Annotated in this window: 58 protein-coding genes and 3 pseudogenes; 36 read left to right on the forward strand and 25 right to left on the reverse strand. The window is 35.8% G+C overall.

The features are described 5' to 3' along the window. Positions 1-58: 58 nt before the first annotated feature. Together PGOND44_RS10995 and PGOND44_RS11000 are read right to left on the reverse strand one after the other, a co-directional pair. Positions 59-778 carry a DUF6090 family protein gene (locus PGOND44_RS10995; RefSeq protein ID WP_040556082.1) on the reverse strand — a complete coding sequence of 240 codons (720 nt, stop codon included), beginning with the start codon at positions 776-778 and terminating at the stop codon, positions 59-61. A gap of 498 nt (positions 779-1,276) precedes the next feature. Next, positions 1,277-1,771 (reverse strand): WG repeat-containing protein, encoded by a 495-nt coding sequence (locus PGOND44_RS11000; protein WP_003441744.1) that lies wholly within the window; start codon positions 1,769-1,771, stop codon positions 1,277-1,279. A gap of 661 nt (positions 1,772-2,432) precedes the next feature. On the opposite strand from PGOND44_RS11000, the gene PGOND44_RS11005 reads away from it, so the two are divergent. Next, positions 2,433-3,245 (forward strand): T9SS type A sorting domain-containing protein, encoded by an 813-nt coding sequence (locus tag PGOND44_RS11005; RefSeq protein WP_003441746.1) that lies wholly within the window; start codon positions 2,433-2,435, stop codon positions 3,243-3,245. Between the two features lie 596 nt (positions 3,246-3,841). Here PGOND44_RS11005 and PGOND44_RS11015 read toward each other — a convergent pair. After that, positions 3,842-4,378 carry a 1-acyl-sn-glycerol-3-phosphate acyltransferase gene (locus PGOND44_RS11015; RefSeq protein WP_003441751.1) on the reverse strand — a complete coding sequence of 179 codons (537 nt, stop codon included), beginning with the start codon at positions 4,376-4,378 and terminating at the stop codon, positions 3,842-3,844. 798 nt (positions 4,379-5,176) lie between these two features. Further along, positions 5,177-5,896 (reverse strand): SDR family NAD(P)-dependent oxidoreductase, encoded by a 720-nt coding sequence (locus PGOND44_RS11020; protein ID WP_003441756.1) that lies wholly within the window; start codon positions 5,894-5,896, stop codon positions 5,177-5,179. Between the two features lie 288 nt (positions 5,897-6,184). Here PGOND44_RS11020 and PGOND44_RS11025 point away from each other — a divergent pair, with 288 nt between their 5' ends. From PGOND44_RS11025 to PGOND44_RS11095, 15 genes are all read left to right on the forward strand, one after another. Beyond that, positions 6,185-8,173 (forward strand): lectin-like domain-containing protein, encoded by a 1,989-nt coding sequence (locus tag PGOND44_RS11025; protein WP_236611988.1) that lies wholly within the window; start codon positions 6,185-6,187, stop codon positions 8,171-8,173. Positions 8,174-8,291: 118 nt separating this feature from the next. After that, positions 8,292-8,819, forward strand: coding sequence for an inosine/xanthosine triphosphatase (gene yjjX, locus PGOND44_RS11030; protein ID WP_003441760.1), 528 nt, complete (start codon positions 8,292-8,294; stop codon positions 8,817-8,819). 212 nt (positions 8,820-9,031) lie between these two features. Next, complete coding sequence (locus tag PGOND44_RS11035; protein WP_003441762.1) at positions 9,032-10,525, forward strand: sodium/proline symporter; 1,494 nt, start codon at positions 9,032-9,034, stop codon at positions 10,523-10,525. Positions 10,526-10,714: 189 nt separating this feature from the next. Then, positions 10,715-11,761: a glycoside hydrolase family 26 protein gene (locus PGOND44_RS11040; protein ID WP_003441765.1), complete on the forward strand. Its 1,047-nt coding sequence runs from the start codon at positions 10,715-10,717 to the stop codon at positions 11,759-11,761. 352 nt (positions 11,762-12,113) lie between these two features. Further along, positions 12,114-12,554 carry an RrF2 family transcriptional regulator gene (locus tag PGOND44_RS11045; RefSeq protein ID WP_003441769.1) on the forward strand — a complete coding sequence of 147 codons (441 nt, stop codon included), beginning with the start codon at positions 12,114-12,116 and terminating at the stop codon, positions 12,552-12,554. Between the two features lie 12 nt (positions 12,555-12,566). After that, positions 12,567-12,890 (forward strand): hypothetical protein, encoded by a 324-nt coding sequence (locus PGOND44_RS11050; protein WP_003441770.1) that lies wholly within the window; start codon positions 12,567-12,569, stop codon positions 12,888-12,890. A gap of 3 nt (positions 12,891-12,893) precedes the next feature. Then, positions 12,894-13,169: a hypothetical protein gene (locus PGOND44_RS11055; RefSeq protein WP_003441771.1), complete on the forward strand. Its 276-nt coding sequence runs from the start codon at positions 12,894-12,896 to the stop codon at positions 13,167-13,169. A 71-nt stretch (positions 13,170-13,240) separates the two neighbouring features. Beyond that, entirely contained in the window at positions 13,241-15,022 is a 1,782-nt protein-coding gene (locus PGOND44_RS11060) for a cbb3-type cytochrome c oxidase subunit I (protein ID WP_003441772.1), read from the forward strand. 10 nt (positions 15,023-15,032) lie between these two features. Then, entirely contained in the window at positions 15,033-16,034 is a 1,002-nt protein-coding gene (locus PGOND44_RS11065) for a cbb3-type cytochrome c oxidase subunit II (RefSeq protein ID WP_003441773.1), read from the forward strand. Positions 16,035-16,036: 2 nt separating this feature from the next. Next, a complete protein-coding gene (locus PGOND44_RS11070; RefSeq protein WP_003441774.1) occupies positions 16,037-16,267 on the forward strand; it encodes a hexameric tyrosine-coordinated heme protein in 231 nt (76 codons plus the stop codon). Further along, on the forward strand, positions 16,257-16,529 hold the full coding sequence (locus PGOND44_RS11075) for a hypothetical protein (protein WP_003441777.1): 273 nt from the start codon (positions 16,257-16,259) through the stop codon (positions 16,527-16,529). The genes PGOND44_RS11070 and PGOND44_RS11075 overlap by 11 nt, the downstream gene beginning before the upstream one ends. After that, entirely contained in the window at positions 16,529-16,951 is a 423-nt protein-coding gene (locus tag PGOND44_RS11080) for a hypothetical protein (protein WP_003441780.1), read from the forward strand. The genes PGOND44_RS11075 and PGOND44_RS11080 overlap by 1 nt, the downstream gene beginning before the upstream one ends. Then, positions 16,952-17,332 carry a group III truncated hemoglobin gene (locus PGOND44_RS11085; RefSeq protein ID WP_003441782.1) on the forward strand — a complete coding sequence of 127 codons (381 nt, stop codon included), beginning with the start codon at positions 16,952-16,954 and terminating at the stop codon, positions 17,330-17,332. It begins immediately after the preceding gene. Then, positions 17,329-17,670 (forward strand): cupin domain-containing protein, encoded by a 342-nt coding sequence (locus tag PGOND44_RS11090; RefSeq protein ID WP_003441783.1) that lies wholly within the window; start codon positions 17,329-17,331, stop codon positions 17,668-17,670. Before PGOND44_RS11085 ends, PGOND44_RS11090 begins: the two co-directional genes overlap by 4 nt. A gap of 12 nt (positions 17,671-17,682) precedes the next feature. Then, a complete protein-coding gene (locus PGOND44_RS11095; RefSeq protein ID WP_003441785.1) occupies positions 17,683-18,126 on the forward strand; it encodes a hypothetical protein in 444 nt (147 codons plus the stop codon). 249 nt (positions 18,127-18,375) lie between these two features. On the opposite strand, the gene PGOND44_RS11100 is transcribed toward PGOND44_RS11095, so the two are convergent. From PGOND44_RS11100 to PGOND44_RS15765, 12 genes and pseudogenes are all read right to left on the reverse strand, one after another. After that, complete coding sequence (locus PGOND44_RS11100; protein WP_040556086.1) at positions 18,376-19,197, reverse strand: universal stress protein; 822 nt, start codon at positions 19,195-19,197, stop codon at positions 18,376-18,378. Positions 19,198-19,208: 11 nt separating this feature from the next. Continuing rightward, entirely contained in the window at positions 19,209-19,598 is a 390-nt protein-coding gene (locus PGOND44_RS11105; protein WP_003441796.1) for a hypothetical protein, read from the reverse strand. Positions 19,599-19,611: 13 nt separating this feature from the next. Continuing rightward, complete coding sequence (locus PGOND44_RS11110) at positions 19,612-20,034, reverse strand: hypothetical protein (RefSeq protein WP_003441799.1); 423 nt, start codon at positions 20,032-20,034, stop codon at positions 19,612-19,614. Between the two features lie 9 nt (positions 20,035-20,043). After that, the gene (locus tag PGOND44_RS11115; RefSeq protein WP_003441802.1) at positions 20,044-20,463 is read right to left on the reverse strand and encodes a GreA/GreB family elongation factor; all 420 of its coding nucleotides are present in this window, start codon (positions 20,461-20,463) and stop codon (positions 20,044-20,046) included. Between the two features lie 25 nt (positions 20,464-20,488). After that, a complete protein-coding gene (locus tag PGOND44_RS11120; RefSeq protein ID WP_003441805.1) occupies positions 20,489-21,790 on the reverse strand; it encodes a Glu/Leu/Phe/Val family dehydrogenase in 1,302 nt (433 codons plus the stop codon). A gap of 32 nt (positions 21,791-21,822) precedes the next feature. Further along, complete coding sequence (locus tag PGOND44_RS15575) at positions 21,823-22,008, reverse strand: hypothetical protein (RefSeq protein ID WP_155943828.1); 186 nt, start codon at positions 22,006-22,008, stop codon at positions 21,823-21,825. 314 nt (positions 22,009-22,322) lie between these two features. Further along, positions 22,323-23,651 (reverse strand): sigma-54-dependent transcriptional regulator, encoded by a 1,329-nt coding sequence (locus tag PGOND44_RS11125; RefSeq protein WP_003441809.1) that lies wholly within the window; start codon positions 23,649-23,651, stop codon positions 22,323-22,325. 3 nt (positions 23,652-23,654) lie between these two features. Continuing rightward, positions 23,655-24,734, reverse strand: coding sequence for a sensor histidine kinase (locus PGOND44_RS11130; protein ID WP_003441812.1), 1,080 nt, complete (start codon positions 24,732-24,734; stop codon positions 23,655-23,657). Positions 24,735-25,120: 386 nt separating this feature from the next. Further along, positions 25,121-25,725: pseudogene (locus tag PGOND44_RS16075) on the reverse strand (glutamate synthase-related protein). A 484-nt stretch (positions 25,726-26,209) separates the two neighbouring features. Beyond that, entirely contained in the window at positions 26,210-26,833 is a 624-nt protein-coding gene (locus PGOND44_RS11140) for a nucleoside deaminase (RefSeq protein ID WP_003441815.1), read from the reverse strand. 74 nt (positions 26,834-26,907) lie between these two features. Beyond that, positions 26,908-27,843 (reverse strand): annotated as a pseudogene (locus PGOND44_RS11145) (amidohydrolase family protein); the annotation flags it as partial. Positions 27,844-27,909: 66 nt separating this feature from the next. Then, a complete protein-coding gene (locus tag PGOND44_RS15765) occupies positions 27,910-28,161 on the reverse strand; it encodes a hypothetical protein (RefSeq protein WP_201764732.1) in 252 nt (83 codons plus the stop codon). 497 nt (positions 28,162-28,658) lie between these two features. Between PGOND44_RS15765 and PGOND44_RS11150 the strand changes: the two genes are divergently transcribed. Further along, positions 28,659-29,441 carry a DNA-formamidopyrimidine glycosylase family protein gene (locus tag PGOND44_RS11150; RefSeq protein WP_003441817.1) on the forward strand — a complete coding sequence of 261 codons (783 nt, stop codon included), beginning with the start codon at positions 28,659-28,661 and terminating at the stop codon, positions 29,439-29,441. 148 nt (positions 29,442-29,589) lie between these two features. On the opposite strand, the gene PGOND44_RS11155 is transcribed toward PGOND44_RS11150, so the two are convergent. The 3 genes from PGOND44_RS11155 to PGOND44_RS11165 form a co-directional block, all read right to left on the reverse strand. Beyond that, on the reverse strand, positions 29,590-30,072 hold the full coding sequence (locus PGOND44_RS11155) for a hypothetical protein (protein ID WP_003441820.1): 483 nt from the start codon (positions 30,070-30,072) through the stop codon (positions 29,590-29,592). Continuing rightward, a complete protein-coding gene (locus tag PGOND44_RS11160; protein ID WP_003441823.1) occupies positions 30,062-30,841 on the reverse strand; it encodes a hypothetical protein in 780 nt (259 codons plus the stop codon). The genes PGOND44_RS11155 and PGOND44_RS11160 overlap by 11 nt, the downstream gene beginning before the upstream one ends. Before the next feature lie 274 nt (positions 30,842-31,115). Continuing rightward, the gene (locus PGOND44_RS11165; RefSeq protein ID WP_003441826.1) at positions 31,116-31,499 is read right to left on the reverse strand and encodes a hypothetical protein; all 384 of its coding nucleotides are present in this window, start codon (positions 31,497-31,499) and stop codon (positions 31,116-31,118) included. Positions 31,500-31,926: 427 nt separating this feature from the next. On the opposite strand from PGOND44_RS11165, the gene PGOND44_RS11170 reads away from it, so the two are divergent. The 6 genes and pseudogenes from PGOND44_RS11170 to hpf all read left to right on the forward strand — a co-directional run bounded on the left by PGOND44_RS11170 (position 31,927) and on the right by hpf (position 36,755). After that, a complete protein-coding gene (locus PGOND44_RS11170) occupies positions 31,927-32,709 on the forward strand; it encodes an MlaE family ABC transporter permease (RefSeq protein WP_003441829.1) in 783 nt (260 codons plus the stop codon). 2 nt (positions 32,710-32,711) lie between these two features. After that, on the forward strand, positions 32,712-33,449 hold the full coding sequence (locus PGOND44_RS11175; protein WP_003441832.1) for an ABC transporter ATP-binding protein: 738 nt from the start codon (positions 32,712-32,714) through the stop codon (positions 33,447-33,449). 5 nt (positions 33,450-33,454) lie between these two features. Then, the gene (locus tag PGOND44_RS11180; RefSeq protein WP_003441836.1) at positions 33,455-34,444 is read left to right on the forward strand and encodes an MlaD family protein; all 990 of its coding nucleotides are present in this window, start codon (positions 33,455-33,457) and stop codon (positions 34,442-34,444) included. 338 nt (positions 34,445-34,782) lie between these two features. Continuing rightward, a pseudogene (locus tag PGOND44_RS15900) lies at positions 34,783-35,295 on the forward strand (peroxidase family protein); the annotation flags it as partial. Positions 35,296-35,431: 136 nt separating this feature from the next. Continuing rightward, the gene (locus PGOND44_RS11190) at positions 35,432-36,010 is read left to right on the forward strand and encodes a cytochrome b/b6 domain-containing protein (protein WP_003441839.1); all 579 of its coding nucleotides are present in this window, start codon (positions 35,432-35,434) and stop codon (positions 36,008-36,010) included. A 433-nt stretch (positions 36,011-36,443) separates the two neighbouring features. After that, positions 36,444-36,755, forward strand: coding sequence for a ribosome hibernation-promoting factor, HPF/YfiA family (hpf, locus tag PGOND44_RS11195; protein WP_003441843.1), 312 nt, complete (start codon positions 36,444-36,446; stop codon positions 36,753-36,755). A gap of 253 nt (positions 36,756-37,008) precedes the next feature. Here hpf and PGOND44_RS11200 read toward each other — a convergent pair whose 3' ends face one another. Both PGOND44_RS11200 and PGOND44_RS11205 read right to left on the reverse strand, forming a co-directional pair. After that, complete coding sequence (locus tag PGOND44_RS11200) at positions 37,009-37,416, reverse strand: hypothetical protein (protein ID WP_003441845.1); 408 nt, start codon at positions 37,414-37,416, stop codon at positions 37,009-37,011. Between the two features lie 161 nt (positions 37,417-37,577). Next, the gene (locus PGOND44_RS11205; RefSeq protein ID WP_003441849.1) at positions 37,578-38,267 is read right to left on the reverse strand and encodes a fibronectin type III domain-containing protein; all 690 of its coding nucleotides are present in this window, start codon (positions 38,265-38,267) and stop codon (positions 37,578-37,580) included. A 281-nt stretch (positions 38,268-38,548) separates the two neighbouring features. Here PGOND44_RS11205 and PGOND44_RS11210 point away from each other — a divergent pair, with 281 nt between their 5' ends. The 10 genes from PGOND44_RS11210 (at position 38,549) to PGOND44_RS11255 (ending at position 48,906) form a co-directional block, all read left to right on the forward strand. Beyond that, complete coding sequence (locus tag PGOND44_RS11210) at positions 38,549-40,057, forward strand: sensor histidine kinase (RefSeq protein WP_003441851.1); 1,509 nt, start codon at positions 38,549-38,551, stop codon at positions 40,055-40,057. A 9-nt stretch (positions 40,058-40,066) separates the two neighbouring features. After that, positions 40,067-41,116 (forward strand): response regulator, encoded by a 1,050-nt coding sequence (locus PGOND44_RS11215; RefSeq protein WP_003441854.1) that lies wholly within the window; start codon positions 40,067-40,069, stop codon positions 41,114-41,116. 69 nt (positions 41,117-41,185) lie between these two features. Continuing rightward, positions 41,186-42,019: a universal stress protein gene (locus PGOND44_RS11220; protein WP_003441858.1), complete on the forward strand. Its 834-nt coding sequence runs from the start codon at positions 41,186-41,188 to the stop codon at positions 42,017-42,019. A gap of 203 nt (positions 42,020-42,222) precedes the next feature. Beyond that, a complete protein-coding gene (locus PGOND44_RS11225) occupies positions 42,223-43,068 on the forward strand; it encodes a universal stress protein (protein ID WP_003441861.1) in 846 nt (281 codons plus the stop codon). 16 nt (positions 43,069-43,084) lie between these two features. Continuing rightward, positions 43,085-43,933 (forward strand): universal stress protein, encoded by an 849-nt coding sequence (locus PGOND44_RS11230; protein ID WP_003441889.1) that lies wholly within the window; start codon positions 43,085-43,087, stop codon positions 43,931-43,933. Positions 43,934-44,335: 402 nt separating this feature from the next. Beyond that, on the forward strand, positions 44,336-45,172 hold the full coding sequence (locus PGOND44_RS11235) for a hypothetical protein (protein WP_003441901.1): 837 nt from the start codon (positions 44,336-44,338) through the stop codon (positions 45,170-45,172). A 1-nt stretch (position 45,173) separates the two neighbouring features. Continuing rightward, positions 45,174-46,544, forward strand: coding sequence for an MBL fold metallo-hydrolase RNA specificity domain-containing protein (locus PGOND44_RS11240; protein ID WP_003441904.1), 1,371 nt, complete (start codon positions 45,174-45,176; stop codon positions 46,542-46,544). Between the two features lie 229 nt (positions 46,545-46,773). Continuing rightward, complete coding sequence (locus PGOND44_RS11245) at positions 46,774-47,220, forward strand: Hsp20/alpha crystallin family protein (protein ID WP_003441911.1); 447 nt, start codon at positions 46,774-46,776, stop codon at positions 47,218-47,220. Between the two features lie 64 nt (positions 47,221-47,284). Beyond that, positions 47,285-47,917 carry a hypothetical protein gene (locus tag PGOND44_RS11250; RefSeq protein ID WP_003441922.1) on the forward strand — a complete coding sequence of 211 codons (633 nt, stop codon included), beginning with the start codon at positions 47,285-47,287 and terminating at the stop codon, positions 47,915-47,917. After that, complete coding sequence (locus tag PGOND44_RS11255) at positions 47,917-48,906, forward strand: NAD(P)-dependent oxidoreductase (protein WP_003441926.1); 990 nt, start codon at positions 47,917-47,919, stop codon at positions 48,904-48,906. The genes PGOND44_RS11250 and PGOND44_RS11255 overlap by 1 nt, the downstream gene beginning before the upstream one ends. Here PGOND44_RS11255 and PGOND44_RS11260 read toward each other — a convergent pair. The 4 genes from PGOND44_RS11260 to PGOND44_RS11275 all read right to left on the reverse strand — a co-directional run bounded on the left by PGOND44_RS11260 (position 48,903) and on the right by PGOND44_RS11275 (position 54,180). Beyond that, a complete protein-coding gene (locus PGOND44_RS11260; RefSeq protein ID WP_236611992.1) occupies positions 48,903-49,745 on the reverse strand; it encodes a universal stress protein in 843 nt (280 codons plus the stop codon). The genes PGOND44_RS11255 and PGOND44_RS11260 overlap by 4 nt on opposite strands. Positions 49,746-49,987: 242 nt before the next feature. Then, positions 49,988-52,321, reverse strand: coding sequence for a DUF2309 domain-containing protein (locus PGOND44_RS11265; protein WP_003441940.1), 2,334 nt, complete (start codon positions 52,319-52,321; stop codon positions 49,988-49,990). A 4-nt stretch (positions 52,322-52,325) separates the two neighbouring features. Then, a complete protein-coding gene (locus PGOND44_RS11270) occupies positions 52,326-53,804 on the reverse strand; it encodes a proton-conducting transporter transmembrane domain-containing protein (protein WP_003441943.1) in 1,479 nt (492 codons plus the stop codon). A gap of 67 nt (positions 53,805-53,871) precedes the next feature. Further along, positions 53,872-54,180: a hypothetical protein gene (locus tag PGOND44_RS11275; RefSeq protein ID WP_003441946.1), complete on the reverse strand. Its 309-nt coding sequence runs from the start codon at positions 54,178-54,180 to the stop codon at positions 53,872-53,874. 92 nt (positions 54,181-54,272) lie between these two features. Here PGOND44_RS11275 and PGOND44_RS11280 point away from each other — a divergent pair, with 92 nt between their 5' ends. The 3 genes from PGOND44_RS11280 to PGOND44_RS11290 all read left to right on the forward strand — a co-directional run bounded on the left by PGOND44_RS11280 (position 54,273) and on the right by PGOND44_RS11290 (position 57,251). Beyond that, a complete protein-coding gene (locus PGOND44_RS11280; protein ID WP_003441967.1) occupies positions 54,273-55,202 on the forward strand; it encodes a LysR family transcriptional regulator in 930 nt (309 codons plus the stop codon). A gap of 65 nt (positions 55,203-55,267) precedes the next feature. After that, positions 55,268-56,002 (forward strand): flavodoxin family protein, encoded by a 735-nt coding sequence (locus tag PGOND44_RS11285; RefSeq protein WP_040556089.1) that lies wholly within the window; start codon positions 55,268-55,270, stop codon positions 56,000-56,002. A gap of 259 nt (positions 56,003-56,261) precedes the next feature. Beyond that, positions 56,262-57,251 (forward strand): 2-hydroxyacid dehydrogenase, encoded by a 990-nt coding sequence (locus PGOND44_RS11290; protein ID WP_003441973.1) that lies wholly within the window; start codon positions 56,262-56,264, stop codon positions 57,249-57,251. Positions 57,252-57,671 lie beyond the last annotated feature (420 nt).

Genomic DNA, 57,671 nt, shown 5'->3' on the forward strand with positions numbered 1-57,671 from the left:
TGCTTTCGTTATTTTAATTCCTAAGTTGCTTTAACAAATGATTGAAACAACTTATCATTTAGTTTATTGTATGAGGAAAAGAACTCTCAATATCAGCAATAACCGCATCGATTTTAACCAAAAGTGAGTCTGCTCTAGGCAACAAACTTGTATATCCTGCTTTTTTTGTAAACACAATACCTTGAAAAGCAAGCATTAATTTATTCTTGTCAAAACTTTCCCATAATAATTCATTTTCCTTATTTGAATACAAGGAATTGTCCATAGGCATAGGATATTGAAATGAATATTCACTTAGATTGTTTCTGTAAAACTCACCAACACTTTCCTGTGTTTTTGTTAAATCGTTCATTCTGAAACTTATATTGATCATCTGGATAGAAAGATTGTCTGGTACTAATCTCAATTGATTGTTCGAAACTAGTGAGATGTACGTATCATTCTTTAATTCCGTGAATGCATAGTAAATTGGTGAAAACTCGTATAATGCAATTTTTTTAAGTGTATCAGATAATAAAACCGAAGAGTTCAATCGTTCCGTTATTTGATTTATAAATTTTAAATCTTTTTCCATTGCCAGTTTTCTACGCTCTAAATAGACGGCATTGTTTCTTAAATCTTTTATATAATTAAGGATTATGTCATCCGTGAGATTCTTTTCAATTCTTGCTTCATTCCAGTTATTCACTTGAAGTGCTAGTAAAATACCAATCATTACCAACGCAATTTCTCCAATTGCGTATATCAGGTATTTGCTGAACTTATTTTCAGTCAGCATTTTTTGTCTAATTTTTCTAAAGAATTTAAGCATTGGTTAGCGGTTTGTGGTAATGAAGCACAACATCCCTATAAACCCTATTCAAATCTCAGTATAGGGTATATATCTATTTAGGACGTTGTTTTATTTTATTTTAATCTAAAGTAATACTTTCATACATAGTATCCAATGGACTTTTTATCAACCACTAAAACTCAAGCATATCATCCAGCGTTTAATCGTAAAGCCATTGAATTATGGGTTTACCTTCTTTAAGGGTTTAGATGAATTGATTTTTAAGTAGCTAATCAGTTAAGGCCTTCTATATCAGCTTTAGAAATGATTGTTTTTAAAGCTCTTTCCTTTAAAACATTCAAAAATAGAATTTGATATAAACAATTTAAGAATCAACCTTGATAAGGGTCAACTTTTTATTCTTGTTTGTACGATCAGAAAGTGATTTTGAAATCTGGCTGAAGGAAATTTGAAGTGGATTTCTTAAATAGGAAACATCTAAAACTATGTTTTGACTTTTTTTAAAAAATATGACATTACATTTCCCTCTTTGTTGATGATGACTTCAAAATATTTATAATACACCACATTTTTTCCAAGAGCGGTATTTTCCCCAGCTGTTTCTTTAATTAATTTTAATGCGATAGCCTTTTTATCTTTAAAATTGCTAGCATTTAAAAATTGTGGCTCAATAACTGATTCGCCTAAAGTGTTTATATAACCAAAATATACAATACCATCCTTTTCTTTTTCTATTAAGCACAGACCGTCTCTAAAAATAGGATAGGTTGCATAGTCAAATACTGTGCTTACTAAATCGCTTCTATAGTCGATAACAATGCTACCATCGGTGTCAATAATCGCCCACTGATCTCCTTTTTGGATAGCGGCTAAATCTTCATGAAATGGAGAAATGTAATCTAAATTTTCCAGTGTTTGAGATACCCCTAGAAAAGGTAAACTGAAGATGATGAAACTTATGAATTTGATTTTTCCCATGATTTAAATATTTTAAGAATTATATCCTAAATATACTAGCCTACATAAGGTTTTGAAATGATATTCGTCATGCTTAATATCAAAACTGATCATTTACTTCAAAAGGCAATAGTTAATTAGTTATAAAGGAAGGGGGCTTGTTGAGTTGAAATTATACTACAAATAGGATAATGACTCGATTGAAAAATCAGTTGAAAGTCATTTCAACGTTCACTAAGATAAAGATCAACTTGACTCCCATACAGTCAGCAAGGATCTTCTTCACCCAAAAGTCAATTCTGATGTGGAAGAGATTTTGGATAAGGTAGAGTATAGGGAGTTGGAAGTTTAGGTTGAAAAAAGCCAGATAAACCTTTTGTAAATAAATCAATGGCTCCGTCAGCGGAAATCAATAGCCAAGTTTAAAAGCCATTGATGAGATGTTGAAAATTTGGTTGATAAATTTTAAATGCGAGAATTTACTCTGCGATTACATCTCAAAGCCATTCAATCCAACAATCAATTTTCTTACATTCTTTTAGCACCAATTGTTTATCTCTTCTTTCAAGCATCTAAGTGTAGGCGGCTTTCATACTTTTTGATCAAGTCCATCGGTTAAAAATACACATCTTAAGTACAATCGTTTTTTTGTAACTTACTTGCTAATTAAAACACAAGATTTATGAAAAAAATTACTCTAGCACTTGCACTATTAACTTTTAGTGTTCAGGCCCAAGACTTCCCTTTACCGTATTGTGAGATTACAGATGCTAACGAGGTTTTTGTGGAAGAAATAACATCAGTTGATTTTGCAGGAACCAGCATTTCAAATACAAATTTGGGCAATGTTTTAATCGATGAAACAGCAAATGTGGTAAATATAGCTCAAGACGAAACCTATACGATAGAAGTTTCCGGTAATACATATGGTAATTTTGACAATGATATTGTTGCGTTTATTGATTGGAACCAGAATAACGTCTTAGACGATACAGGTGAAATTTACGAAATAGGGACACTTACCAACTCCACAGGTAGCGATGGGGTTTCAGTTTCTTTTGCTATTACTGTCCCAACGGATGCGGTATTAGGCACAACACGGATTAGACTCACAAAAACATATCAAGATGTTGATTCTCCTGCCGAAATAAACCCTTGTGGTATACAATTCAATCCTTTTGGACAAGGAGTTTTTCCAGGCTATGGACAAGCTTTAGATTTTACCTTACAGATAGATACATCTTTAAATATTGGTGAGTTCGACGTTAGTGACTTAGTCGTATATCCAATGCCAGCAAAAGATGTTTTAAATATATCCTATAAATCTTCAATAAATAATATAAAGATTTATAACCTTTTAGGGCAAGAAGTGTATTCCAAAAATACCAATTCAGATAGTTTACAACTAGACTTAGCCTCGCTTACTGTTGGCAGTTATATTGTAAAATTATTTACGGAACAAGTTCAACATAGCTTTAAAATTATAAAGCAGTAGAAGTCGTTGAATAACAACATAAGATTAGTATTTAAAACGGAGACACGAAATATCGTGTCTCCGTTTTTTGTTTTTGAAACCCCCGAAAGTGGTGGTTAGAAAAAGCTGTAATTTTTTATTTTTTTTATAAAGTAGAGAATATAAGACTTTCAATACACTACCAACTCTAAAACGATTAGCTATATGTTTAAAAAATATAAAATTTTCGTAAAATAGCTTGTGCATTAATTCATTTACTACATTTATAAACTTAAAACTATACTAGCATGGCAAAATCTCAAGATTCAAAGAAAAATGTAAAAAAAGAGGCAGCACTAACCCCTAAAGAAAAAAAGGCAGCAAAATTGGCTAAAAAAGCAAAGCGCACCTAAAGGTTTAATCGCTTATAATAAAACACTTTTTTTGTGAATCGAAAGATGAAATCAATCCATTTCCAAGGCTTGACTCACCTTTTATTTTCACGATACTTAAGGTAAGAACATTGGCTTTCTTATTGATCAAACAATAGTCTTGCATAGAAAGATCTTGTCGTGACTGAGTGTCGGGGTAGGGTGAGAACTTATAACGCACGTCCGCTTCAACTGTAAGCTTATAAATCAAGTGTATTCTGGAACCTTACCGACTACCCCCACATAAAACTTCTGTAACTCTTTTAAATCCTTTTTATAATCCCCTGTCGTGTAAAAGGGTTCTGAAATCTTGACCGTCTTTGTAGAGTAATCGAAGGCTACAGCAGTAATTGGGACTTTTGCATCTTGAGCGATGTAGTAAAATCCACTCTTCCATTTTTCTACCTTTTTTCTTGTTCCTTCTGGAGCTATAGAGAGATGAAATTCTTCTTTAGCGTTGAACATACTTACAATCTGTTCCACTTTATTTTGCTTAGAGGACCGTTCGATGGGAACTCCACCCATCCACTTGAAATACCAACCCAATGGAGAATCAAAAAGCTCCTTTTTGCCCACAAAACTAATGGGCACTTTTAAAATATTCCTTGTGAATACACCAACAAAGAAATCATGCCAGCTCGTGTGAGGGAGGACTATAACTACAGTCTTTGGGGTGTCTTTATAAAATTGCCCCTTAATTGACCAACCTAAAAGAGTTTGAAATATAAATTTGGCTAATAGCATTGTAAAGTAGTAAAGTTGTTATGGTAATTAATTTTCTATAATCCTGTATATCTTCCACATTGCATGTGGTGTTATTTTTGTAAAAATACACCTCAAATCGATTATTATTATAATTCATAGAATAAATTCTTTACTTGCTATCTTCTATTCAAGTCTTCATTACAACCAACTTAAACTTCAGGGCGATATCCAATAAATTGAAAACTAAATTGTCCATCAAAAAAACAACTATAAATTCAGTTTATAAATCTATAAGCCCAGAAGGATATTATTAAAAAATAATAGAGAAAAGAGATATTTTTAGCTCAGTTTTTTGATTCGACTTATATGTCTCAGGCATATCTAAAAGGCTTTATTCCAACCCAGAGGGTGACTAAAGAAACGAATAGGTAAGGCGTTTCACTTTGTAAGTAAAGTGACTTTACGAACGTCTTAGTCTTATATGTCTCAGTCTATGAGTTTTCTAGCTCTTTCTTTTTATTGTATCCAATGCGCCCAGCAACAGCTGAAATTAATAACATGACTGGCATTGCCAACTTCCAGTGGGGACAAGAAAAATAGGCGCAAATCATAAGCCCAAAAGCTAGCCCGCTTACCCAAAAAAGTATGATGTGAAGTTTAAGCATAAAATATAAACTAAATTTTAAAGGCGTTTCCCTAAAAACAAAATGTCAATGCGTTTATCGGCTTTAGCTTATGGGAATCATTGTAAAATAAACATTTCAAATAAAAGTCTGATTATAAAAGTATTTAAATTATAAGTTAATAAATCTACTGAAGAAAAAGCTCTTTTCTACTTCAACTCTTCTTAAAATCTTCACTATTTAAATTGTGATCAATGGCTAAAAAAAGTTGACCATTAGGACCCTCATTTTCGATTAAAACTGGAGCAAGTGCTCCTGGTAAAACCTCTTCTACAGCATAATCAGCACTTGAACCCCCTAAATCAGTTCGCAACCAACTAGGATCCAGCCTATTTATTCTCACACCTGTGTTTTCGAGCTTTACGGCAATATCATCAGTAAGTTTATTAACAGCCCACTTTGAAGCACCATAAGGGGCAAGTTCGGGCTGATCTTCTATTCCAGAAGTAAGATTGACTACACGTCCGAAACCATTTTCTATCATTATTGGAATGAACGCCGAAGACAATTTATACATTGCATAGACATTGACTTTAAAACTAGTCATCCAATCCTCAAAACTATGGCTCCAAAAGTCATGACGATAAGGAGACATGATCGCTGCATTATTGTATAAAATATCAACACTGATTTTAAGGTCTTTTACCTGTTCTATCAAGTCATCTAATTGTGACTCATCAGATAATTCTCCATAGACACAGTGAGCGTTTACTTTAAACTTTTCCAACATCTTGAGGGTTTTAGAACAACTTTCTGGGGATCTTCCATGTATGATAATGTTGCAACCTAAATTTGCCAATCCTAGGGCGACTTGTTGGCCTATTCCTCGACTTGATCCTGTTATGAGGGCGTTCCTATTTTTTACCTGAATCATAATAATTTTTAAGTGAAAATTTAATTAATCAGAATTTAAGCTAACGTTAAAAGCTCAAAATTCTTTTATATTCTGTAATATATGTAATGTAATGAATCCCATAATGTCTCTTACCTTGAAAAGTCACAATTTCAACGATGTGATATCTCAGCATTGCTTTTTCGAACTACTAATTGATTGCACTGTTTTTACGATTTTTGCACAGCTATTTTAAATGTAATATATTGTTAGGCTATTCATAAAAGTAAACCCTTGCACTTAAAGTCTTACCTTTCTCTGTTAATTATATTGTGCTGTGTTAGTCAGGCCGATGCACAGTTGAATGCACAAGTCACTGGTGATGCGATCGACCAAGGTAATAATTGCTACACTATCACTAAAGACCAAGAGTTTCAAGTTGGCGGGGTATGGTATAACAACCCTATTGATTTTGATACAGATTTTACTATTTTCTATCAAAATAATTTTGGGTTTAGAGATTTTGACGGAGCAGACGGTATGGCCTTAGTATTTAAGGATAATCCTACTCCCATTTTAGGGGATCCAGGAGGAGGTTTGGGCTATTCAGGCATAACTCCTTCTTTGACTATTGAATTTGATACTTTCCAGAATACCGACTTTGGCGATCCTGTTGGTGATCATATCTCAATAATGCGCAATGGAAATCCCGATCATAATTCAGGTGATAATTTAGGAGGACCTGTTTTGGCTAATGGGACAAATCAAAATATAGAAGATGGTATTGCACATGAAGTAAGAATCGAGTGGGATGCCTTTACCAACACCTTAAGTGTATTTTTTGATTGTCTGTTGCGCCTTACCTTCACTGCTGATGTGAAAAACACTATTTTCTCAGGTGATGATACAGTTTTCTTCGGTTTTGTGGGCTCTACAGGAGGTAATACTAATATCCATGAGGTATGTTTTAATCGGGTCTCTTTTGTGGATAATCTACAACTGGATGATGAGGTTATTTGTGAAAATGGAGCTGTCCAAGTAGATGCTAGTATTCCTAGCGGATTTACCTACAGTTGGACTCCTACTAATGGGGTAAGTGATCCAAATAGTCCAAATCCAGTCTTGTCGCCTGCCGCAACTACAATCTATACAGTGACTATTAGCGATGTTTGTGGAGAAACGACCACAGAAGAATTAACGGTTACAGTAAAACCATTCATCACTACGGAACCTGTTTTTAATCCTGTTCCGCCCATCTGCCAGGGGGACTCCTTAAATCCGTTACCCACAACATCAATGGATGGGATTACTGGAACATGGTCACCTGAATTGAATAATTCTATAACTACGACTTATACATTTATGCCTTTAACTTCGGAATGTGCGCCTGAAACCACTCTGGTTATTGAGGTTATTCCTTCTGAGATTCCTATCTTCACTCCTGTTGATCCCGTTTGTCCTGGTGAGTTTTTAGCAGATTTACCTATAACTTCAAACAATGGTATTACGGGGACTTGGACACCCGGTATAAATAATATGGTAACGACAGTCTACACCTTCACACCAGACTTAGGACAAGGTTGTGCGACGCTTACAACGCTTGAAATTCTTATAACCGATCCCGATATTCCCACATTTAATCCCATTGATCCTATTTGTGTAGGAGAAACCCTCGAAGAATTGCCCACCACTTCCAATGAAGGGATTACGGGATCCTGGTCACCGGCATTAAATAATAGGGTCACCACCTTCTATTCATTTGAGCCAAATCCTGGTCAGTGTGCTTCTGATAACGTAAGCCTAGAAATTCAAGTCATTCCTATAAGCCAACTTTCTATAGATATCGATCTTAGTTCAGAAGCGTTTAGTGAAAACCAAGTTGCAGTCATTAATGTTTTTGGAGGAACAGGTGCTTATGAGTTTCAGTTGAATAATGGCGATTGGGTAGAAGAGAATACCTTTAGTCAGCTTCAAGGTTGTGAAGAATATGAAATAAGAGTTCGTGAAATTTCAGGCTGCAGTAATATCGCGATTGAGAACTTCCGAGTTTTAGATTATCCTAAGTTTTTTACACCTAATGGGGATTCTAGAAATGACAGTTGGAATATTGAGTGCTTAAAAGATCAAGTAGGTGCAAGGATTAGTATTTATGATCGCTATGGTAAATTGCTAGCTTCTATAAACCCAAGTCGTTTGGGCTGGGATGGTACTTACAACGGCGCTTTTATGCCAACAAATGACTATTGGTTTAGAGTGGAATACCTCAACAAGGAAGGCCAGCCAAAAGTCTTTACTTCAAATTTCACCCTAAAGCGCTAATCGGACCTAAGCCGTATTGCTTTTCGAGACTCAAGTTTGATTTTCATCGCGTTTAGTTGCAAACGAAAGAACAAAAGAGATAAATTTTAAGTAGTTTCATCTTTAAATCGGCACAATTATGAAAAAGGTCATCATCGCTTCAAAGAATCCCGTCAAAATCCAATCCGTTAAAAATGGATTTGAAAAAATGTTCCCTGACCAAGAATTTGAATTTAAAGGAGTTTCAACGCCTTCCGGTGTTGCCGATCAACCTTTTAGCAATAGCGAAACTTTTCTCGGAGCCAAAAATAGAGCAAATACTATTTTTACGAAATTTGAAGACGCCGATTTTCATGTTGGAATTGAGGGTGGAATAGAACATTTTGAAAATGAAATGGAAGCTTTTGCATGGGTCTTCATCATATCTAAGGAGAAGTGTGGAAAAGCGAGAACAGGAACTTTTTTTCTTCCCAATGAAGTAGTTAAGCTCATAAAAGAGGGGAAAGAACTCGGGGATGCCGATGATATCGTTTTTAACCGTCGTAACTCCAAACAAGAGAATGGGGCTGTAGGAATTTTGACAGGAGATGTTATCGACAGGACCAAGTATTATACAGAAGCGGTAATTTTAGCCCTTATTCCATTTAAGAATGTGGATTTGTATTAGAGATTTTTGTCTTTTTATAACTTACTTTCCTATGTTCATTGCACCATTAGACTCTCCTTGCTTCAGTCATCGAGATCTATAACAAGACCTAATCAGTTTTGTAATTGGATGAGGTTTGGCTCTGTTTTTTTTGAAAAACTCGTTATATCTCTCTGGTTTTACATCACAAAACAATAGTTTAGAGTGATTTTTAAAGAAATAATAAGAAAACAATGATCACAAAACTTATCGTCCTATCCGTTTATGTCGCTATTCTATTTTTAATCGGAATACTCGCTTCACGGAGAGTTAATAGTATGAGCGATTACTATCTAGGAGGTAAAAAAATGGGCTTTTGGGCGGTTGCTTTTTCGGCTAGAGCAACCGGTGAATCTGGATGGCTATTAATAGGTCTTACGGGAATGGGAGCCATTGCTGGATATTCTGGTTATTGGGTGGTTGCCGGTGAAGTCCTCGGTGTTTTTCTGTCTTGGCAGTTTATGGCCAAAAAATTCAAAAGGAGAACAGACGACTACAATTCTATTACCATTCCTGACTATCTCCAAAGTCATTTCAAATCTTCTACCAATACGCTCCGAATTTTATCGGCCTCTATTCTAGTGGTTTTCGTCGTCATTTACGTCGCCTCCCAAATGGATGTTACAGGAATTGCATTCGAATCCATGCTCAATATTGACTATCGAATTGGCGCCTTAGTCGGTTTTGGCATTGTTCTTCTCTACATTTTCATTGGTGGCTTTGTGGCTGCAGTTTGGTCGGATATGTTTCAGGGTATTTTAATGTTTTTTGGCTTGGTTTTAATCCCCATTGTGGTTTGGTTTTCCATGGACCATGGTGCTGGAGTTACTGAAGGCTTAAATGCAATTGACCCCACTCTCACTCAAATAATGGGCAGAAGTGAAGACGGATGGATGAACTTCTTTACAATTCTTGGTTTCTCTATGATTGGTTTGGGCTTCTTAGGATCACCTCAAGTTTATGTTCGCTTTATGTCTATTGAAAGTGAGAAAGAGATAGATAAAGGGAAGTGGGTAGCCTTGCTTTTTACGCTCTTAACCGATGCTGCAGCAGTAACGATAGGTATTCTAGCCCGAATTTATTTTACTAAAGAAGGGCAAGACCCTGAAGCCATATTGGGAACTGGCGGCGAAGATGTTTTGAGCATGATCACCCATGAGTTTTTACCCACCATTCTAGTAGCGATCTTTATTGCTATTGTGCTTTCAGCCATTATGTCGACTATCGACTCTCTTCTCATTCTGGCCTCTAGTGCCGTGACTCGCGATTTCTATCAGAAAATATTCAGACCAGATTTAAAAGATAAAGACTTAACGAAACTTTCAAGACTCGTTACTGTTGCCATGGCCATGGCTGCCCTTGGCATCGCTATTTTATTATATAACCTGTATCCGGACAGACAGGTTTTCTGGATTATGATTTTTGGATGGTCTGGAATTGCTGCTACGTTCTGCCCTGTCATTATTCTATCCCTTTTCTGGAAAGGCTATTCAGAACAAGGCGCGATTGTTTCTATGATTACCGGGTTTGTCTCAGTGATTCTATTCAAATTTGTATTTGCCAATTTGGAAGGAATAGGACCCTATTTTCAAGAATTAGATGTTCTGGCACCCTCTTTTGCGTTGGCAATGATGGCAGGATATATCGCTTCAAAAATATATCCTCCCAAGCCTAGTCATGTCACATAGAAGGCTCCTCATGAAAGGCTCTTCATGAAAGGCTTCCAAGTGATGAAAATTAAAAACCGAAGATTCTATTGTGGACTTTATAATGTGATATAAACATATAATCACAGTGGTTTACCTAAAATATTTACAGCTAAACGTGTATTATTGTTTAATATAATGAGTTGCGACGGATATTGACCCTACTGAGAAATGAAATTCAAAAGCTTTATTCTTACTATTCTGTTTTTTTGTTTTATTTCTAATGCGCAAAAGTTTGAACCAGAAGATGGTAAATGCCTGGTTTTTATTGGACAAGATTTAGAGGCAACCGGCGGTTTAAATGATTATAACGAAGGATATACAGATTTCTTTGATACTCCAGCAGGAGTAAGCCTATATACAAACTTATCCCCTGGAAATGAATCCTATGGACACTACAATAAAGGACTAGATGGAATTACAACCAAAGCCAATTGGGGTGCTGGGGATTCTTGGGCTAATCTATATTTACAAGATTCTACTTATCAAAATAGTGCTATTGCCATTGGATTGTCTTTTGTAAATAATGAAAGAAACGTTTCTAAAGGAAAGCATGATTCCTTATTTGAAGATCTTGCTGGTTGGATTAAACTTTCAAAACGACCGGTATTTTTAAGAATTGGATATGAGTTTGATGGTTGGGATTTGAATCATTATAAAAAGAAGCATTATTTGAATGCTTGGAAAAGAATTCACTCAATTTTCAAAAATTTGCAAGTAGATAATGTCGCCTTTGTATGGCAATCTAAAGGAACAGGGTCTGACCAAAAGACTCTAGAAGAATGCTACCCTGGTGATGATCTTGTAGATTGGCGCGCATATTCTTACTTTGGACAACCAGACCAAGAAATGCTCATTTTTGCAAGAAAACATAATAAACCTGTATTTATTTCAGAAGCAACACCTGTAAGACAAATAGATAATTTGTACTTTAATAGTGATTTGAAAAATAAAAAATTAGAAAAGAAAATATGGAAGGAATGGTTTGAACCTTTTTTCAAGATCATAAATGAGAACTCAGACGTAATCAAAGCCTTTAGTTACATAAATTCAGATTGGTATTCCCAACCTATGTGGGTTACTAACCCAACATTCAATAAAGTGGACTCTAGAATACAAGTAAGTACATATGTTTCTCGGAAATGGAAAGAAGAAATGGAAAAATCACAATACCTGAAAGCATCTGATGTATTATGGGATAAAACAGATAAAAACTAAGCCTTTCCCTGGTTTTTTCTAAAAATAATCGACACTTTTATTTAGAGTTGGGCGAGTGGTGACTTTTGAAATAAAATAATTCCGCGGGTTCTAGCCCGCAACTAAATAGTAATGCTAATCAGCAAGTTTACGGATGCTTAGCAAGAATTAAAATTCCATGCCATCTCCTCCTATGGTATTGAAGGCTTTTGAATCATCCCTTTTGAAGTTCACAACAGTCATAAATAGAAGTCTTAGGCCTTAAGGAAAATGAAGCGCAAAATGACAATAAAAGTGGTTATATAAAATTAACTCGGATAACTTTATCCGAGTTTAAAAATAATAGTATATTTACATTCTATAAATACAAAGAATGTTTTCTAAAAGTTGTGAATACGGAATAAAAGCTACACTCTTCATTGCGCAAAAATCGCAATGGGGAGAACGCGTTAGTTTAAAAGAAATCGCCACAGCGATAGATTCTCCTATTGCATTTACAGCGAAGATTTTACAAGTGCTTGCCAAGGCAAATATTATCACCTCTACCAAAGGTCTCCGTGGCGGTTATCAAATAGAGAAAGAACGTTTACCTAAGATTAATCTTAGACAAATAGTGGAAGCTATAGATGGGAATAGCCTGTTTCAAGGTTGTGCTTTAGGTCTCAACAAGTGTAATGCTAAAGAACCTTGCCCTTTGCACGATCAATTCGTAGCTATAAGAGATGAACTTAGTGTGGCACTTTCATCCTCCAATTTACTGGACGTGGCGATGGATCTTAATCTAGGCATATCAGTACTCAAAAGACAACGGTAAATCGAAAATATCATGAAACGGAAAAATTACGATACGGTGACTGAAGCTGTGGCTGACTTAAAAAAACTTGGCTATACCATTGATTTTTCAATATTAACTGAAAAGGAATGCCTTATTTGTCACTCAACAGCAACCGAATTGTCACCAGAGGATTTTGAAATTGACCAATTCTACAGATTTGAAGGGGAGAGCGATCCAGGTGATCAAATGATTGTTTATGCCATTTCCTCAAATAAAAATAATGTCAAAGGAGTTGTAGTAAACGCTTATGGAATTTATGCTGATAATGAGTCTTCGGCAATAGTAAAAAAGTTAAATACGAATCCAATTCAATAAATTATGGATATATTTAATAACATAATTCACTATTTCAAAAACAAAAGCGACACAGATGAAGGGTCTTCACCAACAGGCACTTGTCCTGTTTGTTGGGGATACCAGGAGTATGATAAAAAAATTAAAGAAGTAATTGAAGACAAGCAAATAGATATTAATAATCATAAAGACAGTTATATGATTATTCAAGAATTTATGAAACACCATATCGACGGAGTGAAATTGAAAGAAGGTAAAGTCACAAAATGTCCAAGCTGTTCGACAGATAATCTTAGGTAGATAACCTAAACTATCGAAGCTTCAAAAAAAATTAAAGTAAAATCAGATAAAAAGGTCTTTATATCCAAATTATGAAAAATAATTTATTACTTATTCTTCAAACCTCAGAGATTACATCAGAAAATTGGCTTTCGAGTCCAGGCGTTATTGGAACCATCGTCCTAATATTCATCGTCCTTTTTTTAGGAATATTTATTTTTATAAAGCGCCTCAATAGATATGTGGATGTTTTAGAAGATAATAAAAAGGACTTATCAGAAGAAGACTTTGAAAGACGACTCATCAACCTCGATAAGGCGGAAGTTGATCATATTCTAAAAGCGCGTCAGCAGGGTTTTAAAGATGAAGAAAAACCAGCAGATACTGTTGAAGCCCCTTCAAAATATAGCGGATTTATTAAAAAAATTATAGATCCTGAAAATCCATTATTTGACGAGAAAGCACGATCCACAACCCAAATAAAAATTTCAAAAGAACTTAAACAAATCATTGTCTGGTACTTGGGTGCAGGGATATTCTGGTTAGTTTTTGGAACCTTAGTAGGACAATATTTAGGGATGAAGTTTATCTGGCCAGACCTGGACAAGATCAGTTGGTTGTCGTTTGGTAGGCTACGTCCCGTGCATACAAATACTGTATTTTGGGGCTGGGCATCCTTGGCTATGGTAGGATTGGGGCATTACGTTGTGTCAAGAACATCCAATCGAGAAATCTTTAATTATAAATGGTCTAAAATTGCTTTCTGGTTAATCAATTCTTGCGTCTTTATAGGTAATATTTTTTTAATGGCAGGCATCAATAATGGTGGTGGAGAATACAGAGAATACATTTGGCCAATTATGGCGCTATTTGCTATTGGGCTTATCATTATCTTTTTCAATTTTTATAAAACCGTTGCAACACGAAAAATTTCAGAGATATACATATCCAACTGGTTTATTCTTGCATCGCTTATTTGGACGATTGTACTTGCCATTATTGGTTACTTCCCCAGCTACCAAGATGGTTTGGGAGAAACCGTCATCCAAGGCTATTATATGCACCAAGGTGTTGGGATGTGGTTTATGACCTTCACGTTGGGACTGGTTTATTATTTTCTACCATCAGCTCTAAACAAACCTATTTATTCCTATTCGCTGGGAGTGCTAGCATTCTGGACGCAAATGTTGTTTTATACTCTCATAGGAACACACCATTTTGTATTTAGTCCCCTGCCATGGTGGTTACAAACGGTTGCTATCGTATTCAGTGCGGGAATGTTTATCCCCGTATTTGCAGGTACGACTAACTTTCTTATGACCATGCGTGGCAGTTGGAATCATATATCGAAAAGCTATGTGCTTCCCTTCTTCTTGGTAGGTGTTGTATTCTACTTTGTCGGTTCGGTACAAGGAAGTTTCCAGGCGTTCCGATTTACGAACTACCTATGGCATTTTACAGATTTTAATGTAGCGCACTCGCATATGACGATGTACGGTATCATTACCTTTTTAATGTGGGCGTGTATTTACGCACTGCTTCCAAAAATAACAGGTAAAGAACCACCTCAAAATCTTGTAGGAGCTCATTTTTGGTTAGCATTTATTGGACTCATCGCTTATATGGTTTCCCTAATGGTTGGAGGAACATTGAAAGGATTAAGCTGGATTGAAGGCAATCCCTTTATAGAATCTGTTATACTAATGGAGAATTATTGGGTATGGCGTGCCGTAGGTGGTACTCTTATGTTTATATCGCATATCATTTTCGCCTATAATTTCTACCTGATGGTAAGAAAGAAAAAAAAGGTTAAGCATTCCTTCCTACCGGACAGGCAGGCGCAAAAAGAAACCTTAAATACACAATCAAATTAATTGTTAGCAAATGTTGAACTTACATAAAGACCATAAAAATCTCGTACTTATCGCTTTTAGTGTTTTTGTGGCACTTAGCATAGGGGTTGCAATTATACCTGCATACCAGATGCAAGAGTATGAGCCTATTCCAGGACAAAAGGACTTAACTAATTCTGAAAGAAAAGGTCTCGGGATTTATGTTTCTGAAAATTGTGTGGCCTGTCATACACAACAAGTGAGAAATATAGAAATGGATGCCGTTTGGGGCGATAGGCCCTCATTACCTTCAGATTATTTTTACAGCAAACAACGAATGGGTATTTGGAGGCAATCCCCATCGCTATTGGGAAGTGAACGGACAGGACCTGATCTTACAGACATTGGAAATAGGCAACCGAGTGACCAATGGCATTTATTGCATCTTTATAACCCAAGGTTAGTTGTAGAGGCTTCTATAATGCCAAGATATTCTTGGTTGTTTAGAAAAACAGATACCACAGCTATACAAGATGGCGATATTACCTTACCACGTGGCAATACACAAATGGAAGGTAGTGAAGTTATGGTTGCAAAAGAAGATGCTTTACACCTTGTAGCTTATTTAAAAAGTTTAAAGCAATTTTCTTTTGAAGATGCATCCCCTACAGAATTTATACCTGCCTTACCTAAAAAAGAGGGTAGCAATGCAACATCAACAAAATCAGAGCAATCTATGGGTGCCAATTTATACCAAAATAACTGTGCAGCCTGTCATCAAGGAAACGGACGTGGTGTGAAAGGTGCTTTTCCACCCCTTAATGGGAGCCTTATCGTTAATGATGAAAATCCAGAAATGCTCATCAAGATTATTTTAATGGGCTATGATGCGCGACAAGAATATGGAATGATGCCAGCGCTCGCAGACAATTTAACCGATGAAGAAATTAAGGCAATAGTAGATTACGAAAGATCCAGCTGGGGGAATAGCGCTCCAAAAGTACCAAAAGAAATCATTACCAGATTGAGAGATTCAATTTCAAATTTACCATAAGGATGGAGATAGATTTTTTAGATAACTTACAGAGTAGCTTTCTGGCCAAAGGCAGAAAACTTGCATTTAGCAAAAAATCAATTGTGAATATGCAGGCCTGCACCAATATCCTTAAAGAATCATGGTCGGAATATATAGGAGATACAACACGACTTGAAGCATTTTCTCTGCCTTTAGTGATAGAGTTTAAAACCATTGTTCACTCAAATAATTATAGAAAAAATGAAATATAAACTGTTTACAATTCTAGCTCTACTCATAAGTGCAGTAGGCCTCGCCTGTCCTGTTTGCGAATCTAAACAGCCTAAAGGGTTTGAGAACATTACCCACGGCGAAGGACCCGAGGGAGATATTGATTATATTATAATGTTGACTGCGGTAGTAATTGTGGGATACACGCTTATAATGAGTATAAAGTATCTCGTAAAACCAAAGGAAAAGAATGAAAACCACATCAAAAATTTGGTTCTAAACGAAGAAAATCTTTCAGACTAATGGAGAATAAAAGAAAAGTAACCGTGTTTCTGGATGACGAGAAAGTACCTTTTGGCGTGTTTGAGCCACCAGCGCAATTGGTGCTAGATACTACCAAGATTGCCGATGGTAAACACGAATTAAAAATAAAGGCTGTTTCTTCCAACGGTATTGAAGGCGTGCGTATCATCCCTTTTGAAGTACGGAATGGACCAGAAATTGCGGTGGTTGGCCTTAAGGAAAATGAAATCATAGAATCGAATACAGTAATAACCGTAAATGCCTATGGAAGCGAAACTTCAGAATCCTTTATCATTCGTGGTTCGGAAACCCCAAAGGCAGTTCCCTCTTGGGTTTGGGCGTGTATTATAGCCTTCGTGGGCTTTGCTATCTTTTATTTTATAACCCATTGGACGATGGATACTTATAAATCATTTTTTTAGATGAACGACATTACAAACAGAAAGGATATAGAATTAATGGTAGATACTTTCTATGGTTCAGTTCGGGAAGATGATCTTTTGGGTCCTATATTTAATAGGGTGATAAGAAATAATTGGCCCAAACATCTGGATACTATGTACCGCTTTTGGCAAACAGTGCTTTTACACGAATTTGCTTATAAAGGATCGCCCTTTGTCCCACATAGAAAATTACCAGTTGAAGCCCATCATTTTGAGCGCTGGATATATCATTTCAATTCTTCCATGGATGAGAATTTTGCTGGCAAAATAGCTGAAGAAGCAAAACTGAGAGCTCAGAAAATGGCTGAAATGTTTATGTACAAATTGAATACTAACAGTAACAAAAAAAGAAATACATGAAAACCGCATCACTTACAGAGAATCTTGTTTACAACGAAAAAAAACCTAGTATATCTATTTTGATAGAGACAGAAACCTCTAAAGAAATCCGGATTATTTTCAAAAAGGGCCAATTGATGAAAGAACACAAAACACCGTTCCCAATTGTTGTTGAGGTTTTTAAAGGCGCCATAGATTTTGGTGTTAATGGCACTAAACATCACCTCAAAGCTGGAAATCTTATCGCGTTGCAAGGTGGAGTTCCACATGATTTAATTGCCACAGAGGAAAGTACAGTTAGGTTATCTCTTTCTAAAAAAGATAAGCTTGAACGTGTCCAAAATGTTGAAACGTCTTAAATAGAGTATAATATGTCTTTTAGTCAAAGAGTAGGGGTTACCATACCAATCTTGTGGCTTGGCTTTGTGCTTTCTATTTCATTTATGGAAGCTTGGCTTAAGTTTCAAGCAGAAGGTGTTACACAGGTTATTGGGCTGAGTATTGGAAGGCTGGTCTTTGGTGTATTGAATAAAGTAGAGCTATTTTTTATGATAGCTCTTCTTTTTTCAACCTTAAAAGCTTACGGATTTAAAATAAATAAAACCTTAAAAACTATATTGATTTCGTTGTTGGTTATTTTGCTAGCGCAGACCTTTTATTTACTGCCTATGCTAGATCAACGAGCAGTAATGATAATCGATGGCACAATACCTGATTCAACATATTTGCATTTTTATTATGTTTTTTTAGAACTGCTTAAAGTTATATTATTAGCCATTTTTTCACATCAAATGTTATCCAAATACAAAGGGTGATACTAAATAAATTGGGCTGAAAGAAAATAAATAGTGAAGGATCTAGGATACGAAATCCAATCCATCAGTTTACCTACAAAACTTTAAAACAACTCCTATAAAGTTTAAGTCTATAATGTTTCCATTTCGAGTAATTATTAAAAAATAGGAGAGGGAACCAAACAATTGAGTAAAATAATAAGCAAAACACCTAAGAAAGCTAGGAGTAGGTAAAACTTAAGGTCTTTTATTTTATCCATTTTTAAAATGTTAAGTTCGTGAAGTTAAACTTGATTGATGCCTTAGGCTTTTCATCCAAGATTGGGTTAAACCATATTTTGTCCAAAAATTAGACTTTCTTTCTGCTATAGTTATGATATAATCTGAATGACTCTTGATAAAACTTTTTAAGCTTGAAGAAGCCCCAGAATATTGAATGGAAACTGGATACTTAGTGAAGGTTTGAATTTGAGAGTAGACCTTATTTTGATTTACCTTTTGAGTTTGTGTCATTTTGTCCTTACTAAAAAGGGAGACAATTTTAATGCTCCGACCAGCGGTGTTTGCCCAGGCATAACAATTCTTGAGTTTGCTTTTTAAAAGTTCAACCTCAAAACTAGAAGCCAGTACAAATTTTTGAGGTTTTTGTAGATGAGCAGACGTGGGTATAATCATCACAGGACATTCAGTGATGTTCTGGACGATACGCTTTGTATGGTCACTATTTCCTTTAGATTGGTCCTTTCCTAAAAGGACTACCAAATCTATGTCAAGATTTTCTATGGTTTTTCGCAGTCCTTCAATAAGGTATGTGTTTTTTGAAATAGTATTGAAATGGTGATTTTTGAGGTTGCTTTCGCCTCTGTATTTTTTGAGTATAGCTTTCAAATTCATTTCAGAATTGTACCTTGGTTTTTCAAACCAGTCGTCATCAGCCTGAAGAAGGTCTAGTGCATTTAGCCCCTCTATATTGTAAGTATATGAGTTCGAAAAATAAAAGTGGCATTCCTCTTGTTCAAAAAGAGTAATAGCATAATCCATAGCGCTTTCATTACTGAATTCAAAGTCCAAAGGGATCAAAATATTTTTCATTTTCCAAGGTTTCAATTCCGTTTATAGGCTGTTAATAATCTATAGATCGCTTTCCTTAGCTGATAGAAATTCTGCATTAATTCAGTATAAATAACTCGCTTCTTTTCATGTTCTTTTGCACGGGTTACATCGTATATTCTTTTTCCAAATTCATATTCATTATCCAATTCTTGCTCATATTTACAAAGAGTCCCCATAACTAAAGTGTTCTTTCTTCTTATTCCCATAAGAGCGGACTCTATATCTCTATCTTTTAATAACTGCTTTTCTATCAATTTCAATTGAGACAATTTATCATTTAGGACAGTAAGAGTATCGATCCACTGGGTGAGTTCGATGAGGTCTTTTTTGATACAGAGTCTTCTATGAATATCCTCTCTATATGATAAATCGATTTCCAAAAATAAACTCCCCTCAAGAGGGTTTTTTTAGCAAAGTAAATTGGCCTTGTACTTTATTAAAAAACTCATCTTTTAATCGTCTGTATTTATCCAGGTGATACAAATAACCTCTTCTGTAACTTTCGTGTTCGCTTATGTAAATCATATCGCACTGCATGTCTTCACATTCTATGATATCTCGCCTTGCACTCATATATTTTTGAAGAGCGCTAAGTAAAGCATCATTTTCTAAAGCTTTCTTTTGAAATTTTTCAAATATACTTTCATCATCCAGTTTACCATTCAAATCGTTGGAGCAAAGCCCAATAAGATTGGCCAGCTCTTTTTTGATATACTTCAAGTGATTGATCCAATTTTCCAATTCAATGGTATTGATTTTATGAGTCACATCCACCTCGGTATCGTGATTATATATTTCTGTTTCTAAAGGTTCCATTTTCAATTTTTATATGGGGATTTCAATTTTTTTATGAGTAAGATCCTGAGTTACAGCTACAATTTTAAGATGTTGTTTGCCCGAAGGAAAATCCCACACTATAGAATCTCCTTCAGAATACCCAAAAAGAGCAGCGCCCATAGGGGTGAGAATAGAGATTTTATTTTGCTTAAAATCTTTCTCTGAAGGGATAACAAGTTGTATTGTCCTTTCCCAGCCATTTTCGGAAGACACCCTTATTTTGCTATTAAAGCGTATAACGTCCTTAGGGATTTTAGCATCATCAACTATTTCAGCATTTTTCAATTCTTCGCTAAATCGTCTAAGAGAGTTTTGTATTTCAACATCTTCGGCATATCCCGAGATGTTGAGTATGCGCTTCAAATACACATACTCTTTTTTCTCTAATATTAAACTACCATATTTCATGCTAATTTCTATTTTAATTATGTTATCAAGGAAAAATACCTCTTTGTATATAGGCCTTTTCTATTCTTTTAATGGCGATACAATAAGCTGCAGTTCGGAAATCCATTGCTTCTTTTTCTGAATATTCGTAAACTTTATTAAATGATTCGAGTAGCTTTTTATCCAGCTTTGGCATCACTTCATCAAGTTGCCAAAATTCACCGTTTCTGTTTTGTAGCCATTCAAAATAGCTTGCTACAACACCTCCAGAGTTACATAAGATGTCAGGTATAATGGTGACACCACGTTCTATTAGTATTTTTTCTCCATCTACATCGGTAGGGCCGTTTGCGCCTTCAGCAACTAATGTAGCCTTAACTGTCATTGCATTGTCTTTGGTAATCTGTCCACCAAGCGCAGCTGGGATACAGATATCACATTCAGTTCCAAAAAACTCATCTTTATTTGAAGCTTCGGCATCTGGAAAATTAACTAAGCTACCGTTGTTCGATTCTGTGTAATTGAAAAGATCTTCAACTTTAATTCCATTTTGGTTTTCAATACTGCCAAAAGCATCTTGAACTGCAACTAATTTCGCACCTTCTCCTTCTAAAAAGTGAGAGGCCCAGTAGCCTACATTTCCAAAGCCTTGGACGATAAACGTCTTTCCTTCTAGGGTTTCATTTTTGCGTTCAAACCAAAATTTAATAGTGAGGAAAACGCCGTATCCTGTTGCTCGATCACGTCCTTCAAGACCGCCACTCCCATCTGGTTTTCCAGTGACTACGTGCTGGTTTGCAGTTCGTTCTGCTGGTGGTCGCGTACTCATATAAGTATCTGCAATCCATGCCATAGTTTGGCTATTGGTGTTTACATCTGGCGCAGGGATATCGTGTTCTGGTCCTATGTTGTCTGCCAATGCAAAAGTGAATCTTCGCGTAATTCGTTCTAGCTCAGATTGTGAATATTTAGAAGGATCTATCTGGATACCGCCTTTTCCTCCACCGTAAGGAAGTCCTGCCAAAGAGGTTTTCCAAGTCATCCACATAGCTAGAGCTTTTGCTGCATCAATATCTACCGTTGGGTGGTAGCGCAATCCTCCTTTGTAAGGTCCCAATGCATTATTGTGCTGTACTCTGTATCCTGTAAAGATTTCCATATCACCGTTATCCATTTTTACAGGGAAGTGAACAATAATTTCGTTATTTGTGATTTTTAATATTTTACGGATATTGGGGTTTAAATTGATTCGATCTGCAGCAGTGTTAAACTGCGCCATCACGTTATCCATTACACCTCTTTTGGATTTAGCTTTTTCTCTAGGTAATTCAGTGGTCATTGTTGTCATAATAAGTTTCCTTTTGTCAATGTGTTTTTGGTTTAAGTATACGCTATTTCTAGCTTGGGTTCTGTTCCCTTCTGTTCTCTTGGCCTGTTCTCAGAAGAGTGGTCGGTTTTCTTTTCATCAAACTCGCTGCAAGCCCAAACTTGATTTTTATGCTTAGTTAGAACACACGTACTTTGGTGTGAACAGGTTGGGCAAATATTGAATTGATTCTGACTCATAGTATATTGTTATTATTTCATATACTTAAAAGCAAGGGGTATGCCACTAGATATTCAATTACTAGCTAGTGTGCGAAAGCCCCTGTTGATAAAAGTCTTAACGATTTTATAAGAGTTCATCAGAAAATCGAGACTGGTGCAAAATGACCCGGGTGAGAAGAATTGTGTCGATAAGGATTAATCAGTAATTGAAGAATGTTGTTGTTTACGAGCCTTTTGTCTTTTGGTGAGTTTTGCTGATTACATTGTAATCTACTTGAAAAGAGAAAGTTTACACTAAAAATAATTTTGATTAAAGAAATGATTTAAAAGTGCTAATCTTCTAGCTTTAGCCTCAACGTTTTTCGGTCAATACCTAAAATATCTGCTGCCTTTGTTTTATTATTATTTGAAGCATTTAATACTTTTTGGATGTAGCGTTTCTCCATTTCTTTGAGAGGGACCAATTCATCTTTCGGAAATTTAATAGTAAATTTTAAAGCATCTGGCAGGTGCTCTACTTCAACAAGTTTGTCGCACATAATTACGGCATGTTGAATTACGTTTTCCAATTCTCTAATATTTCCTGGCCAATCATAACGTTGTAAAATAGCTGAGGCTTCTGGACTTATCTTCATAAAACGATCTTTATACTCTACTCCATACTTAAACAAGAATTTTTCAACCAGTAACGGAATGTCTTCTTTTCGCTCTCTTAGGGGAGCTACGTTTATTTCGACTACTGTAAGACGGTAATACAAATCCTCTCTAAAGCTCTCTTTGCGTATCATATCCTTTAGATTGCTATTGGTCGCTGCAATAACACGCACATCAACTTTCTCGGCTTTTTGAGCACCTATTTTTACGACTTCTTTTTCTTGAAGTACGCGTAACAAGCGAGCTTGAACAGAAGGTGAAGCATTGCCTATTTCGTCTAAAAAAATAGTGCCACCATGGGCGGCTTGAAAGAAGCCATCTCGTGATTTATCGGCACCGGTAAACGCCCCTTTGGTATAGCCAAACAACTCTGAGTCGAGAAGGTTTTCAGGAATCCCTCCACAATTCACAGCTATAAAAGGCGCTCTAGAAAATTTGCCTTGGTAATGAATGGCTCTGGCTACAAGTTCTTTTCCAGTTCCACTTTCGCCCTTTATAAATATGGTTGCTTTGTTGTTTTTTACGCGCTCTATAGTCTGGATAATCGTATTTATTTTTTCTGAATTGCCTATGATCTCTCCGTAAGCTTTATTTTTTTGAGATTCTGAAGACGGTAAGTCAGTATCAACAGTTTTTTTATTCTGAAGAGATTTTTGAACAGCCGTGCTTAATTCACTCTTGGTAAAGGGCTTGGTGAGATAGTCGACAACTCCCGACTTTATGGCGGCCAAAGAATCTTGGACCGATGGATACCCCGTCACAATTAATTTAGGGATTTCAGGATAGTGCTCCGAAATAAATTTTATGAGCTCAAAGCCATCAACTTCAGGCATCTTTAAATCTGTGATGAGTAAGTCAATTTTTGTATCGCGTAAAATCTGTACGGCTTCCTTTACAGAAACTGCTTTGAAGGTGTGGTAGTTCCATGACTGTAAATGGCGTTGAAGTAGCTCTAAGATATTGATGTCGTCATCAACAATAAGTATATTTTCCTTTTGCAATTGCATTAGCTAGGATTTTGGGAGTTTTACGGTAAATGTAGCGCCTTTGTCTTTATTGTTTTCTGCAGTGATAATACCATTATGACTGGCTACTATACCGTGAACTACGCTTAAGCCCATGCCAGAGCCATCTCCTGTAGGTTTTGTAGTGAAGAATGGTTGGAAAACTTTTTCCAAGGCTTCAGCTGTAAATCCAGTTCCCTCATCGGAAATTATGAGTATAATATAATTTTTATCCTCATGAGCTTCAATGGTTACTAATCCCCCTTTTTCAGAAAAATAGATGGCGTTTATGATCAAATTAAAAATGATTTGTGTAAGTTGGATGGTGTCTGCTCGAAGCAGAAGCGTCTCATCTTCTATTTTAACTATATACTTTACATCAGCTTTTTTGAAAGAAGCATCGAGTAAGGAAATGGCATTTTTGATGCTTGGGACTATATTGACTTCTTGCATTTTTTGAGGCATTTCACATGCAAAAAACATCAATTTTTTGACAACTTCTCTTGAGAATATAGCATTTTGTATGATTTTTTCCAGATCTCTAGAAACTTGAAGATCTCCTTTAAAATCGTCCTTCAATAATTCTGCAAAGCCTAAAATATTGGCTAGAGGTGTGTTTAACTCATGGGCAATACCTGCGGTAATTTCTCCTAGAATGCCCAATCGGTCTGCTCGCTCCATCTGTCTTTTGAGTGACGTCTCGTTTTGTTGTATCTCAATGCGCTCTAAAAGATTACCAACTTTTAAAGCAATGTTATCTAGTAATTGCTTTTCTTCTTTCAAAAACGAACTCTTATCCTTTTGCAATGAAGCTAGAATAGTGCCATTGGATTTATTGAACACCTTAATTTCAGAAGTTAGGTTTAGAGATGTATTAATGTGGCCTGTTCTTATAGAACTTAACGAGGTGTCGATTGCAATTTCAGTCTGTTTGGGAAATTGAAATCCTTTTTTGAGACTTAATCCAATTGCAGTTAAGGTTTCTTGAAGCTGCTCAACATCGGTATTCATAATAATAGAGGAGATTTCATAAAGGCAAGTCAACTCCTTAATTCGTTCTTTTAAATGGTCTTCTGTTACATTCATTATTCTTTAATAAGACACGTTATAGTAAACCTTTTTATTCGATGATATTTTGAAGTATTAAGTGAAACTAATTGATTACAAATGTATACCTAGTTCGTAGATGTAAAAACTAAATTCCTGAACACTCCTTATTTTTTTTAATCTAAACTAAAAATAGATGACACGACTCTAGACATAGGTTTTAAACCAATGAAATGTGAAATTAGGTTTATTTTTTTAGAATCATAAGTTATTATCCTCAGTGAGTTTAAAAATACAGAACCTTTTTCTTTGTTTTGCTTTTCCATTGCGCTACAAATACTCAAAATACAAATCACAATTTAACCAACTTACTTTAATGTAACCATGCGTTCATTCCAAAGTAACCAATAAATGCTCTTTCTTACTTAAGCTTCAGATTTAATGTAGCTCCCTTGTTTTACAGTAGGGTACCAGTCTTCATAGGTTTTAACATCATCTATTATGCGTTTGTTAATCAAAGACCGGTTGAGTTCTGAGAGGTCAGAACATCCTGCCGCTGCAAACAGCTCAGTAAATTCTCTTAATGTTTCGGATTGATAGTTTTTTACACGTTCCCATTCATCAGAAACCACAAGCCCTCTCATAGAAGCAGGATCGTTGGACGTTACACCTGTAGGACATTTATTAGTATCGCATTTCAAGGCTTGTATACAGCCTAAGGCAAGCATCATTCCTCGTGCTGAATTGCAGACATCTGCCCCTATACAAAGCGCTTTGAAAATATCAAAAGCTGTAAAAATTTTGGTCGCTGTAATCAATTTAATATCTTTTTTAATCCGTAACCATTGAGGGTGTCGACTGCAAAAATTAAGGCTTGTTCCCAAGGCATTCCAACGTAGTTAGAAAAATCGATGGGAGCTGCTCCTGTACCACCTTCAGCTCCATCCACTGTAATAAAGTCTGGTTTAATTCCCGTTTTGAGCATTTGTTTACAGATATCAATAAACTCTTTTTTGTTACCAATACACAATTTGAAACCAATGGGTTTTCCACCAGAAAGATGACGAAGTTTTTGAATAAAAATAATAAAACTTCAGCATCGTTAAAAGTACTATGTCCTGGAGGCGAAAGGACTTCAGTATAGGGTTCTACGCCTCTTATCTTTGCAATTTCTTCAGTTTTTTTGAGGCGGGCAACACACCACCATGACCTGGTTTTGCCCCTTGATAAATGTATGTTCGGTGATTCCTGTCTATAGGTTTCCCGTCGGTGTCCGCTTCTATGAAATATTGATGAATTTCGGGAACTATTATTTCCAATAAAAAACGGATATGGCCTATCACTGGAAAATTTCGAAGAATGCTATGTTCCTTTTGACTTAAGTCATAAATTCATAATCCAAAGATAGCTATCCCCAATACTGAAAATCCATAGACTGGCCAGATAACCGTACAGCTAATTAGAGTCACAATAAGTATTATTATGAAAGTAAATTGAATTGCTTTTCTTATGGTTTATTTTCTTTGATGATATCTTTTGTGAAGCTGCTTTATGTCTTCGATTAAATCTCCTTTTGCAGGTCCTTTTATGTCAGCATCTTTTATAAGATCTTCAACTGGGATGAAATTAATAGGCGCGTCTTTTACACCAAATTCTTTTAACCATTCCCCCAGTTGATGGCTGGAATGTAAATATACCAACCCACCAATTTTAACCCAACCATGAGCTGTTGCACACATGGGGCAATGTTCACCACTGGTATACATGGTGGTATTTTTTCTTTCTTCTTCTGAAAGGTTTTCTGCTGCCCATTTTGCCAATTCAATTTCGGGGTGTGCCAACACGTTGATCTCATTTACCCGATTGCGAGCAGTAGCGATTACTTCATCCCTTTGGTTTACCAAGATGGAACCAAAAGGCTCATCGCCAGCCATAAGTGCATCTTCGGCTAAAATAAGGCATTGCTTAAGATACTTCAGGTCTTTTTCTGTGAGCTCAGCTTTAGAATTTTCTATATTATTCCCATCGCTAAGAGTTGAGGAGTCGAGGGAATAATTGTTTTGATTCATTTTTTTTGAAGTATTACAACCCACAACGGCTATCGCAACAAGTAAAAGGCTAATTGTTCTATATTTCATTTTGAATTATTTTTATGATACATTGATTGTAGATTTTTCATCCGTTTCAGTTAAACTGGTTGTCTGCTTTCTCATCAGAAATAAATTTTCGCCTTCTTGTTAGAAAATGTTTGTTTACCATTTTTAAATCCTGCCAGTGGTTGAGCGATTTCACGAATGACATCTATAGCGCTTTTAGCCTCTAAAACTACAAAATTTGCGGGGGCTCCACTCTCGATAGTCACCTGCATAGATAAAAGTTGAGCGGCATTTTTAGTGATCATATCAAAGACTTCCTCTATAGCTTGGTCTTTGGAAAGTTGAGTGACATTAGCATACAGGTTTGCCATTCGAACAAGAGAGGCATCGCCAAAAGGAGTAAAGGCATTGAGAATATTATTGCTCGAAATAGTTGTAGAAACCCGATGTTTATTCAATTCATTAGCATTTACCATCCCTCTTGGGGTTAGAGAATCTTCATTACGGCCATTTAAAAAAATATCAGTTGCTGGTAAAACAGTAAGTGTAATTCCCCCTTCATTAAGAAGTTGGGCCATTATTTTGCGTTGTTCTCTAGACATCGCAGTAAGTTTAGTAACGTGCCCTATAGAAACACGACCTTGGTAATTTCGTTTTATGGTTTCTTCTACAACCTTTGGAATGCTAGAATGATTAGGATTTAAATCAAAATCGAGATGAAAGTCTACATTGACGTTATGTTTCTGAGCCAAGTCAAAAATCATTTCTATATGCTTTTCAGGGTCTTCATCTTTATAGGGACATCCGCCTACAAGATTGGCGCCGTTTTGTAAAGCCTCATCTAGCAGCTTGTGAGTTTTCATTTCTTGCGTAAGCCCTTCTTGGGCAAAAGCACAAATTTCTATATCGATAGCGAAAGCATATTTTTCACGTACTTTTTTAATAGCTTCAAAAGAGCGCAACTCAGTCTTAGAATCTGTTTCTACAAAAGTACGTAGCCCCATAGTTCCTTTTTTAATAGCCTTTTCTATGACGTAGCTTGCACGAGTAAAAACATCTTTTTCTGTAAATTCTTTCTTGGCCTTTCCAGTTTCGGCAACCGCCTCGTCTAGCGTTCCTTATTCAATCGTACACCGGTCCAAAATACAGGCTTTGTCTAAGTGAATATGGCTTTCGTAAAATCCTGAGCAAACAAACTGGTGGTTGGCATCATAGATTTTTTCAGCCAGCAAACTTCGACTTACTTCAGTATCAACATCATTGGGATTTACCAGTTCACTTATTCTACCATTTTTAACGGCAATGTGAACGGCTTCTTGGTATTCATTTAGTAATGCATTGGTGATGATCAAATCAAAATTCTTGTCCATGTTAAACTGTTTTACTTTGAAATATTAAATGTACCACAACAGTAGCAATGGAAAGAAACTCCTAAAACAGACATCCCAGCCCAACCGAAATGTTCTTAAAAATATGCTCCTAAGCTAGTGGCAGAGGCACCTCCTATAAAAAAAAACCGACCATGAAAATGATGTTAACACGGTTTCCAGACTCTGGATTTTTTCTAAAAATGATATTTTGATTTGTAATATGCAATGTTTGTATTCCTCGATCTACCAGAATTATATCTAAGATAAGACCAATAATGGAGTTCCCAGAATAGTAAAATATTACCCCGAGTAATCACCAAAATCATCGCTGAGAAAAGAATAATTTTGTGTTAGTACCTTTTCAATTCAATAACACAAACTACTTTGTTTTTTAGAACTATTCCGCCGTTGGTTTTTCAACAGTCTAAAAGTTTGTTATAACTATCAAAAAGGCATAAGCTAGAAATATGTTTTTTTACTAACTTTAGAATAAAACGATGCCAGAACTACCAGAAGTACAGGGTTATAAAACCTATATAGACAGCACCTCATTGCATCAACGCATTACCGAAGTAGATTGTCGGGATACCAAATTACTCAAAAAGCCCAAGGCAGATTTCGACGCTTATCTTTATAATCAAGAACTTACAGAGACCCAGCGCATTGGAAAATATTTGTTTCTTAAAACCACAGGAAAAAAAATACTGGTTATGCATTTTGGGATGACTGGACGCCCACACTATTATAAAAATGAAGAAGATCGACCAAAATTTGGTCATTTGGAGCTAAGCTTCGAAAATGGATTTCATTTTGCCTTTGAGAATAAGCGAAAGTTTGGGTGGTGGGACCTTATAGATTCTATCGCCGATTTTAAAGCATCGCATAAACTTAGTGACGACGCTAGAGATTTAACGCTTGAAGATTTTAAGCAGTCGTTTAATGGTCGTAAAACAGACATTAAGAAAATTATCATGGATCAAAGTGTTGCTGCGGGAGTAGGGAATTGGATGGCAGATGAAATTTTATACCAGTCGAAAATCCATCCTACCAAAAAAGTGATAGAAATGACAGATACGGATATAAAAAGCGTCTTTGATGCTATGAAAAAAGTCATTGAGGTTGCCATTGAAAATCACGCCCATTATAAGGATTTCCCTAAAACCTTTTTGATGCACTTTAGAAAAGAAGGAGCGACCTGTTACCATACGGGTGCCCAAATAGAGAAGATAAAAGTTGGTGGCAGAACGACCTATTTTTCGCCTCAGTGGCAGGAATTATAGATACTAGAACGGTCTAGGATTCCTCAAGTTGACAAAGTAGGGGCGAAGGCAAGGCGGCTTATATTTAATTTGTTATTTGATCTTTAAACTATCACTTTTCACTTAATTGCCCGCTATTTGCGCTTAACCAAAATTGGCAAAGTGTTTTTTATAAATCCAAAATCCCGAATGCTTCTGTGTGAGGAATATCGATTGAGATAATTGAGAATTTTGGAGAAATCCCTCTTTTAAGAAGCTCTAATGTATTTTTGGATCTTACATCGGATGTAACGAAGTGAGATATCGTTTTATCAAGGTCAGCTTGGGCGAATAGCTTAGAGTCGTTTGGAATAATTGCTCGAGGAGTCAACTTTTCAATTTCCACTTTATTCTCGCTAAAAATTATATTCGCAAAAACTCCTGTTCTTTCAGCTTCTTTTAAATTGAAGGATAATATCTGAAGATTTTTTAAAGGTAAATCTTCTAATTTTCCCATTACACAATATTCTGCAACCGAAATAGTTGAAATTTTTGTGATGATTTCATTTTCCAAAAAATACCTATAAAAGCCAACTGCATTTTTATGAAGAGGATCTTTATCGTTTAGAAGTCTAATAAAGAAACTTGTATCAAGTAGAACACTATGCTTCATACCCACCTCTCATATTTAATAACCATTCATCTGCATCTATTCCTTTCCAGTTATTTTTAGCCTTATTAATTAAAGTTTTCAGATAATCATTATCAAATTTAGGATTGTAGTCTATTAACTCAACTAGTTTTAATGATTTAGTATCAACTTCTCCTGTATCCATATTTTGCTTGCCAGTTGCTCTTACACCGTAGTTTTTATATAGTAAATTATCTTCCCTTTCTTTTAAAAATTCTTCTCCAGTTTCTATAGAAAGATATCCATAGTCAGAAGTATCTATATGAATATTTGCTTTGCTTTTCCCTCCGGCATCTTTTAAAATACCATAGAAGTAAAATTCAGCATCAACCCATGTATTTTCAGTTCTAAAGAATTTCGTAGAAGGATTTATTTTCAATTCAGCATCTTTTTCTAAAGACGTTTTAATTTGAAATTCATAATTCTTTTGACGAGATATTTTTTGAATCTCTTCAATTGCTCTTGCAGTCCTTAATTCAAGAAAATCAATATTATTTTGTGATTGGATTTGCGATAAAAGAGCACTAAATCCTATGACTGCTTGAATGGATGTTTTGAAAATATGTCGAACAGACCCTTCTTGAATATCGTAGGTAATAATAGGTCTGTCTTTTTTATGAGTAGGGTATAGCAAATCTTCCACATTTTGCAGTAAATATGCAATTTGTTTAATATCATAATTATCCGGACTTAAATTAAGATTCCCGGATTTTCCTACAACTCGAATTTCTATGCCACCAATTTTTTCCACAAATCAAAAATACAATTATTTTAAATTGGAGTTAGAATTTTGTTGAAATATCTTGCACAACAATCATGGTTAGCTTAAATGGAGTGGGTTAGGAACTCGGATTTGTAGGCTTCGCCTAAGTTTTGTTCTGAAGTTAATTATTTTCTTTAAAACTTATTCGACTATTTGTGATATGCGTTGTTACGTTGTAGAATCTAATTTTGAAATAAACTCTTCAAGCGTTCTTTCATCCATTCTTTCTTTTAAATCATTGGATAAATTAATTAATCTATTTTCATTGAAAGCTGGATTCAAGATATCTTGAATTAACATTTTCCTTTATATTAAAAAAAACAGATTCAACTTCTAAATCAGTTGAACTCTTTTCAGAAATATAAGGTTTGTAATTTATACCAATAGTATAATCTTGAGGATAATGTTCAAGCAGTTTTGTTTTTAATTTTTGATGAAAATTATTTAAATAGCGTTCTCGTTGACGCAAATCTGATCCTTTTGGCGAGTAGTCGGGATAGAATTCCGTCACTTCACAACCAATTTTCTTTCCTTTCCCTCTTAAGATAAAATCAGGAGATTCAAAATCTTCAATTTCATAAGATTGATTGGACGCTTGAAGATATTTTTCAACTGCCAATCTCTCTATTTCTTTTGCTGTTAGCATGATTTGTAAATGTTACACAACTCGTTATATCAATACAACACTACACATTTATCTGAAATTACTCCTGGATAAACTAACAAAAAAAATCAGGTTTGAATAATATCAATACTAGGTTGTGTTTACTAAATTAATACATAAAAACTGCACCCACCACTAGAATTATCCTTTATGAGCTGTTTTTTGATCAGTAGGTCCCTTCTTTAAAATATAGTGCTATCAGCTTGCTCTTGTTTTATAACTCTCCTTCGACTCGGACTCATTTTTAAAAGCCTTGTCGCATAAACTTATAGCATAAATAGGCTTGAGGCGCTTGATCCCTAGCTTCTTTCTTTAAATGAAGCTATTGGTTCTTAATTATGAATCTTAACAACTGACCAATATCATTTCTTGCTGAGCTAAAGCCATTTACTTTTAGTCCAGATAAAGGATGATATTGGAGAAGACAAATTCTATAGCGGTCAAAACGAAACGCTTTTTCGAAGAAATAGGAGATATGACCTATTTCGCAATTCGCTTTTTTAAAGAAGTAGTCACGTCTCCTTTTGAATGGAAGGAGTTGATTCGGCAATGCTTCCAGATGGGAAACCGTTCTTTTCTTCTAGTAGGGGTGACGGGGTTTATTTTAGGACTGGTTTTTACCCTTCAGTCCAGACCGACTTTGCTAGAACTTGGAGCTGTTTCTTGGATGCCCTCCATGGTGAGTATTTCTATTGTTCGCGAAATTGGTCCTGTTATCATTTCTTTAATTTGTGCAGGAAGAATTGGCTCTAGCATTGGAGCTGAACTTGGGAGTATGAAGGTGACCGAGCAGATTGATGCCATGGAAGTCTCAGGGACCAACCCGTTTAAATACCTTGTGGTCACTCGTATATTAGCAACCACATTAATGCTTCCTTTGCTTATTATTATGGGCGATGCTGTGGCTCTTTTTGGATCTGCCATTGTTGAAAATTTAAAGGGAGATGTGTCTTACGTGCTTTACTTTAATAAAGTATTTGACGCCCTTAAGTTTAGCGATGTCATTCCTGCGACGGTCAAGTCATTTTTCTTTGGTTTTGCTATTGGATTGGTAGGGTGTTATAAAGGATACAACTGCTCGAAAGGAACAGTTGGTGTTGGAGAAGCTTCTAATGCCGCTGTGGTTTATACCTCTATGTTGTTGTTTGTAATCGACTTTATTGCTGTTTTTTTAACCGATATATTCTTTTAAATATGAAGCAGGTTGTTTTAGAACTAAAGGATTTACGAAAAAGTTTTGGTGACAATCATGTGTTGAATGGTTTTAACCTAAAACTCTACGAAGGCGAAAACCTTGTCGTTATGGGTAAATCTGGATCTGGAAAATCGGTAATGATAAAATGCTTAGTCGGTTTGATGGGTGCTGATAGCGGATCTATTAAAATTAAAAATGACGATATTGTCTCTTTGGGCCAAAGAGAATTGGACATTTTGCGGACCGAAATTGGATTTTTATTTCAAGGAAGCGCTTTGTACGATTCTATGACGGTTCGAGAAAATCTCGAATTCCCTTTAAGAAGAAACAAAGACAAGATAAACACCGGTCAGACGACAGAAGAGCTTGTTGTGGAAGCTTTAGAAAATGTAGGTTTAGTGAGCGCTATCGATTTGATGCCTGCAGAGCTTTCTGGAGGAATGCAACGCCGGGTAGCTTTAGCCAGAGCCTTGATTTTGAAGCCGAAGATTATATTATACGATGAGCCTACCACAGGTCTCGATCCTATTACCTCCAAAGAAATTATTCAGCTTATGCGAACTATACAAAAAACCTATAAAACATCGTCTTTAATTATCACTCACGATGTGGATTGTGCTCGAGTGATTAGTAATAGGATGATCTTGCTCGTTGATGGTATTAATTATGCTGAAGGCACTTTTGAAGAGCTTTCCACGTCTGAAGATCCTAAAATTAAAGCCTTTTTTAAAAATTAAGTTATATGAAACAATCAGCCCCCCATAAAGCCCGTGTTGGATTATTTGTTGTTCTAGGTACCATTATTTTAGTGGCTGCTCTTTATTTTATTGGGAATAGGCAACATCTCTTTAGTAAAAATATGGAGGTTTATGCCGTTTTCCAAAATGTTAATGGCTTACAATTAGGCAATAATGTTCGCTATTCTGGGATCAATGTTGGTACAGTAGCTACTATTGAAATGATGGATGAGGCTACTATTGTTGTACAAATGATGGTGGAAGAAAAAACAGGAGCATTTATTAAAAAAGACGCTACTGCTACCATTGGCTCCGATGGTTTGGTAGGAAGCATGGTGATAAATATTCTTCCTGGTAAAAAGAATTTATTAACGATAAAGTCTGGAGATACCATAGATACCTATAGCAAAATAGGTGCAGACGATATGCTTTCAACCCTTAATGTGACCAATGAAAATGCAGCCTTACTCACCGCAGATCTATTGAAAATTACCAATAAGATTCTGCAAGGAGATGGTGCCTTAGGGGCGTTGATTACAGATTCCTTACTGACTCAAGACCTCCGCGCAACTTTGCAGAATTTAAAACAAACCACGGACGATGCTGGTGGACTTATAAGTACACTTCATTATAAATTTTCTAAAGTCGATATGGAAAAAAGTGCAGTAGGGATTCTTTTGAACGATACTTTGGTAGGTCACCAAGTCGGTGGTTTAATTACAAATTTAGAGCAATCTGGTGTAGATATTTCAGAAACAACTCAGCAACTGAATCTTATGATCTCTGAACTACAAGATAAAGAAAGTGCCTTCAATTATCTCACGAAAAATGAGACTTTGCCAAAAACCATAGATTCTACTATGGTTGAAATAAAAGAAGCTTCCCGAAAGCTTAATGAAAACATGGAAGCCTTAAAGCATAACTTTTTATTTCGGGGCTACTTCAGAAAACAGGAGCGCGCAGCGAGAAAAGAAGCTAAATCACGTAAAGAATAGAACGTATGAAAATCGAACATCTAGAAGAGCGCATTACAGATTATAAGCTCTCTATAAAAACTGTGGTTGACAAGAAAACAAAGTGGAAGGAACATACAAAGTCGTTTCTGCTCAACACCCTAACGGCTATTGTTGAAAAGTATGCGATTGGATGGAAAGTACAAGAGCTCAATTGGATTCATAATAGTGAAGCTATTAATATAAGTTTTGAATCGTTTCCAGAGGAACTCATGGATTGCACTAACCAAATTCCTGAATTCCAATTTATATCTGGTGGGGCCTTGGTGTTTTCGCAAACCTACAGTGGGGATGTATTTGTGATTGTATTATTTCCTGAAGTAGATGCTTCTCAGAAAAAAACAGACATAAGCTCTATGGCAGTGCTTGAGCCAAATGCGGATGGTTTCCGTAATTATCTGAAAACTAAATATGACTTCTCTACCGAAAAGTTATTGGTGGATAAAGCGCAATTACTCACCTTAACTGCACCCGAAATGACAGTTCTTGTTGGTGGGTTGCGCGTATTGGATGCCAATTATAAAGGCTCTAAACGCGGAGTTTTCACAAATAATCCTGGTACTTTAACCAACGATTTCTTCGTAAATCTTTTGGATATGGGTACAGAATGGAAGGCTACCTCAGAGACAGATGAAGAGTTTGAAGGCAGAGATAGAAAAACAGGTGATCTTAAATGGACTGCAACCCGAGCAGACCTTATTTTCGTTTCAAACTCTGAGCTTAGAGCCCTATCCGAGGTTTATGCCAGCAACGATGCAAAAGAGAAATTTGTAAATGACTTTGTAAAAGCTTGGACTAAAGTAATGAACCTCGATCGCTTTGATTTGCAATAATTTTGAATCTGAATAGATTGCATCCACTATTTATAGGCGCTTTGGTAAGCCTACACGAGGCAAAGACATTCCCAAAGGCTTATCAAACGGCTTACAAGTTACAACTCAATTGTGCTAAGTACTAAAACTTAAAATTATGGAAATGACAAAGTATTCTAAACTCTATCGAATTATTCATTGGGCAATAGCAGTTTCATTTCTGTTATTGTTAATTACGATCTTTTTGCGATTAACGTGGATGAACAAGTATAATGTGGCTGCTATCATACAAGAGTATTTGAGTGATACTGGCCAGAATTTATCTCAAGAACAACTCATTGTTTTAGCAAAAGAAATAAGACAGCCCATGTGGAACTGGCATATTTATTTAGGATATATATTGACAGGATTATTCAGTCTGCGTTTTATTCTTCCTCTTTTTGGAAAAATGAATTTTCAAAATCCTTTTGGTAAAAATCTATCCACTAAGGAGAAATTTCAAAAATGGACCTATATCATTTTTTATGTCTGTGTTGTTATTTCGTTAGCTACTGGCCTCATAATAGAATTTGGACCAAAAGAATTAAAAAAGCCAATGGAAGAAATCCATGTACTCGGTATTTATTACTTGATTGGATTTATCGTACTCCACGTGGCTGGTATACTTATAGCAGAATTTACAGACCAAAAAGGAATTATTTCAAGGATAGTAAGTGGCTCAAAAAAGGGAAATTAAAAAGCACGAAAGCACAACAAATAGCGAGTTGTATAAATACCCAAAAAAGATGGATTGATGGTTAAAAAAAAACAGATAATTGACCACTTTTTTTTGAGCTATAAAGTCAAATAATACTAAACAAATTTTATATTGAGGATGCGATGTTAGATTCTACTCTTGCGATCTCTCTTATCGATAATTGGGTAAAATTCAATTTGCGATATATCGTCGATCATAAAAAACGTAGGCTAACTCAGCATTTGCTAAACGAGGAGATTTATAAAAAAAATAAAAGAGACTGAAGGTCAAGTACGAATGGCCTCTACCACTTTAGAAGTGATTAAGATTCCTGATATAAAGAGTAGATCATAAGCTTCACTTTAGTTGAGAAATGTCATAGGATTTTACAGAATTAATAGTTAAGTTTAAACTGAAATAAAAATTAAAAGCTATGAATATCAATATCCAGTTTGTCAAAGTGGAGACTAGTGAAAGCTTGAGTGAGTTTATCACCGAGAAACTTCAAAGGATTTTTAAGAAATACGAATGGATAATTCGTATAGACGTCTTTATTAAAACCGAGAATGATCCTACCGAAATGGGAAATATCTGCGATATGGAGGTTAGCCTTCCTGGCCCAAAACTATTTGCAACCTCCAATGAAAAGAATTATGAAATGGCCGTAAAAGAAACTATTAGTGATATTGAGAGACAACTCAAAAAACGGAAAGCGAAATTTACAGATCAAAATATATCCTCTTAGTTAAAACCAACAGCTAAGTTTTAATTATGAAAACCGAAAGGAGCTACTGAATAAGTTTTAGAGTATTCAGTAGCTCCTTTATAGCATAACCTAGTTTTTGATGCTTTTGGGTGGTTTAAGCTATTCTATTCAGGCAATAACTTTTTTTTTAAAAAAACCTTATCTTGTTCTAAGTGGATTTTTAGGACTAGACATTTCTAAAACTCAACCACTAGAATGGCTATACTTCCACGACTCTCTAGTCCTATAAAATCTACTCTTTCTCAAAAAGCAGCCTTAATTTTGTAATCATGATAAGTTCGCTTTTATTTGTTCCCCCCAAGGCATCAGTTATGGTTTGAGCCGTTTTTAAAATAAGACTTTTCTTTTTCTCTGTAAACAGAGTTTTATGCTCCAAATAAAAATTTACAAAGTTTTTATAACACTCTTCAGAATCCATACGCTCATAATCAAACCAGTTAAACACGATGGAAATTTGATTAGCAGCATTGGTATTGAATTCATTATCGTAGTCGCTTTCGCTTTTCCATTCTTTTTCAACAATTTGAACTAAGGCCTTATATTCTTCTTCTTTTACGAGTTGGTCTGATGCTGAAATCGCATAGAAAAGCTCGCCAAGTTTTTGGTAAAAATATAATTCTGTCTTATGTATCTTTTCCATTAGTTCTATAAACCAAGTTAGTATATAACTAGATGTGAGTTTAAGCACTTTATTGAGCAATTATAAACCTGTTTAAATCCGTACATTCTACTATCTATTGGAATTTTTAAGCAGGTTTATAATTGCTATTAAAAGCATATCCTGTTGTTTACTTTACAAGCTTAATATTCTGTAGCACTCCAATTAATTGGATTTGGGTTAAAGGTAGCTGTGCCGCTCATCGTATTGCCTAAAAGAGTTCCTGTAAATAGATAGTAATCGTTGTTAGTGGTATCGGTATCAATATCATAAGTTAGTATATTTCCATTTAAAGACCAGGTTCCATAGGAGGTATAAGTCCCAGGCGAGCTAGGTTCATCATAAAGCGTAGTTCCATCTGGATTAAAAGTGACATCGCCATTCGCTGTTTGACCATTGTCATAAGTAATTAAAAAATCCCACATAGTGCCATCTAAACTTGATGTACTAAAAGATTGTTGTGCACCATAGCTTGTTCCTGCTGTAGATTTATTATCACTATTGGTAGCATAAATTCTAAAATAATAGGTCGTATTAGCAACTAAATCAGTAATTGTACTTGTAAAGGTATTTGATGATTCTGTAGTTTTATCGTCATCAATTGTAGGATTTTCACTAGTACTCCAGCAAACACCACGAGAAGTGATTTCATTAACTCCTTCAGAGGATACACTTCCGCTTATTTTTATTGAAGTGTAATTGGCTTCTAAATTACCACTCGTTGTTTCATTTGTTATAGTTGGAGCAAATAATTCATCTGTATCGTCTGACTCACAGCTTGAAATTGAAATGATAGATAGTAATACAAAAGCTTTAAAAATATGTTTTCTCATAATTAAAATGTTTTATTGACCTACTTCAGAGTTTGATTGGCTTTTCGGCTTATTCCCAACATTATTTTAAGTCAATTTTTTATAGTTACTTTTGGCTTAAAATAATTTTAATTACGAAGTAAGTTAGTAAAATTTTAACTAAAATTAGACGAATTGAGATGAAAGTTTGTTTTAGTCGGAATATTGGTCTCGAATTATAAGTGCCTTTAGATTATACATATCTTTTAAAATTGTAAAGAACTATGATATTCATCAGGTTTATATTTACGTATCTTTAAAAAATGGACGTATTTAAAAAAGGGACTAATATTTTTAAAATTCTTTCTGAAGCAGTTTCAGAAGGTATTGTTATCGTAAATACCTCTCACATTATCGTGGAGACCAACGACTCCGCCAATCAGATTTTCGGATATGAAAAAAAAGAATTGGTGGGGCAGCATTTGGATATTCTCATTCCCAACCAATACCGTCATGGGCATAATGAGCACGTGAGTGGGTTTATGGAAAAAGGGCAAAAGCGACAGATGGGCCGAGGGCGTGATTTATACGGCCGCCGCAAAGATGGTAGTGAATTCCCTGTTGAAGCAGGTCTTAATCCTTTTAGTGTTTATGAGAATGATTATGTGATGGCCCTAGTCATAGATATTTCGGTAAGAAAAAAAGCTGAACAGGAGTTGCAACATTGGGCAAAAATATTCAACGAATCTCTTAACGAGATTTTCATTTTTGATTCTAAAACGCTTCAATTTTTAAATGTAAATAAAGGAGCTTTAAAAAATATAGGCTATTCACTTGAAGAGCTTAAAACCATGACTCCTCTGGACATCAAGCCAGATTTTGATAAAGCTCAGTTTGTAGAAAAAATCACACCGCTGCTCGAGGATTCTCTGGAAAAGTTGAAATTTAATTCTGTCCATAAACGGAAAGATGGCACTCTATATCCTGTGGAAGTTCACCTTCAGAAATCATCTTTGCGAGAAAATGACATGCTGGTAGCTATAATACTCGATATTACAGAGCAGGAAAAATACACCCAGAAACTAGAGGAAACTGTTGACCAACGTACGCGTCAACTTCAAAAAGCCTTAACAAAAGAACAGGAACTAGGAGAACTAAAGACCAAGTTTTTGTCCTTGGTAGCTCATGAATTTAAAACGCCTCTTAGCGGCATAATGACCTCTGCGACTTTAGCTGGAAAATACCCCAAGGAAGAGCAGCAAGAGAAACGTGAAAAACATTTAAAAACGATTCGAGGTAAGGTCAAGTATTTGAATAATATCATCAACGATTTTTTATCCATAGAGCGTTTAGAAAGTGGAAAGTTTACTTATTCATTTTCAAAATTTCCTATTAGCAAAGTGGTAAATGAAGTTATTTATGATGCAAACATGCTTTTAAAAGAAAACCAGCATATTGAATATCCAGACCAGATAGATGCAATTTATTTAAACTTCGATGAAAAGATTTTAGAACTTATATTAACCAACCTCATCAATAATGCTATTAAGTATTCTTCTGAAGAGTCTACCGTTAATATTGTAGTTGAAGAAAATGAGGGTACATTAGTTTTTTATATTTGCGATGAAGGGATTGGAATTCCTGAAGCAGAACAGAAATATATTTTCAACAGATATTTTAGAGCAGAAAACGCTCTATTGAATCAAGGAACAGGTATTGGTCTAAATATTGTAAAAACCCACCTAGAAAATTTAGGAGGGACCATTACTTTTACAAGTATTGAAGGAAAGGGCTCAGAATTTAAGGTGAGCATCCCGTTAGAGACCTCTTAATATACAACTATGAAAACAATACTTTTAATAGAAGATGATAGCGCATTGAGGGAGAATACAGCAGAGCTACTAGAACTCTCAGATTACACGGTACATTCAGCCGCTAATGGAAAAATAGGTATCGAAGTTGCCAAAAAACAACTACCAGACCTTATTATTTGTGATATCATGATGCCAGAAGTCGATGGCTATGGGGTTTTGGAAGCGGTTTCTTTGGAGCCTACCACCACTCACATTCCCTTTATTTTTCTTTCAGCAAAAACCGAACATAAAGAAATACGAAAAGGAATGGATCTTGGCGCTGACGATTACCTCACCAAACCCTTCGAAGAAGAGGATTTGCTAAGTGCTATTGAGAGTCGGCTCGCTAAAGTTAAAATTCTTTCAACGATGAAAGAAACTCCTTCCCATACTAATGAAGCTGAAGAAGATGTTCGGAATCTAAATGAGCTAAAAAATCTTTTTGATGATACCGGAGAGATTTTGAAGTTTAAAAAGGGAGAAGTTATTTTTAAAGAAAGTGCGCCGTCTCATAAAATATTTCTTATTCTCAATGGGGTTGTTAAAAGTCATAAAATGGAGGAAAATGGTAAAGAGCTTATTACAGCCTTGTACAAACCTGATGACTTTTTAGGGTTTACCTCTTTTACAGGTAATATTCCATACCAAGAAACAGCTACTGCTGTAGAAGAAGTGGAATTGGCGGGTATCTCAAAAAATGAGTTAACTGCTATTTTAGCTCAAAATCAAAATGTCTCGTTGGAATTAATGAATCTCCTTACAGAGTCTGTTTCTGAAATAAAGAAGCAGTTACTGCAAATGGCTTACAGTTCAGTGAGAAAAAAAACAGCACAAACCCTACTTCAGTTTGCTTTTCTATTGAATAAAAAACCAGAGGATGCTATAAATATTTCTAGAAGTGATTTGGCAAGCGTAGCGGGCATAGCTCCAGAAAGTTTGATAAGAACTCTGTCTGAATTCAAGAAAAAAGGATTGATTGAAATAGCAGGCCGTAACATAAAAATTCTTCAATTGGAAAGTTTGGCAGAAGTACAATAATCCTTTAGTTGATTTTTATCATATTTATAAGTCGTTGACATCGATACTTTTGTTCCCACAATAATGACGATGCAGCATATTTTAATACCTACCGATTTTTCTCAGCATGCGTGGAACGCTACGAGCTATGCTTTACAGTTTTTTAAAAGTGTAAATACCACTTTTCATTTTTTACACATAGAAACGCCAAACGACCTAAGTAAGAATCCTTTGCATTACGATGACCTTATTTCTACAAAGATAATTCCGGAAAAAAAGATTTTAAAAATGAAAGAATGGATGCAAAAAGTGTCCACTTACGATACTTCAGTCAATCATAATTTCAAGCAGGAAAGTGTAAAGTCCTTTTTTGTAGAGGCTATAAAAACGTACATCATCAAGCATTCTATAGATTTGTTGGTTATGGGGTCTAAGGGATGTTATTGCCTTACAGGTAAGACTATTGGCAGTAAAACAGCCAAGGTTATTACACGAGTAAAATGCCCTGTGTTTATAATTCCAGAAAAAGCTGTTTTTAAAAAACCAATTCATATCGGTTTCCTTACCGATTTTAATATGGTTTATAAAAATAAGGTTATGCAGACTTTGCTGGAGGTGTCTCAAACTTACAAATCGTCAATTAATGTCTTGCGAGTAGCAGGGGCTAAAAAAATTTTAGAGGATTCTCAAAATAACAATCGAGAGCTTCTCAAAGACCAATTGAAAGAGGTTTCTCATAGCTTTCATGTCATAGAAAATCCAAACTTGGAAACGGCGGTTCAGTCCTTCGTAGATGTTATGCAAATTGATATGATCGCAATGATTGCCAAAAATTTAAACCTTTTTCAGCGTCTACTATTTAAACCAAAGGGTCCACAAAAAAACCATCCTATGCAGGTTCCATTTTTGGTTTTGCACGAATAAAAAATGCATTGCATAGGCGATTATGATATTTATCATTTTACAATCGACAGAGGTGAGTAATTTTAATCCCCTATTAAGGATTTAAAGCTCTATGCTACAAGTCAGACTTTCCAAGGTTGAGCTCGAAATTGTGAAATTAGGTGACGAATTCATCTTTGGTCGGTTCGTCTTAAAGTTCTTGAATAAACTTAAAAAATAACAACATGCTAAAGATATTGATTCCTACAGACTTCTCCGAAACTGCAAAAAATGCAATACAATATGGTTTGGAGCTATTCAAACATCAGGAGAGTGAATTTATAATTATGCATGCTTATGCAGATGAGGTGTATAAGAATGGGATGGAAATGGATCAAGAATCGTTCAATGTGTTCAAAGAAAACACCTGTCTGAAAGCGGAAAGTCAGCTACAAAACGAGGTGATAGAATTTTCTGAGCTTTCTCCAAATTCTAAACATACCTTTACTTACGAAGCCTGTTTTGGAAGCTTAGTGGATGAGACCAATGATAGTGTAGAAAGGGAAAATATCGACCTTGTGATTATGGGAACCAAAGGGGAGACCAACAATAAAGAGATCTCTTTTGGTAGCCACACACTCCAAGTTATAAAATATATTAAATGCCCAGTTTTAGCAATTCCAACAGGCTTTAAAGAGACCTCTCTTCACACTATCGGTTTTGCGACCGACTATATGCTTCCTTTTAAAAAGCGAGAGTTAAGATTACTGAGCACCTTGGCGATGCAGCTCTATGCCGTTATTTACATGGTATTTATCTCAGATTATAAAAGCTTATCTCGAAGACAACAAGACAATCGTTCCTTTTCAGAATACTGTTTAAGAGAAAACAAAACAGACTTTATCCAGGAAACTGGGAAAAATATTACTGAAGGAATAAATAAAGTATTACAAGAACAAAATTTCGACATGTTAGTGATGGTGAATCAAAGGCATTCGTATCTAGAAAACTTGCTTTATCATTCTACTATTGAAAAAATAGGCTTACAAATTAAGATTCCCTTTTTAGTCTTACAGAATCTAAATCGCTAACTCAACACTTGATATCATGAAACGAATACTCTTGCCTACAGATTTTTCTGATAATGCCTATAACTCCATACAATACGCATTGCAAATGTTCAAAGAGGATAGTTGTGAATTTTTTATTCTACACACCTATACTCCTGTCATGATTTCATCTGGAAGCATGTTGGATAGCGAAACAGCATTATCTCTTCATACCATAGCAGAAAAAAGTGCTCAAAAAAAGATGAATGCTCTTTTGGATAAGATTCAGAGTCAGTTTCCAAACCCAAAACACAGGACAAAAGGGCAGGTTTCCTTCAATTTACTGCTCCCTGAAATGGAGAACTTGATTAACGAAAAGAATATAGGTGTTGTAGTGATGGGTACTCAAGGAGCTACAGGAGCTAAAGAGGTCTTTATAGGAACACAAACCATGTATGCCATCAAGAAATTGAATTGTCCTTTATTGGCCGTACCTGCGAATTTTGACTACGAAGCTCCCAAAGATATTTTGTTTCCCACAGACTTTAATCTAAGGAAAACCAACACATATTTAACGATGCTTCGCGAACTTTGTAATAGTCACGTTTCTCGTTTGCATATTTTAAATGCGTATTATGGTTATCCACTCACTGATGCTCAACTTGAAACCAAATCTTTTTTAGACCATTATTTCATCCATACCGCACACTTATTTCACCTAGGTGAAGGCGGAGACGTACTTGAAGCTATACAGCAATTTCAGATAAAGATTAAGACCAATCTGATGGTAATGATTCATAATAAACATAATTTTTTAGAAAATATGCTTTTTAGACCTGTTATCAATCAAGTTGTATATCACACTCAGGTCCCCTTTTTAGTGATTCCTTCTGAAGAAAGACAATAAGGTCAGTTTTCAATCTTAGAAGGCTATTTTGAAATACATTAGTATTCCTAGAAATCAATTGATATGGCTAATGGAGACTGATAAATATCATAGTTCACAAGACGTATCTATTATATTTTTAATGCTATAAATACTAATGAAGGGTGTCTTTGAAAAAGAGCTTTTATGATCACTATGCCTAAAAGAAATTAAGGACGTTTCCGTGACTAGAATCTAATCTATTTTTAGAGGCTTTTGCTTAAAGGGGTTTGTTTTCCTAAGATTTTGTAGCCTTAAAAAATTTGATCTTGATAAAGAGACCTTAAATTTTTAGCATTTGTTTTTTCAGTTTTCTTATAACATCATAAATACAAATATCACCTTCATTTTTTGTCATTTTTACGAGTTTAATAGTTTAAAATCATGAAAGATAAAAGCTTTAAAATCATCAAGTCTTCTGGGGAAAAGGCAGATTTCTCTTTGTCTAAGCTAAGGAGGAGCTTATTCAGTAGTGGCGCCGATGAATTAACGGTAGATAATATCCTTAATGTTGTTCGAGACGAATTGTATCAGGGTATTTCTACTAAGGAAATTTACAATAGGGCTTTCGCCTTATTAAAGAAAAGTAAATCGATTTATGCCTCTAAGTATAAATTGAAAAAAGCCATCTACGAATTAGGGCCTACTGGATTTCCTTTTGAAAAATTTGTAGGTGCACTAATGACCTATTCTGGCTACAGTGTAAAAATTGGAGAAGTTTTACAAGGGAAATGCGTCTCACACGAAGTGGATATTGTTGCTATAAAAAACGGAGAACATATTGTAGCTGAATGTAAATTCCATAGTGCAAAAACAAACACTTGTAATGTAAAAGTACCCTTGTACATCAACTCGAGGTATCAAGATATTATCGCTGAAAAAAAGAATACAAAAGAATGTCCTAACGAGGGGTGGGTAGTAACCAATACACGTTTCACTTTAGATGCTATCACCTTTGGCTCATGTGTTGGACTTTATTTATTAAGCTGGGATTATCCCAAAGACAACGGCTTAAAAGATCGCATAGATAGGTTAGGCTTATATCCCGTTACCGTCTCCACACTTATCACTAATAGAGAAAAACAATTTTTATTGAGCAGAGATGTCGTGCTCTGCCGTCAATTATTAAACGATAGTTTTTACCTAGATCATTTGGGTATTTCAGAAACGAGGAAAACAAAAATACTATCTGAAATTTCAATGCTCTGTAACACACATTAAAATGAACACTATAAAAATCCATTTTTTAGGAGCTTCAGAAACAGTAACAGGATCTAAATTTCTATTGGAAACTCCTGAGCAAAACATACTTGTAGATTGTGGGATGTTTCAAGGTATAAAAGCCCTTAGAGAGCAAAATTGGCAGGACCTACCTTTTGAGGTTTCTTCAATTGACGTGGTCTTATTAACCCATGGTCACTTAGACCACACCGGTTATTTGCCAAGACTTGTAAAGCAGGGTTTTAAGGGCAAAATCATCGGGACCTTGCCTACGTTGGAAATTACTAAAATTATCCTGTTGGATAGTGCCAAGATCAATGAAGAAGATACAGAACGCGCTAATAAGGAAGATTATACCAAACACCATCCAGCTTTACCGTTTTATACCATAAAAGATGCGGAGCGGACTTTAAAGATGTTTAGCTCAACAGAAAAAGATAAATGGTACACACTTTCAGAACATATAAAATTCCGATTCAAATATAATGGACATATCATCGGTGCCACTTTTATTGAGCTAGAGATGTTTGGTGAAATGTTTGTGTTTTCTGGAGATATAGGAAGACAAGAAGATTTGCTTCTTAGGCCTCCACAAAAGCCTCAACGAGCAGATTACCTGTTTTTAGAAAGCACCTATGGTAATAAGCTTCATCCAAGAGATAGTGTGTCTGAAAAACTTATAGAACTCATCAACAAAACAGTTCATAATAAGGGGATTTTGATTATTCCATCCTTTGCTGTCGAACGCCTCCAAACCTTAATGTTTCTGTTATGGAAGCTTCATGATGAACACCGAATTCCAAATATCCCCATTTTTATAGATAGCCCGATGGGTAATAATGTACTTGGTGTTTTTGAACGGTTTGCAGCTTGGCATAAAATTCCACCTGCCGAATTTTTTGCTATGAAACACCGAATGAATATTATAGCCTCCTATAAAGAAACTTGGGAAACTATAGATGACCCTAGACCCAAAATAGTGATTGCAGGCAGCGGTATGGTGACTGGAGGTAGAGTATTGACTTACCTTAAGCAGCTCGTCGATAAGAAAAATACAAGTATTTTATTGGTGGGATACCAGGCTGAAGGGACTCGTGGTCGACAATTGTTGGAGGGGGCTCATGAATTGAAATTCTACGGAAAATATTACGATGTAAATGCCGAAGTTCACCATATAGAGAGCTTGTCTGCCCATGCAGATCAGGCCGGTATTTTGGATTGGTTAAGCGAACTCAAAAACACTCCCAAACGTACATTTTTAATTCACGGAGAGCCTACAGCTCTTCAAACCCTTAAAGTTAAGATTCAGGATACTTTTTCTTGGGAAGTGACGATTGCAAAACACAATCAAGTTTTGGAAATTTCGGTCTAAATCTTTTTAGAAAATCTCTTTATTTCCTTTTTAGTCGAAGAAGCTAAATTGCTTTTAGTAGTCTCAACAGATTATCTATAGCGGTTTAATTAATTCACCAGGTTGAATTGCTTTTTTAGTTCAATTGGTATTTCAGATAAGTGTCTCTAAACTGATAATTATCATTTTTAAACTACTGATTATAAGCTATTTTTAGGTAAACTAGTAGTAACCCTAAAATTTAAGCCTTATGTCTTTAGTAAACTATAACAGTAGAAGAACTCCGTGGTTTAATGGCGGGGTTGAAAAATGGTTAGGAAATGAGGAGATCTTTCTCGACACTTTCTTCGACCGAAAAGCCAAATTGCCAGCGATGAATATAAAGGAAAATCCTATTCATTTTGAAATAGAATTGGCCGTACCTGGCTTCGATAAGGAGGATATTGAAGTGAGCTTGGAGAACGATATCTTGCATATTCGAGCAGAAAAGAAAAATGAAATGGAAGAGGAAAATGAAAATGGCTATACCCATAAGGAGTTTAGTTACCATCCCCTAAAGCCTAAACTTCAGATACCAAAATCGGTCAACCAAAACAAAGAAGTGAAGTCCAACTACAAAAATGAAGTGCTCAAACTCCAACTCACCAAAAATGAGGACGCTTCAAAACCAACTAAAAAGAAAATAGAGGTAGTCTGAAAATATCTCATCGACATAAAAATATAAATGATGCTTTAAAAAAAAGCAGAGCAGAAGTTTTTCCATGAGATATTTAATCGTTTTTATAAGTGTTTTAAGCTTCGCTACTTTTTTGATAGGGTGCCGTTCTGCGACACTTATCCATGATTATAAAAACCAAGATATCAAAAGTTTTCAGGCTAGTAGACTACTTGTCGTTGGGATTTCAGCAGATAAAGAGGCAAGGCAATTGTATGAAACAACACTGGTCGAATCTTTAAAAAAAGAAGGGGTAAATGCTTTAAAAAGCATCACCTTCTTTGAAAACTCCTTTACAGACCAAAAGCAATCTCTTCAACAACTTAAAGCCATTGAGAAAAAGTTACTTAGGGCTAGGGTTGATGCCGTCTTATTTACAAAAATCACAAATCGAAAAGACAGAGTCACTTTGGTAAACGCTTATCAAAACTTCGCACAATCTTATCAAACCTTTAAAAATTACTATTATAATAATCAAAGTGCTTACTTAGAGAATAAGCATGAACAAGTCTATACCATTGAAACCTCTCTTTTTTGTATTTGCCCCGGACAAGAGCGCGAATTAATATGGCGAGGAGAGATGGAAGTTATAGAGAGCAAAAGACTAAGTCGAAATATACATCGCTATAAATCTTTACTTTTTAAAACCCTCAAGCAAAAAAAACTAGTATTGAACTGATGAATGTATTGATTTACAGTGCGAAGCCTTTCGAAATTTCCTTGATAAAAGAAGAGAATAAAGGTAGGTATGCAGTAAGCTTTACAGAGAAACGGTTAAGCTTAGTTACCGCTAAGCTAGCTATGAACTATGATGCGATTTCAATCTTCTCTGCAGATGATGCTTCTTCTGAAGTCCTCGAAAAGTTAAAAGCTATGGGGATTCACTACATCACCTTGAGATCTACGGGACACGATAATATCGATTTGAAAAAGGCAAGGCAGTTAGGCCTTAAAGTGGCTAATGTGCCAAGTTATTCCCCAAATTCTATTGCAGAACACGCTATAGCACTATGTTTGACTTTCAACAGAAAGATTGTTAAGGCACAACACCAAACCTTAGAATATAACTTTCTCTTAGATGATTTGATTGGCTTCAATCTACATCAAAAAAAGGTGGGAGTAATGGGAACAGGGAGTATTGGTGAAGTGCTCATCAAAATATTACATGGCTTTGGATGTTCTATTTTAGCAAATGATATACATAAAAATGAACAGTTGATAAAGGATTATAAGGTTCAATACGTCACTAAAGAAGTCATTGCTGAAAGCGCAGATATCATTTTTATATGTTTGCCTCTCAATAGTAATACTCGTTATCTTATTGATAAAGATTATTTGCATCAGTTGAAAAAGAAACCAGTTCTTATAAATATTGCGAGGGGAGCCATCGTGCATACAGAGGAACTTTTAAAAGCTTTGGACGCCAATGTGATAAGCGGTTATGCCACGGATGTATACGAATTTGAACACGGGGTGTTTTTTTATGACCGTTCTAAGGAGATACCCGAAGATCCAATATTACACCAACTGCTTTGTCATTCTAAAACACTAGTCACCCCACATCAAGGCTTTGCGACTAATGAAGCTTTACAAGCTATTATTTCAACAACTTTTAAAAACTTGAACGCTTGGGAAGCAGGAAAAGATTCTGCTTATGAATTGTCCTAATTATCCTTGTGAAGAAATAGTAATGGGATAAGAGTTCCGTAAGCTAATTGCGAAGTGTCTGAGCCAAAGAATAAGCGCTTAAGGAAAGTTTCCTTTTCAATACTTACAGCATGAAGGTCTATTTTCAATAGTTGTGTAGTCGTATTTAAGACGATCAATCCAGGGATGGTGTTGAGGTGAAAGTAGGTGTAGGGATAATCTTGAAAAAGCTTTTGGATACTTTGGTTATCTTCTTTTTCACTTGCTTCTGTTTGGCTGGTATCATCTAATTGGAGAACATTGAGTTGACACTTATGCATAGTTAAGATGTCCTTGAAAATATCTATCCCCTTAAAGGTCAATTTCTCCTCATCTTGCATAGAGAATAAGACTTCTTTAATACTTGAGTATGAATAATGTTCTGGGACCGTGAGTGTTGGGCAATCGACGTATCTTATCACTTGTAATGTATTACTCCCGAAAATCACCTCCGAGGCATCTGAGGCGCCGTTATTGCCCATTATGATGAGGTCTATAGCATTAAGCTCAACGGCTTGCTTGATGGCCGATACAAAATCATCATAATCAAACAATTCATGAAAAGTATAGGCTTGAGATTTGGTTTTTTTACTCAAAGCTTTGACTAAATTGTGAATTAAAGCTTTATTATTTTTTGAGATGCTGTCGTAAACGCTATCACTTTGTGAACCTGCAACGAGATCCGCAGTGATGTATTCTGACGACTTTTGAATATTGAGGATGTAGAAATGGCACTCTTCATTTTCGAAAAATTTCATCGCATATTCTATTGCGTTCTTAGAATTTTTTGAAAAGTCTGTAGGTAAAAGGATGTTTTTCATTTGTTGAAACATTTATACTATATAAAAGTACTATTTAAAATTTAGCTACACATGATAATAGTCAGTGAAGAATAGAATCTTAAATCGAAATTTGTCCTCAGTGTATAATGTAAAACCCAGGTAGAGTAGGTTCTACCTGGGTTTTTGTATGATCCTTTGGAAAGTTTGGCTAATTCCAACATGGATCATAATTAACAAGAAATAACTCTGTAAAAAGGACATTCATAATAGAGGTTATTTTGCTAATTGAGGATTGCTTCTTGAGTCGAGGCAACCCAATTCATACCCTTTTGGTAACGAACGATAACATTTTTATCGGTTGGGTCCATCACCAAGAGGTAAATCCATTCATTATCTAATAGGGATTTTAAATTTTCATTTTTGTTTAAAATTTCTTGTATTCTTTGCTTCGGAGCTTGAATTAAGACCGAAAGTCGCAGGGGTTGATGGTAGGCTTTTTCATCGGTTTCATTTACCGACTGCAGAGGAAGACCAATCTTTAGATCTCCGCCGTTTCCTTGGACTACCCCAAACTTACCCGTGATATTATGAGTAATTTTAGAGCCTCCTCCGTAGGTTTCGTTATCGACAGATGAGAAATAATAGTGATTGTTGATCCATTGTGTAACGACCATAGGGCCTTGCATAATCCCTTCTAAGGCACCACCTGTTGTATCCAGTTCCCAGTTATAAGAATGAAGAAAACAATTGCCGTTCAAGTTCATCGTTTTGGTAAGTGAACGAGGACCTACAATAAACCCTGCGTTTTTCGCTAAACCCCATTCTGGACGTGTTTCAGACCAATCGTTTGTTTTTTTATGTGCTGCCTTTACACTACCCAATCCTGAGCCTAAACGCTCTTCAGTAGCAGTTTGCTGGGCACGTTGCAAATCGATTTTCAATCGATCTAATTTTTCTTTATGAGAGTTTGGAACTTCAGAATCGAACACTACGATTTCATCTGTGGTGGTGTTGTGCTCTGCTCCAATGAAGACGGTTTCTTTTGGGATAGTGATTCCTTCTTCCTCTTTTAATAGAGTTCTAACTTCAGGAAGGTTAGCTAATTTAGCCAGCATTCTTGCATTATGCCTCCCTGGACTAGCTGCACAGGCGCCGCAATCCAAACTTGATCCAAATGGATTATTAGCTGAATGGCTGCCGTGTCCCACAAAAAGAACTAGTGGTGAAAACTGTCTCCATCCCATAAGAGCGAAGGCGGATTTTACAATAGCTACTTTTTCTTCTATGGGGATCCCATCGTCCGACGTATCTTTATTTTCAATGGGGTTGATCTTAGGCTCACAGCTCCCTTCGTGGGATAGTTTATTATCCTTATCAGGATGGTATAATTGTCCTGGAATTAGGGTGCGAGCAAGTAAAGAAATTCCATAAAAAACACCTGAACCTTCTACATAACCAAAAGCTGAGGGGAGCATGTTTTTCATGCGTTTCAAAAAGTAATCGGTGAATTTTTGGGTTTCCAGTCGTTTTTTATAGGCCGTCAATTCATGGCCTTTATCGGCTTGAGCAAATTCTGATACCGAATATGCAGAATTTAAAATAGGAGGGCATGATTTTCTGATGATCTCATTATCCAAAGGCTTATAGTCCATGGCGATTCCAAAAAAACCTGCGTAACCGAAGGTTTCATAATGGCCTTTAGATTCCACGTTTCTCCGGATTAGCTCAGACCGGGTATCGATGCAGAACACAAGTTGAGCCTCTGGAAGGGCATTCACTTTTTTCTCTTTGGGTTTATTTTTCAGGCCAGTTTCTAGTTTGTTTTGCCAGCTTTTTTCCCAAGCTTTTAGCCAAACATAGGAGAGGTCTATTGAAGAATTCCTATTTTCTGGATTGGGTTTAGTTGGAAGTATGTTGGCATCGATGTGGTTGGCTATCCATAAACGAACGGCTAAGTAATCTTCGAGCGTGATTTTACAATTTTGCTGCCAGATCGAATTTTCTTCTGCTCTATATTTTATATATCCAGTCCAGCCAGGTAAAGCAGCTAAGTGACTTTGAATAATCGTAAGACACTCTTCTTCAGAATACTTTTCTAAAATTTGAAGCAGAACCTCTTCACTAGTTTTAGGAATTTCAGATATAGATCGCACACGAACTTGGTTATCGTATGGAATCAAGTGTCTCCAAGCATCAAAAAAACCTTCGCTTTTATTGGGGAGTTCCCATTCTGCTAGCCCTTCATCGAGGAAAGCCATGAGCCATTTCAAAACCATCCGGTCCAAGTCGCCATTGGTATTTTGGGTTGGCTCGGACTTGTGAGAAGCCATTTCAGTAAGGCACTCTTCTGGAGATTGTTTTATATGATGTTCAGATAGAAGCGCGATTAATTCTTCGTTGTTTATTTCTCCTTGTTCCCAAGCTTCACGAAATACTGATGCCTTCGGGAAGGATTTCCCCCCGAGTAAGTGTTCAGCATCTCCTGCAGCTTTTTTGAAGTGAGCCTTCTCATAACCCGATAATGGATTTGAAGTCACAAAAGAATATAACGGCCAGGTTTTACCTACTACTCTGGAAGCTGTCTCAATCGTGTTTTGAAGCTGTTCTTTTGTCATTTTATTACTTTTTGTAAGTGAGGACTGTTTTATGATGAGGCTGAGACAAGTTGAGCAGCTTAACGTAGAGCCATGGTATTTTTCTGTACACTCCCAATTTCATAATAAAGAAACCGAGTAGGAAGATGATACCGAAAGTGATTTGTAACACGGTTAGAGAATGCGGGACTTCAATCATTGGCATTTCTATCATGATCGAGGTAACTACATTAAATAAAAGTGCATAAAGTCCTATCCCAGCTATAAATACTGCACTGGGTACTATTACTTTTTGTACAAATGTGAGACTTTGTTCTTTCACAATATTGTAGGTGGCTTGCCCAACGGTAATGGCGACGATAAGCGTTAAAAATATACTGCTATCGGTTAAGTTGGTTTTTCCTGTAAGTAAAGTAAATAACCCAGCACCTAGCGCTCCGAAAATCAATACCACTACAATTTGCATTGGATTGATTTTAAGGTCTATTGGCTTTCGAGGGGCGTTATTTGCAATTTCTTCTCCAGAAGATAAAAATAGATAGGCTTTATAGAAGCCGTGTAAGATCAAGTGGACCACTGCAGCATTAAAAAAGCCGAGTCCGCATTGCATAATCATAAATCCCATTTGGGCGATGGTAGAACAAGCCAATTTCTGCTTAACATTTACCTGAAGTAATTTTGTGAACTGCGCTATGATAGCGGTCAGTCCTCCGATGATAAAAATAAGAGTTAAGGTGTTGGAGGCAATGACTACTGTGGAAAACAAGGCCAATAATATCCCCGAACCATTTACAAAACCTGCATGCATCAATGCAGAGGCTGGAGTTGGAGCAGTCATTGCAGAAAGCAGCCAACGGTGAAAGGGATAAATAGCCGACTGTATAATGGCAGCTGTGATGATAAGTAGAGCGGCAATAAGAAGAAAATAAAAGGGTATTGACTCTAAATTATCGACAATGCCTGATAATGTATAGTGATTGGTTAAAAAGGCAAGCAAAATAACCCCAATACTCAAAAGCAGCGTTCCTGCTAGGAAAAACTTTTGAGAAAACTTTTGAGCCTCTCTGGCCTCTCCCCAATCTGAATTGACGCCTATCAGTCTTGCCATAAAAACACCCATGGCAAACCAAGATAGCAATAGAGCTAAAATATGATTCGACATGACGAAGACCATAACAGACCCCGTAAATCCCAAACTTAATAAGGTGAAGCGCTTGTGATACTTAAAGCCTTTGAGGTAATTTTTGGAATAAGTGCTTACAATTGCACTGAAAAAAGTGACAGTCGCCCAGATGAGAAGTGTAAATCCATTGATTCTGAAGGTATCAGTCCAATTCCATTGAGGTGTCTCGATCTGGTAATAGATAAGTGCACCCAAACTGGCTAGAAATAAGAGCCAAAGTAGGGGAGCAGCAATTTTAGAAATAACAGGATTTGAAGAGGTTTTAACAGGAGAGGTTAAAACTGATGGTGTTAGTGTGTTTGAGCTGGTATTCAAAGCCATTTATATAAATTTCAAGTTAAAGTTGAATATGAAAGTTGGGTAAAAGCTTTATCCTTTTTGTTTTAAGCTAATCGGCTATACTCAAATTCAAAATGCCGTTAATTTTTAAATTCTTTCCTTTTGCCTTTAGTTTAGCAATAAATTCTTCCGCAAGTCTTTTTTCTTTTTCCAATTCGTTTATGCGATTGCTTAACGGCTTTGGGTCATTGTTATGATCTCTTTCCCAAAGTTGCAGACCTTCTATCTTGTGGTAGTTGATTTTCTGGTTAATCAAAGCAGAGATAATGTCAGAAGCTTGAGAGGGTGTGAACTCGCCATCGACCAACTGGATGTTTTGTACTTTGACTTCCTTTGAAATTGTATTTTTTGTTTCCATAGGTTTTGATGATAAAATGATCACTGCAAATATTATATTTTTTAAACATTTATTTTTATTTATATTTGCAATGGTTTATATAAAAATTATTTATGAAATATACTTTACATCAACTTCAAATATTCTTGGAAATATCACAGTGTAAGAGCATAACGAAGACAGCAGAGACTCTTCATTTATCTCAGCCAGCAGTATCCATACAGTTGAAGAATTTACAGGATCAGTTTTCTATTCCTTTAACTGAAGTTGTTGGCAGAAAGCTATACGTTACTGAGTTTGGAATGGAAATCGCTAAAGCTGCTCAGAAAATCATCGAGGAAGTGGATGCCATAAACTATAAGTCTTTATCCTATGCTGGTAAACTTTCAGGTAAGATTAAAATCTCCGTTGCCTCCACGGGTAAATATGTGATGCCCTATTTTTTATCAGATTTTATGAACAAACATAAGGGCGTAGATTTGATCATGGACGTGACCAATAAAACTAAAGTCCTAAGGAGTATGGAGCGTAATGAAGTGGATTTTGCCCTCGTGTCTGTCCTTCCTAAAAAACTAAAAGTAAACTCCGTAGAACTTATGCAAAACCAATTGTACTTTGTAGGGGGCAGCCAACTCGAACTAGAACAAGTCCCTACCCAAAAAGAATTGTTTACTAAGTTGCCACTCATCTATCGAGAAGAAGGTTCTGCTACACGAAATGCCATGGAGCAATTTATAACTAAACATAGTTATCAAGTACGGAAAAAAATAGAACTGACTTCCAACGAGGCTGTTAAACAAGCTGTTCAGGCAGGCTTGGGATTTTCAATTATGCCACTGATTGGAATTAAAAATGAACTTAAGGAAAAAGAGTTACAAATTATTCCTGTAAAAGGTTTACCAATTTCTACCACATGGCAAGTCATTTGGCTAAGCTCTAAGAATCTTTCTCCTGCCGCAAAAACTTATCTAGAGTATCTAAAATTGAATAAAGAGCGTATTATTGAGTCACATTTTTCTTGGATTAAAAACTACCAATCATAAGAGGGTGGTGTAAGAATTCTGGTTTTTTTTAGACTATTATAAAATATAAACTTAAAACCTAAACGATGATGGATCAAAACTTTAAGGGCTTAAAGGCCATTTTTCTAAACTGTACACTCAAAACATCACCTCAAAAAAGCCATACCCGTTTACTGATGGATGTCTCTGTAAATATCATGAAAAAAGAAGGAGTAGAGGTTGAGGTTTTGAGACCTGTAGATTTCGACTTGCCAGTTGGTGTGCAGCCAGATATGAAAGAGCAAGGTGCAAATAAGGACGATTGGCCTCAGCTTTATAAAAAAATCATAGGCGCCGATATTTTAATTTTGGGAACTCCAATTTGGCTTGGAGAACGATCTTCAATCGCCTCCAAAGTTATAGAGCGTCTCTACGCTATGAGTGGCTATCAAAACGATAAAGGTCAATATGTGTATTACGGTAAAGCAGGGGGGTGTATCATTACTGGGAATGAAGATGGGGTAAAACATTGTGCAATGGGCATGCTTTACGCTTTACAGCACCTTGGTTATAGCATACCACCACAAGCAGATGCAGGATGGATAGGTGAAGTGGGGCCTGGCCCAAGTTATGGAGATACAGAATGGGATGGAAAAACATTGGACGAACCACAAGGGGTAAATTCCAATTTTACCAATAGGAATACGACCTTTATGACTTACAACTTGTTGCACCTAGCCAAAATGCTTAAAGATAAAGGCGGATACCCTTCTTATGGGAACTCACGGAAAGACTGGGATGCCGGAACCCGTTGGAATTTCGAAAATCCTGGATATAGATAGCTGGAAGAAGGTATTAATTCTTTTTTTAAGTAAGAAAAATGCATAATTTATAGAAATATAAATGGGCGTTCAAATTTAATAGGATAGGCTTCTTAAGCGGAGATATGGATGAGAATCAGAAACGTTTGTTAAAGATATTCATAAGCTGCAAACCTAATGCTGTTCATCAATTGAAAAATATCGATATTGGTTTATATTACTCATATAGATAATTCGATTGTCTAATTTTTTTAAAGTGAGACAGCAATACGATAATGAAATGAAAATAGCAGTATTTAGCACAAAAACCTATGATCAAGATTATTTTGAAAAATATGCTGAAGACTATAACTTTAAGTTTTCATTTTTTGAAACCTACTTAAATAAAGAGACTGCCAACCTAAGCATCGGTTTTGAAGCGGTTTGTATTTTCGTTAACGACACTGTCGACAGGGAAACTATAAAACGGCTATCTGAAAACGGCGTAAAACTTATTGCTTTGCGCTGCGCTGGCTTTAATAATGTAGATGTGGAAGCAGCTAAAGAGTATGATATCAAAGTGGTTCGGGTGCCTGCCTACTCACCACCGGCAGTGGCGGAACACGCCATGGCACTCATTTTGACCCTCAACCGTAAAACACACAAAGCTTACAATAGAGTAAGAGAAGGTAACTTTTCTTTAAAAAATCTTATCGGCTTCAATCTGTCTGGTAAAACGATTGGAGTTATAGGAACCGGACAAATCGGGGCAGCCTTTTGTCAAGTCATTAAAGGCTTTGGATGTAAAGTTATCGCCTTTGATATTTCAAAATCTGATGAATTGAAAGATTCTGGAGTAGAGTATTTGCCGTTGGACGACGTATTTAAACAATCTGATGTCTTATCTCTGCATTGCCCACTTAACACCCACACTCGACATATGGTCAATAAAGAATCAATTGCCTTGATGAAAACTGGAGTCATGATTATCAACACAAGTCGGGGAGCTCTCATCAATACTGTGGATGTTATTGAGGGACTTTCTAATGAGAAAATCGGGTATTTAGGGATTGATGTTTATGAACAAGAAGAAAACTTATTCTTTGAAGACTTGTCGGAAAGTATTATCCAAGATGATCTCATCTTAAGATTGAATGGCTTCCCAAATGTTTTGATTACTTCACACCAAGCCTATTTTACAAAAGAAGCTATGGAACAAATCACGACAACAACTCTTGAAAATATAAAAGCTTTTGAAAACCATCTGGAATTGAACAATGAAGTCAAGTAGGGGTATGTTTAAAAGAATACAGGTCTACACTTAAATATTTAAATAAAAGACCTGATATTCAAACCGATAACAAACTCAATACCGCCAATCTTTAGTTTCAAAATATCGTAGAAAGCTTAAAAGATAAGTCTTTACCTGACTCTATCGTTGATTCTATTAATACAATTATCCAAGACTTAAAATCAATTTCCGACGCTGAAAACACCTAAGGTCTCAACTAAAAACCAAGCAATTTACCCTAGTTAAGTTACTAGAAAAGCAGGTAAAAATCGTTCCTAAAACTACTATCGCAACATGTGGTTGGGTCTTGGTATGGTTACTATTGGCTCATCTATAGATCAAAAGGCTTTAAAGGAATGACGCCAACTCGACCTGGAAATTTAAGATTATCCCCATTCTTTGTCATAACACTTTTGTCTG

The organism is Psychroflexus gondwanensis ACAM 44, assembly GCF_000355905.1.
Classification (GTDB): Bacteria; Bacteroidota; Bacteroidia; order Flavobacteriales; family Flavobacteriaceae; genus Psychroflexus; species Psychroflexus gondwanensis.

Coding starts and splice junctions, on each gene's coding strand:
- PGOND44_RS11065 (WP_003441773.1), top strand. CDS start 15,033: ATGTTGAACTTACATAAAGACCATAAAAATCTCGTACTTATCGCTTTT.
- PGOND44_RS11170 (WP_003441829.1), top strand. CDS start 31,927: ATGATATTGGAGAAGACAAATTCTATAGCGGTCAAAACGAAACGCTTT.
- PGOND44_RS11050 (WP_003441770.1), top strand. CDS start 12,567: ATGAAACGGAAAAATTACGATACGGTGACTGAAGCTGTGGCTGACTTA.
- PGOND44_RS11110 (WP_003441799.1), bottom strand. CDS start 20,034: ATGGAACCTTTAGAAACAGAAATATATAATCACGATACCGAGGTGGAT.
- PGOND44_RS11285 (WP_040556089.1), top strand. CDS start 55,268: ATGATGGATCAAAACTTTAAGGGCTTAAAGGCCATTTTTCTAAACTGT.
- PGOND44_RS11090 (WP_003441783.1), top strand. CDS start 17,329: ATGAAAACCGCATCACTTACAGAGAATCTTGTTTACAACGAAAAAAAA.
- PGOND44_RS11125 (WP_003441809.1), bottom strand. CDS start 23,651: ATGCAATTGCAAAAGGAAAATATACTTATTGTTGATGACGACATCAAT.
- PGOND44_RS11055 (WP_003441771.1), top strand. CDS start 12,894: ATGGATATATTTAATAACATAATTCACTATTTCAAAAACAAAAGCGAC.
- PGOND44_RS11210 (WP_003441851.1), top strand. CDS start 38,549: ATGGACGTATTTAAAAAAGGGACTAATATTTTTAAAATTCTTTCTGAA.
- PGOND44_RS11020 (WP_003441756.1), bottom strand. CDS start 5,896: ATGATTCAGGTAAAAAATAGGAACGCCCTCATAACAGGATCAAGTCGA.
- PGOND44_RS11215 (WP_003441854.1), top strand. CDS start 40,067: ATGAAAACAATACTTTTAATAGAAGATGATAGCGCATTGAGGGAGAAT.
- PGOND44_RS11275 (WP_003441946.1), bottom strand. CDS start 54,180: ATGGAAACAAAAAATACAATTTCAAAGGAAGTCAAAGTACAAAACATC.
- PGOND44_RS11220 (WP_003441858.1), top strand. CDS start 41,186: ATGCAGCATATTTTAATACCTACCGATTTTTCTCAGCATGCGTGGAAC.
- PGOND44_RS11180 (WP_003441836.1), top strand. CDS start 33,455: ATGAAACAATCAGCCCCCCATAAAGCCCGTGTTGGATTATTTGTTGTT.
- PGOND44_RS11290 (WP_003441973.1), top strand. CDS start 56,262: ATGAAAATAGCAGTATTTAGCACAAAAACCTATGATCAAGATTATTTT.
- PGOND44_RS11200 (WP_003441845.1), bottom strand. CDS start 37,416: ATGGAAAAGATACATAAGACAGAATTATATTTTTACCAAAAACTTGGC.
- PGOND44_RS11085 (WP_003441782.1), top strand. CDS start 16,952: ATGAACGACATTACAAACAGAAAGGATATAGAATTAATGGTAGATACT.
- hpf (WP_003441843.1), top strand. CDS start 36,444: ATGAATATCAATATCCAGTTTGTCAAAGTGGAGACTAGTGAAAGCTTG.
- PGOND44_RS11205 (WP_003441849.1), bottom strand. CDS start 38,267: ATGAGAAAACATATTTTTAAAGCTTTTGTATTACTATCTATCATTTCA.
- PGOND44_RS11075 (WP_003441777.1), top strand. CDS start 16,257: ATGAAATATAAACTGTTTACAATTCTAGCTCTACTCATAAGTGCAGTA.
- PGOND44_RS11280 (WP_003441967.1), top strand. CDS start 54,273: ATGAAATATACTTTACATCAACTTCAAATATTCTTGGAAATATCACAG.
- PGOND44_RS15765 (WP_201764732.1), bottom strand. CDS start 28,161: ATGGACAAGAATTTTGATTTGATCATCACCAATGCATTACTAAATGAA.
- PGOND44_RS11225 (WP_003441861.1), top strand. CDS start 42,223: ATGCTAAAGATATTGATTCCTACAGACTTCTCCGAAACTGCAAAAAAT.
- PGOND44_RS11045 (WP_003441769.1), top strand. CDS start 12,114: ATGTTTTCTAAAAGTTGTGAATACGGAATAAAAGCTACACTCTTCATT.
- PGOND44_RS11230 (WP_003441889.1), top strand. CDS start 43,085: ATGAAACGAATACTCTTGCCTACAGATTTTTCTGATAATGCCTATAAC.
- PGOND44_RS11245 (WP_003441911.1), top strand. CDS start 46,774: ATGTCTTTAGTAAACTATAACAGTAGAAGAACTCCGTGGTTTAATGGC.
- PGOND44_RS11255 (WP_003441926.1), top strand. CDS start 47,917: ATGAATGTATTGATTTACAGTGCGAAGCCTTTCGAAATTTCCTTGATA.
- PGOND44_RS11005 (WP_003441746.1), top strand. CDS start 2,433: ATGAAAAAAATTACTCTAGCACTTGCACTATTAACTTTTAGTGTTCAG.
- PGOND44_RS11270 (WP_003441943.1), bottom strand. CDS start 53,804: ATGGCTTTGAATACCAGCTCAAACACACTAACACCATCAGTTTTAACC.
- PGOND44_RS10995 (WP_040556082.1), bottom strand. CDS start 778: ATGCTGACTGAAAATAAGTTCAGCAAATACCTGATATACGCAATTGGA.
- PGOND44_RS11035 (WP_003441762.1), top strand. CDS start 9,032: ATGATCACAAAACTTATCGTCCTATCCGTTTATGTCGCTATTCTATTT.
- PGOND44_RS11080 (WP_003441780.1), top strand. CDS start 16,529: ATGGAGAATAAAAGAAAAGTAACCGTGTTTCTGGATGACGAGAAAGTA.
- PGOND44_RS11265 (WP_003441940.1), bottom strand. CDS start 52,321: ATGACAAAAGAACAGCTTCAAAACACGATTGAGACAGCTTCCAGAGTA.
- PGOND44_RS11015 (WP_003441751.1), bottom strand. CDS start 4,378: ATGCTATTAGCCAAATTTATATTTCAAACTCTTTTAGGTTGGTCAATT.
- PGOND44_RS11150 (WP_003441817.1), top strand. CDS start 28,659: ATGCCAGAACTACCAGAAGTACAGGGTTATAAAACCTATATAGACAGC.
- PGOND44_RS11040 (WP_003441765.1), top strand. CDS start 10,715: ATGAAATTCAAAAGCTTTATTCTTACTATTCTGTTTTTTTGTTTTATT.
- PGOND44_RS11115 (WP_003441802.1), bottom strand. CDS start 20,463: ATGAAATATGGTAGTTTAATATTAGAGAAAAAAGAGTATGTGTATTTG.
- PGOND44_RS11240 (WP_003441904.1), top strand. CDS start 45,174: ATGAACACTATAAAAATCCATTTTTTAGGAGCTTCAGAAACAGTAACA.
- PGOND44_RS11155 (WP_003441820.1), bottom strand. CDS start 30,072: ATGAAGCATAGTGTTCTACTTGATACAAGTTTCTTTATTAGACTTCTA.
- PGOND44_RS11070 (WP_003441774.1), top strand. CDS start 16,037: ATGGAGATAGATTTTTTAGATAACTTACAGAGTAGCTTTCTGGCCAAA.
- PGOND44_RS11140 (WP_003441815.1), bottom strand. CDS start 26,833: ATGAAATATAGAACAATTAGCCTTTTACTTGTTGCGATAGCCGTTGTG.
- PGOND44_RS11175 (WP_003441832.1), top strand. CDS start 32,712: ATGAAGCAGGTTGTTTTAGAACTAAAGGATTTACGAAAAAGTTTTGGT.
- PGOND44_RS11235 (WP_003441901.1), top strand. CDS start 44,336: ATGAAAGATAAAAGCTTTAAAATCATCAAGTCTTCTGGGGAAAAGGCA.
- PGOND44_RS11260 (WP_236611992.1), bottom strand. CDS start 49,745: ATGAAAAACATCCTTTTACCTACAGACTTTTCAAAAAATTCTAAGAAC.
- PGOND44_RS11120 (WP_003441805.1), bottom strand. CDS start 21,790: ATGACAACAATGACCACTGAATTACCTAGAGAAAAAGCTAAATCCAAA.
- PGOND44_RS11190 (WP_003441839.1), top strand. CDS start 35,432: ATGGAAATGACAAAGTATTCTAAACTCTATCGAATTATTCATTGGGCA.
- PGOND44_RS11130 (WP_003441812.1), bottom strand. CDS start 24,734: ATGAATGTAACAGAAGACCATTTAAAAGAACGAATTAAGGAGTTGACT.
- PGOND44_RS11250 (WP_003441922.1), top strand. CDS start 47,285: ATGAGATATTTAATCGTTTTTATAAGTGTTTTAAGCTTCGCTACTTTT.
- PGOND44_RS15575 (WP_155943828.1), bottom strand. CDS start 22,008: ATGAGTCAGAATCAATTCAATATTTGCCCAACCTGTTCACACCAAAGT.
- PGOND44_RS11165 (WP_003441826.1), bottom strand. CDS start 31,499: ATGCTAACAGCAAAAGAAATAGAGAGATTGGCAGTTGAAAAATATCTT.
- PGOND44_RS11095 (WP_003441785.1), top strand. CDS start 17,683: ATGTCTTTTAGTCAAAGAGTAGGGGTTACCATACCAATCTTGTGGCTT.
- yjjX (WP_003441760.1), top strand. CDS start 8,292: ATGAAAAAGGTCATCATCGCTTCAAAGAATCCCGTCAAAATCCAATCC.
- PGOND44_RS11000 (WP_003441744.1), bottom strand. CDS start 1,771: ATGGGAAAAATCAAATTCATAAGTTTCATCATCTTCAGTTTACCTTTT.
- PGOND44_RS11060 (WP_003441772.1), top strand. CDS start 13,241: ATGAAAAATAATTTATTACTTATTCTTCAAACCTCAGAGATTACATCA.
- PGOND44_RS11100 (WP_040556086.1), bottom strand. CDS start 19,197: ATGAAAAATATTTTGATCCCTTTGGACTTTGAATTCAGTAATGAAAGC.